The 56,225-nt window shown below is 70.5% G+C and carries 54 protein-coding genes and 4 pseudogenes (1 of these 58 cut by a window edge); 29 read left to right on the top strand and 29 right to left on the bottom strand.

All coding sequences use genetic code 11. The features are described 5' to 3' along the window. Positions 1-1,169 carry the 5' portion of a YncE family protein gene (locus AC1VNH_RS10010; protein WP_483111181.1) on the bottom strand. Its footprint begins 28 nt before the window's first position, so 1,169 of the gene's 1,197 nt are visible here — the first part of the coding sequence; it begins with the start codon at positions 1,167-1,169; its stop codon lies off the left edge, out of view. Positions 1,170-1,179: 10 nt separating this feature from the next. Further along, on the bottom strand, positions 1,180-2,025 hold the full coding sequence (gene aztB / locus AC1VNH_RS10005; RefSeq protein ID WP_483111180.1) for a zinc ABC transporter permease AztB: 846 nt from the start codon (positions 2,023-2,025) through the stop codon (positions 1,180-1,182). A 55-nt stretch (positions 2,026-2,080) separates the two neighbouring features. Here aztB and AC1VNH_RS10000 point away from each other — a divergent pair, with 55 nt between their 5' ends. Then, entirely contained in the window at positions 2,081-2,728 is a 648-nt protein-coding gene (locus AC1VNH_RS10000; protein ID WP_483111179.1) for a metal ABC transporter ATP-binding protein, read from the top strand. A 225-nt stretch (positions 2,729-2,953) separates the two neighbouring features. Here the strand turns inward: AC1VNH_RS10000 and AC1VNH_RS09995 are convergent, their stop codons facing one another. The 6 genes from AC1VNH_RS09995 to purS form a co-directional block, all read right to left on the bottom strand. Continuing rightward, positions 2,954-3,571: a response regulator gene (locus AC1VNH_RS09995; RefSeq protein ID WP_483111178.1), complete on the bottom strand. Its 618-nt coding sequence runs from the start codon at positions 3,569-3,571 to the stop codon at positions 2,954-2,956. Then, on the bottom strand, positions 3,565-4,656 hold the full coding sequence (locus AC1VNH_RS09990; protein ID WP_483111176.1) for a sensor histidine kinase: 1,092 nt from the start codon (positions 4,654-4,656) through the stop codon (positions 3,565-3,567). Before AC1VNH_RS09990 ends, AC1VNH_RS09995 begins: the two co-directional genes overlap by 7 nt. A 9-nt stretch (positions 4,657-4,665) precedes the next feature. Then, the gene (locus AC1VNH_RS09985) at positions 4,666-5,427 is read right to left on the bottom strand and encodes an ABC transporter permease (RefSeq protein ID WP_483111175.1); all 762 of its coding nucleotides are present in this window, start codon (positions 5,425-5,427) and stop codon (positions 4,666-4,668) included. After that, complete coding sequence (locus AC1VNH_RS09980; protein ID WP_483111173.1) at positions 5,424-6,377, bottom strand: ABC transporter ATP-binding protein; 954 nt, start codon at positions 6,375-6,377, stop codon at positions 5,424-5,426. The genes AC1VNH_RS09985 and AC1VNH_RS09980 overlap by 4 nt, the downstream gene beginning before the upstream one ends. Before the next feature lie 198 nt (positions 6,378-6,575). Continuing rightward, complete coding sequence (purQ, locus tag AC1VNH_RS09975; protein WP_483111172.1) at positions 6,576-7,283, bottom strand: phosphoribosylformylglycinamidine synthase subunit PurQ; 708 nt, start codon at positions 7,281-7,283, stop codon at positions 6,576-6,578. Further along, positions 7,280-7,528, bottom strand: a complete 249-nt coding sequence (gene purS, locus AC1VNH_RS09970) for a phosphoribosylformylglycinamidine synthase subunit PurS (protein WP_274286606.1) — start codon at positions 7,526-7,528, stop codon at positions 7,280-7,282. The genes purQ and purS overlap by 4 nt, the downstream gene beginning before the upstream one ends. Before the next feature lie 224 nt (positions 7,529-7,752). On the opposite strand from purS, the gene AC1VNH_RS09965 reads away from it, so the two are divergent. The 5 genes from AC1VNH_RS09965 (at position 7,753) to AC1VNH_RS09945 (ending at position 13,581) form a co-directional block, all read left to right on the top strand. Continuing rightward, positions 7,753-9,024 (top strand): ABC transporter substrate-binding protein, encoded by a 1,272-nt coding sequence (locus AC1VNH_RS09965; RefSeq protein WP_483111169.1) that lies wholly within the window; start codon positions 7,753-7,755, stop codon positions 9,022-9,024. 72 nt (positions 9,025-9,096) lie between these two features. Then, positions 9,097-10,152, top strand: coding sequence for a carbohydrate ABC transporter permease (locus tag AC1VNH_RS09960; RefSeq protein WP_344226597.1), 1,056 nt, complete (start codon positions 9,097-9,099; stop codon positions 10,150-10,152). After that, entirely contained in the window at positions 10,149-11,060 is a 912-nt protein-coding gene (locus AC1VNH_RS09955; RefSeq protein WP_234074245.1) for a carbohydrate ABC transporter permease, read from the top strand. Before AC1VNH_RS09960 ends, AC1VNH_RS09955 begins: the two co-directional genes overlap by 4 nt. Before the next feature lie 28 nt (positions 11,061-11,088). Beyond that, a complete protein-coding gene (locus tag AC1VNH_RS09950) occupies positions 11,089-12,561 on the top strand; it encodes a glycoside hydrolase family 1 protein (RefSeq protein ID WP_483111167.1) in 1,473 nt (490 codons plus the stop codon). A 6-nt stretch (positions 12,562-12,567) separates the two neighbouring features. Further along, positions 12,568-13,581 (top strand): LacI family DNA-binding transcriptional regulator, encoded by a 1,014-nt coding sequence (locus tag AC1VNH_RS09945; RefSeq protein ID WP_483111165.1) that lies wholly within the window; start codon positions 12,568-12,570, stop codon positions 13,579-13,581. Positions 13,582-13,651: 70 nt separating this feature from the next. On the opposite strand, the gene AC1VNH_RS09940 is transcribed toward AC1VNH_RS09945, so the two are convergent. The 3 genes from AC1VNH_RS09940 to AC1VNH_RS09930 all read right to left on the bottom strand — a co-directional run bounded on the left by AC1VNH_RS09940 (position 13,652) and on the right by AC1VNH_RS09930 (position 16,242). Next, positions 13,652-14,971, bottom strand: a complete 1,320-nt coding sequence (locus AC1VNH_RS09940) for a uracil-xanthine permease family protein (protein ID WP_483111163.1) — start codon at positions 14,969-14,971, stop codon at positions 13,652-13,654. A 172-nt stretch (positions 14,972-15,143) separates the two neighbouring features. Then, positions 15,144-16,076 carry a phosphoribosylaminoimidazolesuccinocarboxamide synthase gene (locus AC1VNH_RS09935; RefSeq protein WP_483111161.1) on the bottom strand — a complete coding sequence of 311 codons (933 nt, stop codon included), beginning with the start codon at positions 16,074-16,076 and terminating at the stop codon, positions 15,144-15,146. A 43-nt stretch (positions 16,077-16,119) separates the two neighbouring features. Continuing rightward, complete coding sequence (locus tag AC1VNH_RS09930) at positions 16,120-16,242, bottom strand: hypothetical protein (RefSeq protein WP_483111159.1); 123 nt, start codon at positions 16,240-16,242, stop codon at positions 16,120-16,122. Between the two features lie 59 nt (positions 16,243-16,301). Between AC1VNH_RS09930 and AC1VNH_RS09925 the strand changes: the two genes are divergently transcribed. The 3 genes from AC1VNH_RS09925 (at position 16,302) to AC1VNH_RS09915 (ending at position 19,048) form a co-directional block, all read left to right on the top strand. Then, positions 16,302-16,919, top strand: coding sequence for a PadR family transcriptional regulator (locus AC1VNH_RS09925; RefSeq protein WP_483111158.1), 618 nt, complete (start codon positions 16,302-16,304; stop codon positions 16,917-16,919). Further along, entirely contained in the window at positions 16,916-18,391 is a 1,476-nt protein-coding gene (locus AC1VNH_RS09920; protein ID WP_483111156.1) for an MDR family MFS transporter, read from the top strand. Before AC1VNH_RS09925 ends, AC1VNH_RS09920 begins: the two co-directional genes overlap by 4 nt. 165 nt (positions 18,392-18,556) lie before the next feature. Next, positions 18,557-19,048 (top strand): hypothetical protein, encoded by a 492-nt coding sequence (locus tag AC1VNH_RS09915; RefSeq protein ID WP_483111154.1) that lies wholly within the window; start codon positions 18,557-18,559, stop codon positions 19,046-19,048. A 118-nt stretch (positions 19,049-19,166) separates the two neighbouring features. Here the strand turns inward: AC1VNH_RS09915 and purD are convergent, their stop codons facing one another. Next, on the bottom strand, positions 19,167-20,453 hold the full coding sequence (gene purD, locus AC1VNH_RS09910; protein ID WP_483111153.1) for a phosphoribosylamine--glycine ligase: 1,287 nt from the start codon (positions 20,451-20,453) through the stop codon (positions 19,167-19,169). Positions 20,454-20,503: 50 nt separating this feature from the next. On the opposite strand from purD, the pseudogene AC1VNH_RS09905 reads away from it, so the two are divergent. The 8 genes and pseudogenes from AC1VNH_RS09905 (at position 20,504) to AC1VNH_RS09870 (ending at position 27,735) form a co-directional block, all read left to right on the top strand. Next, positions 20,504-20,856 (top strand): annotated as a pseudogene (locus tag AC1VNH_RS09905) (sterol carrier family protein). Between the two features lie 75 nt (positions 20,857-20,931). Next, on the top strand, positions 20,932-21,753 hold the full coding sequence (locus AC1VNH_RS09900; protein WP_483111151.1) for an HtaA domain-containing protein: 822 nt from the start codon (positions 20,932-20,934) through the stop codon (positions 21,751-21,753). Beyond that, the gene (locus AC1VNH_RS09895) at positions 21,750-22,847 is read left to right on the top strand and encodes a heme/hemin ABC transporter substrate-binding protein (protein ID WP_483111150.1); all 1,098 of its coding nucleotides are present in this window, start codon (positions 21,750-21,752) and stop codon (positions 22,845-22,847) included. Before AC1VNH_RS09900 ends, AC1VNH_RS09895 begins: the two co-directional genes overlap by 4 nt. 11 nt (positions 22,848-22,858) lie before the next feature. Then, the gene (locus tag AC1VNH_RS09890) at positions 22,859-23,893 is read left to right on the top strand and encodes a FecCD family ABC transporter permease (protein ID WP_483111148.1); all 1,035 of its coding nucleotides are present in this window, start codon (positions 22,859-22,861) and stop codon (positions 23,891-23,893) included. Continuing rightward, a pseudogene (locus AC1VNH_RS09885) lies at positions 23,884-24,252 on the top strand (ATP-binding cassette domain-containing protein); the annotation flags it as partial. The gene AC1VNH_RS09890 and the pseudogene AC1VNH_RS09885, both read left to right, overlap by 10 nt. Before the next feature lie 113 nt (positions 24,253-24,365). After that, positions 24,366-24,665 (top strand): ATP-binding cassette domain-containing protein, encoded by a 300-nt coding sequence (locus AC1VNH_RS09880; protein WP_483112747.1) that lies wholly within the window; start codon positions 24,366-24,368, stop codon positions 24,663-24,665. A gap of 111 nt (positions 24,666-24,776) precedes the next feature. Then, positions 24,777-27,218 (top strand): HtaA domain-containing protein, encoded by a 2,442-nt coding sequence (locus AC1VNH_RS09875; RefSeq protein WP_483111145.1) that lies wholly within the window; start codon positions 24,777-24,779, stop codon positions 27,216-27,218. A gap of 166 nt (positions 27,219-27,384) precedes the next feature. Continuing rightward, complete coding sequence (locus AC1VNH_RS09870; protein WP_483111144.1) at positions 27,385-27,735, top strand: potassium transporter Trk; 351 nt, start codon at positions 27,385-27,387, stop codon at positions 27,733-27,735. Positions 27,736-27,737: 2 nt separating this feature from the next. Here AC1VNH_RS09870 and AC1VNH_RS09865 read toward each other — a convergent pair whose 3' ends face one another. Then, positions 27,738-28,328 (bottom strand): zinc-binding alcohol dehydrogenase, encoded by a 591-nt coding sequence (locus AC1VNH_RS09865; protein WP_483111142.1) that lies wholly within the window; start codon positions 28,326-28,328, stop codon positions 27,738-27,740. A 277-nt stretch (positions 28,329-28,605) separates the two neighbouring features. Here AC1VNH_RS09865 and purM point away from each other — a divergent pair. Continuing rightward, a pseudogene (gene purM, locus AC1VNH_RS09860) lies at positions 28,606-29,659 on the top strand (phosphoribosylformylglycinamidine cyclo-ligase). Positions 29,660-29,665: 6 nt separating this feature from the next. Then, a complete protein-coding gene (gene purF / locus AC1VNH_RS09855) occupies positions 29,666-31,126 on the top strand; it encodes an amidophosphoribosyltransferase (RefSeq protein WP_483111140.1) in 1,461 nt (486 codons plus the stop codon). A gap of 96 nt (positions 31,127-31,222) precedes the next feature. Here the strand turns inward: purF and AC1VNH_RS09850 are convergent, their stop codons facing one another. Next, a complete protein-coding gene (locus tag AC1VNH_RS09850) occupies positions 31,223-31,417 on the bottom strand; it encodes a DUF3073 domain-containing protein (RefSeq protein WP_137418327.1) in 195 nt (64 codons plus the stop codon). Positions 31,418-31,562: 145 nt separating this feature from the next. On the opposite strand from AC1VNH_RS09850, the gene AC1VNH_RS09845 reads away from it, so the two are divergent. Further along, entirely contained in the window at positions 31,563-32,057 is a 495-nt protein-coding gene (locus tag AC1VNH_RS09845) for a universal stress protein (RefSeq protein ID WP_483112716.1), read from the top strand. Between the two features lie 3 nt (positions 32,058-32,060). Here AC1VNH_RS09845 and AC1VNH_RS09840 read toward each other — a convergent pair whose 3' ends face one another. From AC1VNH_RS09840 to AC1VNH_RS09825, 4 genes are all read right to left on the bottom strand, one after another. Next, positions 32,061-32,666: a PadR family transcriptional regulator gene (locus tag AC1VNH_RS09840; RefSeq protein WP_344226550.1), complete on the bottom strand. Its 606-nt coding sequence runs from the start codon at positions 32,664-32,666 to the stop codon at positions 32,061-32,063. After that, the gene (locus AC1VNH_RS09835) at positions 32,666-33,499 is read right to left on the bottom strand and encodes a DUF4097 family beta strand repeat-containing protein (RefSeq protein WP_344226548.1); all 834 of its coding nucleotides are present in this window, start codon (positions 33,497-33,499) and stop codon (positions 32,666-32,668) included. The genes AC1VNH_RS09840 and AC1VNH_RS09835 overlap by 1 nt, the downstream gene beginning before the upstream one ends. Before the next feature lie 263 nt (positions 33,500-33,762). Then, positions 33,763-34,626: a class I SAM-dependent methyltransferase gene (locus tag AC1VNH_RS09830; RefSeq protein WP_483111139.1), complete on the bottom strand. Its 864-nt coding sequence runs from the start codon at positions 34,624-34,626 to the stop codon at positions 33,763-33,765. Positions 34,627-34,702: 76 nt separating this feature from the next. Then, positions 34,703-34,867 carry a DUF2207 domain-containing protein gene (locus tag AC1VNH_RS09825; protein WP_137418322.1) on the bottom strand — a complete coding sequence of 55 codons (165 nt, stop codon included), beginning with the start codon at positions 34,865-34,867 and terminating at the stop codon, positions 34,703-34,705. A 229-nt stretch (positions 34,868-35,096) separates the two neighbouring features. Here AC1VNH_RS09825 and AC1VNH_RS09820 point away from each other — a divergent pair, with 229 nt between their 5' ends. The 5 genes from AC1VNH_RS09820 (at position 35,097) to AC1VNH_RS09800 (ending at position 40,388) form a co-directional block, all read left to right on the top strand. Then, on the top strand, positions 35,097-35,366 hold the full coding sequence (locus tag AC1VNH_RS09820) for a DUF7218 family protein (RefSeq protein ID WP_243232094.1): 270 nt from the start codon (positions 35,097-35,099) through the stop codon (positions 35,364-35,366). Between the two features lies 1 nt (position 35,367). Then, entirely contained in the window at positions 35,368-36,330 is a 963-nt protein-coding gene (locus AC1VNH_RS09815) for a DNA topoisomerase IB (RefSeq protein WP_483111137.1), read from the top strand. Positions 36,331-36,365: 35 nt separating this feature from the next. Then, positions 36,366-36,740 (top strand): fluoride efflux transporter FluC, encoded by a 375-nt coding sequence (locus AC1VNH_RS09810; protein ID WP_483111135.1) that lies wholly within the window; start codon positions 36,366-36,368, stop codon positions 36,738-36,740. Beyond that, positions 36,737-37,108 (top strand): fluoride efflux transporter FluC, encoded by a 372-nt coding sequence (locus AC1VNH_RS09805; RefSeq protein WP_483111133.1) that lies wholly within the window; start codon positions 36,737-36,739, stop codon positions 37,106-37,108. The genes AC1VNH_RS09810 and AC1VNH_RS09805 overlap by 4 nt, the downstream gene beginning before the upstream one ends. 115 nt (positions 37,109-37,223) lie before the next feature. Continuing rightward, positions 37,224-40,388, top strand: a complete 3,165-nt coding sequence (locus AC1VNH_RS09800) for an efflux RND transporter permease subunit (protein ID WP_483111132.1) — start codon at positions 37,224-37,226, stop codon at positions 40,386-40,388. Positions 40,389-40,596: 208 nt separating this feature from the next. Here AC1VNH_RS09800 and AC1VNH_RS09795 read toward each other — a convergent pair. Together AC1VNH_RS09795 and AC1VNH_RS09790 are read right to left on the bottom strand one after the other, a co-directional pair. Beyond that, positions 40,597-41,196 (bottom strand): annotated as a pseudogene (locus tag AC1VNH_RS09795) (hypothetical protein); the annotation flags it as partial. A 200-nt stretch (positions 41,197-41,396) separates the two neighbouring features. After that, positions 41,397-42,305 carry an aldose 1-epimerase family protein gene (locus tag AC1VNH_RS09790; protein ID WP_483111130.1) on the bottom strand — a complete coding sequence of 303 codons (909 nt, stop codon included), beginning with the start codon at positions 42,303-42,305 and terminating at the stop codon, positions 41,397-41,399. 234 nt (positions 42,306-42,539) lie between these two features. Here AC1VNH_RS09790 and AC1VNH_RS09785 point away from each other — a divergent pair, with 234 nt between their 5' ends. Then, on the top strand, positions 42,540-44,687 hold the full coding sequence (locus tag AC1VNH_RS09785; RefSeq protein ID WP_483111129.1) for a DEAD/DEAH box helicase: 2,148 nt from the start codon (positions 42,540-42,542) through the stop codon (positions 44,685-44,687). A gap of 57 nt (positions 44,688-44,744) precedes the next feature. On the opposite strand, the gene AC1VNH_RS09780 is transcribed toward AC1VNH_RS09785, so the two are convergent. Then, positions 44,745-45,812 (bottom strand): Rv2578c family radical SAM protein, encoded by a 1,068-nt coding sequence (locus AC1VNH_RS09780; protein ID WP_483111128.1) that lies wholly within the window; start codon positions 45,810-45,812, stop codon positions 44,745-44,747. Between the two features lie 108 nt (positions 45,813-45,920). Between AC1VNH_RS09780 and AC1VNH_RS09775 the strand changes: the two genes are divergently transcribed. The 3 genes from AC1VNH_RS09775 to AC1VNH_RS09765 all read left to right on the top strand — a co-directional run bounded on the left by AC1VNH_RS09775 (position 45,921) and on the right by AC1VNH_RS09765 (position 49,434). Further along, complete coding sequence (locus AC1VNH_RS09775) at positions 45,921-46,886, top strand: M15 family metallopeptidase (protein WP_483111127.1); 966 nt, start codon at positions 45,921-45,923, stop codon at positions 46,884-46,886. 50 nt (positions 46,887-46,936) lie between these two features. Then, the gene (locus tag AC1VNH_RS09770) at positions 46,937-48,109 is read left to right on the top strand and encodes a hypothetical protein (protein ID WP_483111126.1); all 1,173 of its coding nucleotides are present in this window, start codon (positions 46,937-46,939) and stop codon (positions 48,107-48,109) included. Between the two features lie 161 nt (positions 48,110-48,270). Further along, positions 48,271-49,434, top strand: a complete 1,164-nt coding sequence (locus AC1VNH_RS09765; protein WP_483111125.1) for an acyl-CoA dehydrogenase family protein — start codon at positions 48,271-48,273, stop codon at positions 49,432-49,434. 220 nt (positions 49,435-49,654) lie between these two features. On the opposite strand, the gene AC1VNH_RS09760 is transcribed toward AC1VNH_RS09765, so the two are convergent. The 8 genes from AC1VNH_RS09760 to AC1VNH_RS09725 form a co-directional block, all read right to left on the bottom strand. Next, the gene (locus tag AC1VNH_RS09760) at positions 49,655-50,218 is read right to left on the bottom strand and encodes an ECF transporter S component (protein ID WP_483111123.1); all 564 of its coding nucleotides are present in this window, start codon (positions 50,216-50,218) and stop codon (positions 49,655-49,657) included. Then, positions 50,215-51,069, bottom strand: a complete 855-nt coding sequence (locus tag AC1VNH_RS09755) for a siderophore-interacting protein (RefSeq protein WP_483111122.1) — start codon at positions 51,067-51,069, stop codon at positions 50,215-50,217. The genes AC1VNH_RS09760 and AC1VNH_RS09755 overlap by 4 nt, the downstream gene beginning before the upstream one ends. Before the next feature lie 23 nt (positions 51,070-51,092). Beyond that, positions 51,093-51,908 (bottom strand): energy-coupling factor transporter transmembrane component T, encoded by an 816-nt coding sequence (locus AC1VNH_RS09750; protein ID WP_483111120.1) that lies wholly within the window; start codon positions 51,906-51,908, stop codon positions 51,093-51,095. Continuing rightward, a complete protein-coding gene (locus AC1VNH_RS09745) occupies positions 51,905-53,653 on the bottom strand; it encodes an ABC transporter ATP-binding protein (RefSeq protein ID WP_483111119.1) in 1,749 nt (582 codons plus the stop codon). The genes AC1VNH_RS09750 and AC1VNH_RS09745 overlap by 4 nt, the downstream gene beginning before the upstream one ends. Positions 53,654-53,700: 47 nt before the next feature. Next, on the bottom strand, positions 53,701-54,282 hold the full coding sequence (locus AC1VNH_RS09740) for a TetR/AcrR family transcriptional regulator (protein WP_483111118.1): 582 nt from the start codon (positions 54,280-54,282) through the stop codon (positions 53,701-53,703). A gap of 4 nt (positions 54,283-54,286) precedes the next feature. Further along, positions 54,287-54,835 (bottom strand): ECF transporter S component, encoded by a 549-nt coding sequence (locus AC1VNH_RS09735; protein WP_483111117.1) that lies wholly within the window; start codon positions 54,833-54,835, stop codon positions 54,287-54,289. A 62-nt stretch (positions 54,836-54,897) separates the two neighbouring features. Beyond that, positions 54,898-55,872 carry a pirin family protein gene (locus AC1VNH_RS09730; RefSeq protein ID WP_483111116.1) on the bottom strand — a complete coding sequence of 325 codons (975 nt, stop codon included), beginning with the start codon at positions 55,870-55,872 and terminating at the stop codon, positions 54,898-54,900. Beyond that, positions 55,869-56,162: a GNAT family N-acetyltransferase gene (locus AC1VNH_RS09725; RefSeq protein WP_483111114.1), complete on the bottom strand. Its 294-nt coding sequence runs from the start codon at positions 56,160-56,162 to the stop codon at positions 55,869-55,871. The genes AC1VNH_RS09730 and AC1VNH_RS09725 overlap by 4 nt, the downstream gene beginning before the upstream one ends. Positions 56,163-56,225 lie beyond the last annotated feature (63 nt).

Raw genomic sequence — 56,225 nt, 5'->3', positions numbered from 1 at the left:
GGCTCGTCGGCCGTGGCGAACGTGCGGGCGATGCGCCCGGCATCCGCGAAGTCGATCTCGAACAGCACGCGCTCGGTGATCCCGTTGAGGTATGCGCGCCGGTCGTCAGCGATGAGGGTGGGTGTCCGTCCCGCCGCGAGCGACGCGGCGACGAGCGGCTCCGTCAGGGCGAGTTCGGCACCCGTCGCGCCGTCGATCACGCTCACCCGTCCGTCGACCGTGAGCCCGAGCACGTGCTCGGATGCGTCGTCGACGGCCGTGACGGCGATCAGCGGTCGCGGCGCTGCGACCACGGTCGCGGTGCGTTCGCGCGTGTCGAGGAGCACGATCGGCCCGTCAGCACTGAGACCCGCGGCGGTCGGGCGACCCTCCCTGTTGGCCCAGGAGCGGGGCGCGGAAATCCCCTCGGGAAGCGCGATGCGTTCGACCGCGGCCCCCGCGTCGACGGCGACGGCCAGCAGCACACCGTCCCGGCAGCCGAGGACCGCGCCCACACGGGTGGTGAGAGTGCCGGCAGGATCGGCACAGGGGGCGCGGTCGCCGTGGACGGCGCCGTCGCCGTCGCGCACCTCGACGGCGCCGTCGCCGGTCGTGACGAGGGCGTGCTCACCCACGGGCACGATGTAACCCTCGTGCTCGGGCATCCGCACCCGGAACCGCTCGACGACCTCGCCCTTGGAGAGGGCCTCGGTGTCCAGCAGCACGGCGTCCCCGTCGGCGAAGAAGATCCCGGTGCCGCCGGTCGTCGATGAATTGGTCGTCGCGATACGAGCCGAGCCGTGGCCGGGGACCTTCTCCAGCACGCGTGGTTCGGCGCGGTAGTAGTGGAAGTGATCCACGTGATCCCAGGTCCACATCCCGCTGTCGACGATCTCGACCCCGTCGCCCGTGTCGGCGAAGAGGTAGCGACCGTCGGTGGCGGTCGCAAGGGGCGCCTCGATGCGGCCGAGGCTCGACGTCTCCTCGGAGAGCAGGTCGAGCATCGTCAACCGGCCGTCGGGCGTCGCGGTCAGCAGGTGCACGGGCGGCTCGCTCACCTCGGCGGCGCCGGCAATCCGGCCGTGACCGGTTGCTGCAGTGGGTGCAGGTTCTGACTGCGGAGCGCTCGCGCACGCGGCGAGCAGGAGAGCGGATGCGGTGACGACGGTGAGAGCGAGGGGATGGCGCACGCGGAGCTTTCTAGAGCGGAGCCGGCACCGCGGCGGCGGAGTGGCGGGAGATGAACAGGGAGCGAAGCAGCGCGGACAGTGCGGCCGCGGCGATGGCGGATGTGGCGATCGATGCTCCGGCGGCGGTGCCCAGGTGCCATGAGAGCGAGAGCCCGGCGGCGACGGCGGCGATCCCGACGACGGCGGCGAGGGTCATCGTGGCGGCGATCCCGCGCACCCACGGTCGGGCGGCCACGGCGGGGGCGAGCAGCATCCCGACCACCAGGAGCGAGCCGACGGCCTGGTAGGAGGCGACGACGGCGAGCGTCACGAGACCGGTGAGCGTCGCCTCGGCCCAGGCAGGACGCACGCCCAGCACCCGAGCGACGCGCGCGTCCACGGCCACCGCGACCAACGCCCGGTGCGCGACGACCGCGAGGGCCAGCCCGACCGCCGTGGCCGCGGCCAGCATCGCGAGATCCTCGGTCGAGATCGCCAGCACGTCACCGAAGAGGATCGCGGTCGCATCCGTCGCGAAGCTGCCGGAGTGCGAGATGACGATGACGCCGACGGCGAGCATCGCGACGAACAGGAGCCCGATGCTCGTGTCGTACGCGAGACGCCCGCGCCGCCGCAGCGCCCCGATCCCGACCGTCATGGCCACGGCGCTCGCGGCGCCGCCGAGGAGGACGGGTGCGCCGAGCACGGTGGCGAGGGCGACGCCGGGCAGCATCCCGTGCGCCAGCGCCTCGCCGAGGAAGGCCATGCCCCGGATGACGACCCAGGTGCCGACGACCGCGCACAGCACGGCCACGAGCGAACCGCCGACGAGAGCGCGCAGCAAGAACGCGTGCTCGAGGGGGAGGAGGAAGGTCACGACACTCGACCGTAGCGATAATGAGAACCGTTCTCAACTCGGATAGGCTGGTCGGATGTTCCTCTCCCCTTCGCCGACCGCTCCCGCATCGACCCCGTTGTGCGTGACCGGCTTGCGCGTCGAGGCGGGGGGTCGGACGTTGCTGCATTCGCTCGATCTGCGCCTCGATCCGGGCGTGGTGACCGTGGTCACGGGACCGAACGGCGCGGGCAAGACCACGCTTCTCGAGGCGCTCGCCGGGGTGAGGTCCGGCCGGTCTGGCGTCGTCGATGGGGCCGGGCGGATCGCCTTCGTCCCGCAGCAATCGGCGATCGCCGAACAGCTGCCGCTCACGGTGGCCCAGCTCGTGCGGATTGGGGCCTGGCGGCGCCTGCTCCCGCTGCCCTCACGCGCGGAGCGGATGGATGCTGCCGACGCGATGGCGGCGCTGGAGATCACCGACCTCGCCTCGCGACCTGTGGCGATGCTCTCCGGCGGCCAGCGCCAGCGTGCGCTGCTCGCCCAGGCGCTCGCCCGCCGCGCCGACGTGCTGCTGCTCGACGAACCGACGACGGGCCTGGATGCGGCCAGCAGCACCCGCATCCTCGCCGCCGTCGAACGGGAGCGATGCCGCGGCGCCGTGGTCGTGTGCGTGAGCCACGACCCGATGCTCATCGCCGCGGCCGGGCGCGTGCTCCGCCTCGAGGGCGGTCGCCTCGTGTGACTGACCCGGCCACGGTGCCCGCGCCCCTGTTGAAGGGACTCCTCTTGCGGCGCGGAGCGCCCGGACGCGACATCACGCGTCCCTTGAAGGAGGGGCGGCCCTGTTGGAGGGACTCGTCTTACGGCGCGGAGCGCCCGGGGCGACGTTTCGGGTCCCTTGAACAGAGCCCCTGTCGCGGAGGGTGACGATCGCCCCCCCCGAACACCGCGCGCCAGCCTGCTTGCGCTAGATCCAGCCCTTCTCGCGGGCGACCTGCGCCGCCTGCGAGCGATTCTCGGTGCCCGTCTTGCCGATCGCCGACGAGAGGTGATTTCGCACGGTGCCTGCCGACAGGAACATCTCCGCGGCGATCTGCGCCACCGCCCGCCCGTCGGCCGACAGGCGCAGCGCCTGCTGCTCGCGCTCGGTCAGCGGGCTCTGACCCTCGAAGAGCGAGGCCTCGGCGAGCTCGGGATCGACCACGCGGAGCCCCGCGTGCACGCGCCGGACCGCATCCGCCAGGCGATCCGCCGGCGCATCCTTCACGATGAAGCCGCTGGCTCCCGCATCCAGAGCCTGGCGGAGGTAGCCCGGCCGGGCGAACGTCGTGACGACGAGCACGCGGGTCGCGGGACTCGCGTCGCGCACCTGACGCGTCGCGGTGATCCCGTCCACTCCGGGCATCTGGATGTCCATGAGGCAGACGTCGGGTGTCGTGTCACGGGCGAGGGATGCGGCCTGCGCACCATCGGCGGCCTCGGCGACCACGACGAGGTCGCCCTCCAGCTCGAGCAGGGCCCCCATCGCGCCGCGGACGAGCGCCTGATCGTCGACGAGCATCAGCCGGATCGGTGCGTTCACCATGTCATGCTCACTCTCGTTCCGCCGCTGGGAGCCGGAGCGACCTCGAGCACGGCGCCGGCTGCCGCCGCCCGCTCCTGCATGCCTCGGATGCCGTTGCCCGGGCGCTGGTGCACTCCCTGCCCGTCGTCGTCGACCGTCACGACGCCCGGCGCCACCGAGATGCGCACCGTGCGGGCGTGCGCATGGCGCAGGATGTTGGTCGTCGCCTCCCGCACGATCCACCCCGCAGGCAGCGACTGGGCGGGAGAGAGGGATGCGGCGTCGCCGCTGACCTCGACGGCCATCCCCGCCGACTCGAGCGCCGCACGGCTCGCCACCAGTTGCTCCGCGAACGCCTGGCCGCGGATGCCGGTCACGGTGCTGCGCACACCGGTGATGGCCTCTCCGGTGAGTCGCACGATGTCGGCGAGCTCCGCCTTCGCCCGATCGGGGTCGCGCTCGACGAGCCGCTCGGCCAGTTCGGCCTTGAGCTTCACCGCCGTCAGCGTGTGCCCGAGCAGGTCGTGCACGTCGCGGGCGATCGCGGTTCGTTCGTCGCTGGCGGCGAGCTCCAGCCGGATCCGATCCGTGTCGACGGAGCGTCCGATGAGCCAGCTCGTCACGGTGTTGATGACGGAGATCATGACGACCACCGACAGGATCTGGATGTTGTCCTCGATCGAGCCCGTGACGACGATCACGATGACGACGAGCCCGATGCCCGCGGTCATCGTCACCCAGTGCCACATGCGCCGCAGGCCATAGCTCGCGTACGACATCACGAACGGCACGAAGCTCAGGGCGCCGTCGGCGATCGCGGGCACGGTGGCTGCGGCGCACGCGATCTGCACCCAGAAGAGCGTCTTCACGAGCCGGCTCGGCGTGCCCCAAGCCGACCGCATTCCCGCGACGAACCCGACGACGTAGGCCACGGCGAACCCCGCCAGCGCGGCCCACCCCAGCACGAGCAGGCCCAGCGGCGCCGGTGACGACAGCAGCGAGACGACCGGGAAGACCAGGAAGACCATCCACACGATGGCCATGACCCAGCCCCAGCGCTGCCACGGATCCTGTGGCATGCGCTGGGGCGCGGAGGGGGTCGTCACCGCTCGAGCCTAACGACGGCGCCGCGAGCGCACGACGCCGAAGCGCACCAGCAGGGCGAACAGGGCGCCCCAGACGACCACGTTGGCAATCACGGCCCAGAGCTCGTCCGACCCTCCGGCCACGAGCGCACCGCCCGTCGCCGGCCAGCGCACGAGGGCGGCGTAGCCGTACATCGGCGTCCACTTGGCGATGTCGAGCATCACGCCGCTCAGGGGCACGAAGACGTTGCCGAAGAAGCCGAAGAAGGTGATCGAGATCGAGGCGAGAGCGGCGGCCGAGTCCGAGTTGAACGCGAGCCCGACGCCCAGACCGAACAGGCCGTAGACCAGGCCGAGCACGAGAGTGATGGCCGCCGAGGGGAACCAACGCCACACGTCGTCGGCCGCGGCGCCCGTGACGTATCCGGCGATGTAGACGATGAGCACCGACAGTGCGGCGAACGACATCGCGGAGAGCACCTTCGTCAGGGCGTATCCGGCGGTCGAGAGAGGCGTGAGCGCGAGCTGGCGTCCCCACCCCTGTCCGACCTCGGATGCGGCGAGCGAGCACAGCGAGCTCATCGCCGTCGCGGTGCCGTAGGCGCCCATCGAGACCATGACGTAGAACGAGGCGTTCGCGTGACCGACGCTCTGCGAGGCGTAGTCCATACTGGCCCCGAAGAGCAGGTACATCGCGAACGGCATGGCCAGCGTGAAGGCCAGCGTGTACGGGTTCCGCAACTGACGCAGGCCCTCGATGCGGTACATCGCGGGCGAGACGAGCGTGCTCATGAGGGCTCCTCGGTGAGTCGGGTGAAGGCGGATTCCAGGGTCGGCGCGGTGATCTCCAGGTCGCTGGCGCCCGCGGCGAGCAGGCGCGCGGCGAGAGCGTCGGATGCGGCGGTGCGCACCGTGAGTCGCGATGCGTCCACCGACACCTCGGCGGCGGACTCGTCGCCCACCAGTTCGGCGGCGAAGGCGGTGGCGAGCGTCTCGTCGGCGAGCGTCGCCGAGACGAGGCGGCCTCCGAGGGAGGCGCGCAGGTGCGCGGTGGCGGCATCGGCGACGATGCGGCCGCGGCTCATCACGACGGTGCGCCGGGCGAACTGCTCGGCCTCTTCGAGGTAGTGCGTGGCGAAGATGATCGTGCGTCCCGCATCCGCGTCGGCGCGCATCGCCTGCCAGAACCGGCGACGGGCCGTGACGTCCATGCCCGCGGTGGGCTCGTCGAGCACCAGCACATCGGGGTCGGGCAGGAGCGCGAGCGCGAACTTCACGCGCTGCTTCTCGCCGCCGGAGCACTTGCCCACCCGGCGGCGGGCGATCTCGGTGAGATCGGCGCGCTCCATCACCTCGGCGACGCGGGAGCCCGCGCCGTACAGGTCCGCGATGACCGTGACCGTCTCTCGCACGGTGAGATCCGACAGCAGGCCGCCGGTCTGCAGCACGGCGGCGAGCCGGCCGGCCGCCACCGCGCGGTGTGGGTGCGCGCCGAAGACGAGCGCGCTGCCCTCATCGGGCTCCGCGAGTCCCAACAGCACGTCGATGGTCGTGGTCTTGCCTGCTCCGTTCGGGCCGAGCAGCGCCACGATCTCGCCACGCTCGATGCACAGGTCGATGCCGTCGACGGCGGTGAAGCGCTGGCCGGCGCGGCCGAAGCGGCGCACGATGGCTTTCAGCTCGACGGCCGCCGCATCCGGGGCGAGGGGGGTGTCGGGTATCTGCACGCGCGGTTCGCTCATGCCTTCAGCCAACCGCGCGGCGACCTTCCGCGCCGGAGGCTTCTGTCACGACTCGGGCATGACACGTGTCATGCCCGATGAGGCGCGACCGGTGCTCGCCCCGTCCGGCGGCGCCCCCACGTTCGCCTGTCACAGATCGACGCGCGGGGCTCGATCTGTGACAGGCGAACGGGGAAAGGGAGGCTGTGCGCTCCCGGGTCAGGCGGCGGCGGAGACCACGGCCTGGATGGCCGAGCTGAAGAAGCCGAGGCCGTCGACGCCGGAGCGCATCGCGGCGGAGGTGTCGGGTCCGAAGCCCGGCTCGACCGCGTGCTCGGGATGCGGCATGAGCCCCACGACGTTGCCGCGTTCGTTGGTGAGCCCGGCGATGTCGTCGAGCGAGCCGTTGGGGTTGACCCCGACGTAGCGGAACGCCACGAGGCCCTCGCCCTCGACGCGCGCGAGCGTCTCGGCGTCGGCGATGTAGCCGCCGTCGGCGTTCTTCAACGGGATGACGATCTCCTGGCCCGCCGTGAAGTCGCTGGTCCAGGCGGTGTCGGCGTTCTCGACGCGCAGCCGCTGGTCGCGGCGCACGAACTGCTGGTGCGCGTTGCGGATCAGTCCGCCCGGCAGCAGGTGCGCCTCGACGAGCATCTGGAAGCCGTTGCAGATGCCGAGGATCGGCATGCCGGCGGCGGCCGCATCCTTCACCTCGGACATGATCGGCGCCAGGGCCGCGATCGCACCCGCCCGGAGGTAGTCGCCGTAGCTGAAGCCGCCGGGCAGGACCAGGGCATCGACGCCCTGCAGGTCGTGGTCGCCGTGCCAGAGCGCGACGGGCTCCGCCCCGGCGACGCGGATGGCGCGCTGCGCGTCGCGGTCGTCGAGCGAACCGGGGAAGGTGATGACCCCGATGCGTACGCTCATTCGACGACCTCGATGCCGACGACGTCCTCGATGACGGCGTTGGAGAGCACGTCGTCGGCGATCTCGCGCACCTTCTCGAGCAGTGCCTCGTCGACGGTACCCTCGACGGTCAGCTCGAATCGCTTCCCGATCCGGACGGAGCCGAAGTCCTCGACGCCGAGGCGGTGCAGGGCGTTCTGGACCGCCTTGCCCTGCGGGTCGAGCAGTTCGGCCTTGGGCATGACATCGACGACGATCGTGGGCATAACGGCTCCGAGGGTGCGCGGGAGATGGTCTGCTCCCAGTCTAGAGGCGGGCAGGACGCCCGCGGTGCCGGTGCGTTATCTAACTGTTACTCGAACGGTGAGAGCGCTCTCTTGACCTCTCGGGAGCGCTCCCATACTGTGAATCGCGTCCGATGAGAGCGCTCCCAGTCCTGGGGACATCGAGAGCTTTCTGGCACCGAACCGCATCCACAAAGGAGTGTCCCGTGAAATCACGCGCCCTGCGACCGCTCGGCCTCGCCGCCGGCATCGCAACCGCAGCCATCGTCCTCGCCGGTTGTTCGACCGGCGGCGGCGAGCAGTCCGACCCGAACGCCCCGGTCACGCTGACCATCGCCACCTTCAACGACTTCGGCTACACCGATGCACTCCTGCAGGAGTACATGGACGAGAACCCGAACGTGAAGATCGTCCACAACAAGGCCGCGACCTCCAACGACGCTCGCGCCAACTACTTCCAGAAGCTCGGCAAGACGGGCCTCGCCGACATCGAGGCGATCGAGGTCGACTGGCTGCCCGAGGTCATGCAGTACTCCGACATGCTCGCCCCGGTCCCCACCGACCTGACCGACCGCTGGCTGGACTGGAAGGTCAAGGCCGCGACCGACGCCGACGGCAACCTCATCGGCTACGGCACCGACATCGGTCCCGAAGCCATCTGCTACCGCTCCGACCTGTTCCAGGCCGCAGGTCTCCCGACCGACCGCACCGAGGTCGGCAAGCTCTTCGACGGCGACTGGGCCAATTACTTCAAGGTCGGCGACCAGTACGTGGCAGCGACCGGCAAGGCGTTCTTCGACTCGGCCGGCGGCACCTACCAGGGCATGATCAACCAGGTCGAGGCGGCCTACGAGAACCCCTCGGACGGCAAGATCACCGCCACGACCAACCCCGAGGTCAAGGACATCTACGACCAGGTCACCGCGGCCAGCGCGACGCAGTCGGCGCACTTCAGCCAGTGGTCGGACGACTGGTTCGCCGGTCTCAGCAACGGCGACTTCGCCACGATGCTCTGCCCCGGCTGGATGCTCGGTGTCATCTCCGGCAACGCGAAGGACGTCACCGGATGGGACGTCGCGCCGATGTTCCCCAACGGCGGCGGCAACTGGGGCGGCTCGTACCTGACGATCCCTGCCAACGGCAAGAACGTCGCGGCCGCCCAGAAGCTGGCCGACTGGCTGACCGACGCCAAGACCCAGGTCAAGGCCTTCGAGAACGCCGGCACCTTCCCGAGCCAGAACGACGCGCTCACCGACGCCACGCTGCTGGACTCGACCAACGAGTACTTCAACAACGCGCCGGTCGGCCAGATCTTCTCCGAGCGGGCCACGGCCGTGACGGTCTCCCCCTTCAAGGGCGAGTTCTACTTCCAGGTCAACGACGCGATGCAGAAGGCGCTCACGCGCGTCGAGGACGGCACGCAGGACGCGAAGGCTTCGTGGGACCAGTGGGTCTCTGAGGTCGAGGCCATCAAGTAATCCCGCAGTGAGACGGGCCCGCAGGGCCGACCCTGCGGGCCCGTCTCACGCTCAACGAAACGAAGGAACGACGTGAGCGCCTCGTCCACGACGGCCAGATCCCCCAAGCGCATCGGCTTCGGTGGCAAGAGCCTCAGCTCCTGGGACCTCAAGCTGTCCCCCTATCTGTACATCTCCCCCTTCTTCATCCTGTTCCTGATCGTCGGGCTCTTCCCGATCGCCTACACGGCGTACATCTCTTTCCAGGACTGGGATCTCGTGCGCGGCACGGGCACCTTCGTCGGCTTCGACCAGTACGCGACGGTCATCAACGACCCGAAGTTCTGGACGGCGCTGCGCAACTCGTTCTCGATCTTCCTGCTCTCCACGGTCCCGCAGCTGATCCTCGCGGTGTTCATCGCGGTGCTGCTGGACCAGAACATCCGCGCCAAGACGTTCTGGCGCATGGGCGTGCTGCTGCCCTACGTCATGGCGCCCGTCGCCGTGGCGCTCATCTTCTCCAACATGTTCGGCGACCAGTACGGTCTCGTGAACTCGATCCTGACCGACCTCGGCATCCCCGCCATCAAGTGGCATTCGGATGCGTTCGCCAGCCACATCGCCATCGCGACGATGGTCAACTTCCGCTGGACCGGGTACAACACCCTCATCCTGCTCGCGGCCATGCAGGCCATCCCGCGCGACTTCTACGAAGCGGCGACGGTCGACGGCGCCGGCAAGATCCGGCAGTTCTTCTCCATCACGCTGCCGAGCCTGAAGCCCACCCTGATCTTCGTCATCATCACCTCGACGATCGGCGGCCTGCAGATCTTCGACGAGCCGCGCATGTACGACCAGACCGGAACCGGCGGCGCCGACAACCAGTGGCTCACCATCACCCTGTGGCTCTACGACCTCGGATGGGGCCAGTGGAACTTCGGCCGCGCCGCGGCCCTGGCGTGGATCCTCTTCCTCATCATTCTCGCCATCGGCGCGATCAACCTCTTCGTCACCCGCGGGCTCGTGCGTGACGAGGGCAAGAAGTCCGATATGAGCCGAGCCCAGATGCGCGCCGCCCGACGCGCCGCCAAGGAGGCGGTCGAAGCCTCCCGCACCACCGCGTCCCAGAAGACGGAGGTCCTCCGATGACCACTTTGCAGACCCCGCCCGTCGCGGCGGAGGAAGCGCTGTTGGAACCCGGCCGCAAGCCGGTGCGCCGGCGGCGCCCGGTGCGAGGCTCGCGTCCGGGCTGGTTCGTGTACGCCGCCCTCGGCGTCGTGCTGCTCAGCGCCGCGTTCCCCTTCTACTGGTCGCTGCTCATCGGCTCCGGCGACTCCTACACGATCCGCGACCCCAACATGTCGTGGATCCCCGGCGGCAACTTCATCGCGAACGCCGCCAAGGTCATCAACGACCCGGCCGTGAACTTCTGGCCCGCGCTGTGGAACTCGATCTTCAGCTCGGCTCTCATCGCCGCATCCGTCGTGTTCTTCTCGACGCTCGCCGGATGGGCCTTCGCCAAGCTGAAGTTCCGCGGCTCGAGCTGGCTGCTGGTGTTCGTGATCGCCACGATGGCCGTACCGACCCAGCTCGGCGTCGTGCCGCTGTACCTCCTGTTCAGCGAGATCGGATGGACGGGCCAGATCGGCGCCATCATCATCCCGGCCCTGGTGAGCGCCTTCGGCGTGTTCTGGATGACGCAGTACATCCGCCAGGCCGTGCCGGACGAGCTGATCGAGGCGGCCCGCGTCGACGGGGCGAGTTCGTTCCGCACCTTCCTCACGGTGGGGGTGCCCGCCGCGCGTCCCGCGGCCGCGATGCTGGCGCTGTTCACGTTCGTGACAGCCTGGAACAACTTCTTCTGGCCGTTCATCGTGCTCGACCGGCAGAACCCGACGCTCCCCGTCGCGCTGTCGCTGCTGCAGTCCAACTACTTCGTCGACTACTCCATCGTCCTCGCGGGCGTGCTGCTGTCGACGATCCCGCTTCTGATCCTCTTCGTCTTCGCCGGCAAGCAGCTGGTGAGCGGAATCATGCAAGGCGCCGTCAAGGGCTGAGGCCCGGCGCGAGAAAGGTACATCGACAATGAGCGACGCTCTGCGCGCGTTCCCGCGGAACTTCCTGTTCGGAGCGGCCACCGCAGCCTTCCAGATCGAGGGCGCTGCCTTCGAGGACGGACGGACCGCATCCATCTGGGACGCGTTCTGCCGTGAGCCCGGTGCCGTCATCAACGGCGATAACGGTGATGTCGCGTGCGACCACTATCACCGCTACGGCGATGACGTCGCGCTCATGAAGGGGCTGGGGCTGGACACGTACCGGTTCTCGGTCTCGTGGTCGCGGGTTCGCCCGGACGCCGGTCCTCTCAACCAGAAGGGCCTCGACTTCTACAAGCGTCTGGTCGACGAGCTGCGCGACGCCGACATCCTGCCGTGGCTCACGCTCTACCACTGGGACATGCCGCAGGCGCTGCAGGAACGCGGCGGCTGGGCGGTGCGGGAGTCGAGCGACCTGTTCACGGAGTACGCGCTGGACGTGTACGACGCGCTGGGCGACCGGGTCGACATCTGGACCACGCTGAACGAGCCGTGGTGCTCGTCGTTCCTGAGCTACACCGCCGGCATCCACGCTCCTGGTCACTACTCCATCGCCGAGGGGATGCTGGCCTCGCACCACCTCCTGCTCGGTCATGGCCAGGTGGTGCAGGAGCTCCGCGGACGCGACGCGGGCAAGAACCTCGGGATCACGCTGAACCTCACCGTTCCCGACCCCGTGGACCCGCAGAACGAGGGCGACCGGGATGCGGCGCGTCGCATCGACGGTCAGTTCAACCGCTGGTTCCTCGACCCGATCTTCCGGGGCTCCTACCCGGAGGACGTGGTCGACGACATCCGCGTCGTCGATGCCGCGGCGGTCGAGACGTGGCAGGCAGCCATCCGTCCCGGCGACCTTGAGCTCATCTCGCAGCCCATCGACAGTCTCGGCGTGAATTACTACCACGGTGAGTTCGTGGGCGCCCAGCCCGACCCGAACCCGCCGCTGCCCGGCGAGGCTCCCACCGATCGTCCCGGCCGCTCGCCGTTCCCGGCGGCGGAGGGGATCTACTGGCACGACCGAGGCCTGCCGCGCACCTCGATGAACTGGGAGGTGCAGCCCGAGGGCCTGACCAGGCTCCTGCGTCGCGTCTCGGACGAGTACGCAGCCCCCGCGGGCACCGTGCTCTACGTCACCGAGAACGGTGCGGCCTACGACGACGAGCTCGTCGTCGAGGACGGGATCGCCCGGGTGAAGGACGCCGAGCGCACCCAGTTCCTGCGTGCGCACCTGTCGGCCGTGCTGGATGCGGCTGACGCGGGCGTCGACGTGCGCGGCTACTTCTACTGGTCGCTGCTCGACAACTTCGAGTGGGCATGGGGCTACGAGAAGCGCTTCGGCATCGTCCACGTCGACTACGACACCCAGGTGCGTACGTTGAAGAACAGCGCTCTGGAGTATCGTCGGGTCATCGCCGCCCGTGCGATCGATAACGCGCCCGAGGGCGCCGTCCTGCAGAGGTAGAGAACCGTGACCAGCGACCCTCGTCGTGCCACCGCCACCATCGAGGACGTCGCGGCGATGGCCGGGGTCTCCCGGTCCACGGTCTCCCGAGTCGTCAACGGCGCCACCGCAGTGAGTCCCGCTGCGGTGGCCGCCGTCGAACTCGCCATCAGCGAACTGAACTACGTGCCCAACCGGGCCGCGCGCTCGCTCGCGAGCCGGGCGACGATGGCGATCGCGCTGATCGTGCCCGAAGACACCAACCGGTTCTTCGGCGACCCGTTCTTCGCGTCGATCGTGTCGGGGATCAACGCCCGGCTCAGCAGGTCCGACTACGTGCTGAATCTCATCATCGCGAGCAACGACCCGCGGGACAAGACGGCGGCGTATCTGCGCAGCGGCGCCGTCGACGGCGCGATCGTCGTCTCGCACCACACGACCGACACGTTCGTCGACCGGATCGCGGCGGCCGTCCCCGTCGTCTACGGCGGCCGGCCCGCCCACGGCCGCGACGGTGCGTACTTCGTCGACATCGACAACGTCGACGGAGGGCGCACGGCGACACGGCATCTCGTCGAGGCGGGCCGCACCCGCATCGGCACGATCTCGGGGCCCATCGACATGCCCGCGGGCATCGACCGTCTCACCGGGTACCGCGAGGTGCTCCAGGATGCCGGGCTGCAGGTCGGTCCGATCGAGGACGGGGGCTTCAGCTCGGCGGGGGGCTACGCGGCGATGCAGCGCATCCTCGCCTCCGGTGCCGAGATCGACGCCCTGTTCATCGCGAGTGACCTCATGGCGCGCGGCGCGCTGGCGGCGCTCGAGCGCACCGGCCTGAGTGTGCCCGACGACATCGCGATCGTCGGGTTCGACGACTCGCCGGTCGCCACCGCGGTGACCCCCGCGCTCACGACCGTCCGCCAGCCCTCGCAGCTGCAGGGTGAGCAGATGGTCGACGTGCTGCTGGCGCTGCTCGCGGGCCAGAACCCCCCGCACGCCACGATCCTGTCGTCCGAGCTCATCCGGCGCGAGTCGGCCTGAGCCGCCGCATCCGGGTCGACCGGATGCGGGGCGCCGCGGGCGGGATGATCCCGCCCGCGGCGCCCACGCCTCACTCGGGGTCGCCGCCCAGCGGGCCGACCGCAGGGATGGGGCCGCCATCGTCGGCGCCCGTCTTGCGCCAGCGCGCGATGGCGTTGCCGAGGTGATAGATCACCAGGGCCGCGGCGGTGGCGACCACGATCGCGCCCAGCTGGAAGTCGCCCCACGACATCGAGAACCCGGCGATCGCCATGACGAGGGCCACGGCGGCGGTGTACTGGTTCACCGGGCGGGAGAAGTCCACGCGGTTGTCCACCCAGATCTTGATGCCGATGATGCCGATCAGACCGTAGAGCGCGGTCGTCACGCCGCCCAGCACGCCCGCCGGCACGGAGTTGATGACGGCGCCGATCTTGGGGGAGAGGCTCAGCAGGATCGCCACCACGCCGGCGACCCAGTACGCGGCCGTCGAGTACACGCGGGTCGCGGCCATCACGCCGATGTTCTCGCCGTAGGTCGTGGTGCCCGAGCCGCCGAAGAACCCGGCGACGGTGGTCGCGGCGCCGTCGGCGATGAGGGCGCGGCCGGTGGAGCGGTTGACGGACGCATCCGTCATCGTGGCGACGCCGCGCACGTGACCGACGTTCTCGGCCACCAGCACGAGCACGACCGGCAGGAACATCGCGATCGCGCTCCACGTACCGCCGCTCGCGAAGTCGGCGATGTGGAAGGTGGGCAGGCCGACCCAGGCCGCATCCGCCACGCTGCTGAAGTCGAGCTCGCCGGCGATGGCCGCGGCGATGTAGCCGACGACGACGCCGAGGAAGATCGAGATCCGGCCGAGGAAGCCGCGGAAGAGCACGCTGAACAGGATGACGGCGGCCAGGGTGATCGAGGCGATCACGGGTGCCTGTTGGAAGTTGTTCCAGGCGGCGGGGGCGAGGTTGAAGCCGATCAGCGCGACGATGGCGCCGGCGACGACCGGAGGCATGAGCTTGTCGACCCAGCCGAGGCCGGCGAGCTGGACGACGACACCGATGATCGCGAGCAGCACGCCCACGGCGACGATGCCCGCGAGAGCGGATCCCATGCCGGCGGATGCGGTCGCCGCCGTCACGGGCGCGATGAAGGCGAACGAGGACCCCAGGTAGCTCGGGAGCTTGTTCTTCGTGACCACGAGGAACAGCAGCGTGCCGATGCCGGAGAACAGCAGGGTCGTGGCGACGGGGAAGCCGGTCAGGACCGGCACGAGGAACGTGGCGCCGAACATGGCGATCACGTGCTGGGCGCCGATCGCAATGGTCGCGGGCCAGTTCAGGCGTTCGTCGGGGGCGACGACGTCGCCCGGGGCGACGGTGCGGCCGTTTCCGTGGATCTTCCACAGGGGCATGGGTGGTCCTTTCGGGGGCGGTTCATCCCGCGAGACTGCATCTCCCGCACGAGATCACGGGTACTACCCGTGATCTCGTGGCGAAAGTGCAGTCTCGTGGCAAGTCTGGCGTGCCGACGGGGGCGGCGGTAGTGTCCGCAGGCCCGCAGGGCGACGCGGATGCGGTGGTGGGTCAGACGGTGGTCAGTCGGCGCAGCAGCTCGGCATAGCGCGCGGAGGTCTGCGCAGCGATCTCGTCGGGCAACCGCGGCGGCTCACCCTCGCGGGGAACCCAGGCTGCGGCGAGCCAGTTGCGCACGATCTGCTTGTCGAAGCTCGCCATCCGCTCGGCGGGGGTCGTGCCGGTGCGCCACGCATCCGCATCCCAGTAGCGCGACGAGTCGGGGGTGAGGACCTCGTCCGCGAGGGTGAGCACGCCGTGCTCATCGACTCCGAACTCGAACTTGGTGTCCGCGAGGATCAGCCCGCGCTCCTCCGCGGTGGCGGCGGCGCGCGCGTAGATCTCCAGCGAGAGCTCGCGCAGGCGCTCGGCCATCTCGCTCCCCACGATCTCGGCGGTGCGCTCGAACGAGATGTTCTCGTCGTGCTCGCCCATCGGCGCCTTGTACGCCGGCGTGAAGATCGGCTCCGGCAGGCGGTCGCCGTCGGTGAGGCCCGGGGTGATCGGGATGCCGCAGACCGTCCCGGTGCTCTGGTACTCGAGCCAGCCGGATCCGGTGAGATAGCCGCGCACGACGCACTCGATGGGCTGCATGTCGAGCGCGCGCACGAGCATGGCCCGACCGGCGACCGCATCTGGGATGAGCTCATGCGCGCTGTCATCGGAGCCGAGAACGTGGTCCGCGACGAGGTGGTTCGGGATGCGGCGGCCGCCGTCTCCGCCGGCGAGGCGGTCGAACCACCAGAGGCTCAGGGTCGTCAGCAGCACGCCCTTGTCGGGGATGCCGGGCTCGAGCACGTGGTCGAAGGAGCTTACGCGGTCGCTCGCGACGACGAGCATGCGCTCGCCGGAAGCGCCTTCGGGGGTGTCATCGGGAACGTAGAGGTCCCGGACCTTCCCGGAGTACACGTGCCGCCAGCCGTCGAGGAGCGCAGGGTCGTTCACCCGCCCATTATCCCGTGCGGGCGGCGCACGCCCGTCGCGTTCGTCAGGGCGTGATCTCGTCGAGGAAGGCGTACGCGTCGCGCACGATCTCGGGCACCGGCTCGACGATCGGATCGAAGATCTCGTGGCCGCGTCGGCGGGCGGCCTCGCGCTGCGGATCCGGCATGCCGCAAGGGTACGCCGCGGGTGTATACTCCATGTGGACTAATCGACATGGAGTATCGAATGACGGCTCGGATCACCCCGTTGGGGATCATGGTGCTCGCGCTGCTGCGCGAAGACCCCATGCACCCCTACGAGATGCTGCGGCTCATGAGACTGCGCCACGACGACCGCATCCTGAACGTCACCGGCGGCACGGTCTACCACACGGTCGCCCGGCTCGAGAGGGCGGGTCTCATCGCCGAGGCGGGCACCGAGCGTGAGGGAAATCGTCCCGAGCGCACGTCGTACGCGCTGACGGATGCCGGGCTCTCGTCGTTGGATGAGTGGATCCGCGCCGAACTCGTGCGCATCGACCGTCCGGTCGAGTTCCGCGTCGCGCTCGCCGAGGCCCACAACCTCGACCGCGACGACGTCGCGGCGCTGCTCGCGGTGCGCCGCGCCGCGCTGACGGAGCAGATCGCCGACCTCGTCGCGGGGCTGAACAAGGCCCGCCCGGGAGGAGTCTCCGAGCAGTACCTCATCGAGGTCGATCGCTCCCGTGCGCTCGCCGAGGCCGACCTGGCCTGGCTCGACGCTTTCCTCGGGCGCCTCGGCGACCCGAGCTTCGCCTGGGGGCCGGATGCGCACGACCGCACCAGCGACCGGTACCTCACCCAGAGAAAGGCTGCTCGCGAATGAGCGCTCCCACCACTGCCAACACCAACACACCCACCCGCAGCCCGTGGCCGGCCCTCTGGGCCCTCGTCATCGGGTTCTTCATGATCCTGGTCGACACCACGATCGTCTCGGTCGCCAACCCCGCGATCAAGGCCGCGCTGGATCCGAACACCAACAACCTCGACAACGTCGTGTGGGTGACCAGCGCCTACCTGCTCGCCTACGCCGTGCCGCTACTGATCACGGGCCGTCTCGGCGACCGGTTCGGGCCCAAGAACATCTACCTCATCGGCCTCGCGCTGTTCACGCTCGCATCGCTCGGATGCGGGCTCTCGTCCAGTCTCGGCATGCTCGTCGCCATGCGCGCCGTGCAGGGAATCGGCGCCGCGCTCGTCACGCCGCAGACGATGGCCGTGATCACGCGTACCTTCCCGCCCTCGCAGCGCGGCGCCGCCATGGGCCTGTGGGGCGCGACCGCCGGTGTGGCGATGCTCGTCGGCCCCCTCGCCGGCGGACTGCTCGTGGACGGCCTCGGCTGGGAGTGGATCTTCTTCATCAACGTGCCCGTCGGCATCATCGGACTGGTCCTCGCGTGGATCCTGGTGCCGCAGCTCGAGACGCACCGTCACCGCTTCGACATGGTCGGCGTCTTCCTCTCCGCCCTCGCGCTGTTCCTCATCGTCTTCGGCTTGCAGGAGGGCGAGCACTTCGACTGGGCGCCGTGGGTGTGGCTCATGATCGCCGTCGGTGTCGTCGTGCTCGCGATCTTCATCTGGACGCAGGGGCGCACCCGCAGCGAACCGCTCGTGCCGTTGGACCTGTTCCGCGACCGCAACTTCTCGGCGGCGAACGCGGGCATCGCGGCGGTGGGTTTCGCGGTGACGGCCATGTCGGTCCCGTTCATGTTCGCGCTGCAGCTGGCTCGGGGGCTGACGCCGACCGAGGCCGCGTTGCTGATGATCCCCATGGCCGTGCTCTCGGGCGTGCTCGCACCCCTGGCCGGCCGTCTCCTCGACCGGGTCGACCCCCGGGTCATCCTCGTGCCGGGGCTCGTCCTGGTCGGCGGCTCGCTCGTCTTCAACTCGGTCCTCATCGGCGACCCCACGACGCCGATCTGGCTCTTCCTGCTTCCCTCCGCTCTGCAGGGAATCGGCAACGCCGGGATGTGGGGGCCGCTGGCGACGACCGCCACGCGCGGACTCCCGCCGCGCCAGGCGGGTGCGGGCGCCGGCATCTACAACACGACGCGCGTCGTCGGCTCGGTCATCGGCTCGGCGGCGATCGCGGCGGTCATGCAGGCCCGCCTCGAGGCCAACCTCCCGGGTGCGGGGGATGCCGCCTCCGGCTTCGGCACCGGTACCCTCCCGGAGCCGGTGATCGCCGGGTTCTCCACCGCCATGGCGCAGGCCACGCTGCTGCCCGCCGGGATCATCGTCGTGGGCCTCGTCGCGGTGCTGTTCATGCGGCGTCCGAAGGAGCTCGTGCGCCGCTGAGCGCAGGTCCGGACTCCTGCAGAAAGAGGCCATCGCGGACTTCCGGACCGCGGCGCGCCGGTTCTGCAGGAGTTCGGGCCGGATGAGGGCGCCCACCGTAGACGGCGCGGGCTCATGGATCAACGGGGTGGGCTGCTGCGGCGGGCGCTTCCTACCGTGGAAGGCATGAGCAGCCGCATCCGTCCCCTCCTTCTCGGTGGTGTGGTCCTCGCCGCTCTCGGTCTCGCCGGGTGCTCGGCGGGGCCCGACGACAGCGCACCGACCGTCTCCGTCACGCCGTCCGCGCCCTCCGGTGAGCAGACCACCCCGCCCCCGGCGCCGCTCGAGCCCGACGCCGACGACCCCGCCCAGGTGGCGCTCACGAGATTCGACCCGGACGGCGACGCCGCCTCAAACGCCTCGATCACGGGCCCGGCGGTCGTCTCGCCCGGCCAGATCCTCCGCATCGACGCGTGGTGCACGGGCGGCGACATCAGCTACGAGGTGATGACCTCCGCCGTCGATCAGGAGCGCCGTGCGATCGCCTCCGGCTCGTTCGCCTGCGACGACACCCTCCAGATGCAGGATCATCAGCGGGTCGACGTGGAAGGCCCCGTGCAGGTTCTCGTCACCACCGGCGGCACCAGTGCCGGCTGGGTGCAGGCGCGCGTGCAGTGACCCGCGCCGCGGGCGCGCGAACTCCGGCAGATCTCGCCTGGATGGTGCTCACGCGCGTGCGTGGCGCGATCGTGCAGGAGTTCGTGCGGCGCCGGGGCGGATACGCGGGCGCGGTGCGTCAGTCGGCGACGCGTGCCGCGATGTCGGTGCGGAACTGTCCGCCCGCCAGCTCGACCTGTGCGAGCGCGCGGTAGGCGCGCTCGCGGGCGGTGGCGAAGTCGTCGGCCACGGCCACCACGTTCAGGACGCGCCCACCCGTCGCGACGAGTTCGCCGTCCTGGTCCCGGGTGGCGGCGTGGGCGATGTGCACTCCGTCAACGGATGCGGCCGCATCCAGCCCCTCGATGGGGCGGCCCGTGACGGGCGTCACCGGGTACCCCTCGCTCGCGAGCACCACCGTCACCGCTGCCGCATCCGAGAACTCCGGACGCGGTTCGTCTTCGAGCGTGCCGGACGCCGCCGACAGGAGCAGTCGCGAGAGCGGCGTGATCAGGCGCGGCAGCACGACCTGCGTCTCGGGGTCGCCGAACCGGGCGTTGAACTCGATGACCTTGACGCCGGAGTCGGTGAGGATGAGTCCGGCGTACAGGAGGCCGATGAAGGGCGTGCCCTCGCGGTCGAGCTCCCGGATGACGGGAAGCGCGACCGTCTCGGTGACGAGATCGACGAACGAGCGCTCGTCGCCGAAGCTCGCGGCGAGCCAGGGCAGCGGCGAGTAGGCGCCCATGCCGCCCGTGTTCGGACCGCTGTCGCCGTCGCCCAGGCGCTTGAAGTCCTGCGCCGGGCTGAGCGGGCGCACGGTGTCGCCGTCGCTGAGGAAGAAGAGGGAGACCTCGGGGCCGGACAGGAACTCCTCGATGAGCACGGCACCGGTCGGGAGGAACTCCGCGGCGTGCGCGAGCGCCGCGTCGCGGTCCTCGGTGACGATCACGCCCTTGCCGGCGGCGAGCCCGTCCGCTTTGACGACGTGCGGGGCGCCGAGCTCGTCGAGCGCCGACCGCACCTCATCGATCGTCCGAGCGCGGACCGCGCGGCCGGTGGGAACACCCGCGGCATCCATGATCCGCTTCGCGAAGGTCTTCGAGCCCTCGAGCTGTGCCGCGGCCCGTCCGGGTCCGAACACGGGGATGCCGTGCTCGCGGAGGGCATCGGCGACGCCGGCGACGAGTGGGGCCTCCGGGCCGATGACCACGAGATCGATCGCGTGGGCGTTGGCGTACTCGGTGACGGCGGCGGGGTCCTCGGGGTTCAGCACTCCTCCGTCGGGGACGCGCGCGATCGTGGCGTCGCGGGCGATTCCGGCATTGCCCGGCGCCGCGAGGATCTCGTGGTGCGCCTGTTCGGAGGCGAGCGCGAGGATGATGGCGTGCTCGCGCGCGCCGGAGCCGAGAACGAGGATCTTCACGCGCCCACCCTACCGAGAGCGGCTCGCGGGTGCCGGGGTAGCGTGGCGTCATGCCGCGCATCACCACCGACGCCGGCCGCGCCGCGCTCGCCGCGGTGGCGGCGGCCGAACAGCCCGCTCGCGCCGACCTCGCGGCGGCCGTGCGGTACCTCCTGCAACTGCTCGCGGAGAAGGCGCCCGGCCACACGGTCGAGGTGCGCGTTCCCCCTTCGGCGCGGTCCAGATCATCGAGGGGCCGCGTCATACGCGAGGCACGCCGCCGAACGTCGTGGAGACAGACGCGCGGACGTGGATCGCCCTCGCGACGGGGACTCAATCGTGGGCGGATGCGGCGACCGCCGGCCGCATCCGTGCGTCGGGCACCCGGTCGGACGTCTCTGACCTGCTGCCGTTGCGGCCGTAACGTCTTCCGGGCGGTCCGCGACCATCCGATAGGGTAGGCAAGCCTTACCTCATTCGCCAACGGAATGGTCCCGCCATGCTCTTTCGTTCCGCTGTGTCCGCGATCGCGCTGTCCGCCGCACTGCTTGCACTGCCCACGCCCGCTCTCGGCACGGAGCGGTCTGCCGCAGCGGTCGACGAGGCGTGCGCGGTGACCGGCGGTTCGCTGACCTGGGGCTTCAAGGAGTCGTTCCGCTCCTACATCTCGGGCACGATCGCGAAGGGGGCGTGGGAGCCCGTCGACGGTGCGTCCTACGCCACGCCGGTCTTCAGCTGGCCGGCCACCGGCGGCAGCGTGGATCCCGTGACGGGCGAGGGGTCGGTGTCCTTCGGCGGCGGTGTGCGCTTCACGGGGCACAATGGGCTGCTCGACACGACGATCGCCCAGCCCACCCTGGTCATCGACTCCTCGGGCGCGCACCTCCTGCTCGACGTGAGCGGGCTCTCGATGGAGGACGCACTGGCCGGGGCGACCGACCGGGTGCACTCCGCCGCTCAGGTCGATTTCGTTGCACTCGACCTCGCAGCCGCGGCGCCCACGACGACCGACACCGGGATCTCCGCGACGGAGGTCCCCACGGCCGTCACCGCGGACGGCTACGCGCAGTTCGGCAACTATGAGACGGGGACGGCATTCGATCCGATCTCCTTCGACGTGACGTTCGCCTGCGCCGATCCCGCCCCCGATCCCGAGGCGGCGTCCGCGCCCGAGCCGACCCCGGCCGCCGAGACGGCCGCCGCCGAGACGCCGGCCCCGGTGTGGCTGTGGGGCGTTGGTGCCGCGTTCGCCGCAGTGGCTGCTGCAGCGACGGTGATCATCGCCCGGCTGAGACGCCGCCGGGGCGAGGACGCGTCGTGAGGCGCCGCGCCCTCCTCGCCGCTCTGGCGGCCACCGCGGCGTTGCTCGCCGGGTGCGCTGCGCCCTCGCCGTCGTCGTCCGCGGAGGCGCCGGCCGTCGAGGCCGTGCCGATGTCGGAGTGGAATGTGCTCGAGGATCCGCGCTCGTACGAGGGTCCGTCCACCGCCGTCCTGCCCGACGCGGCGATCGTCCCGGTCGCCGCCGAGCCCGTGCAGTCGCTGCCGACGACCGCACTCTCCCACGATCTCGGCGGAGTGACTGAGGTGACGGTCGCAGATACCTCCCGCGTCGTCGCGATGGACCTGGCCGGTTCGTTGGCGGCGACCGTCTGGGGACTCGGCTTCGGCGACTCCCTCGTCGGACGCGACGTGTCGACCGTCTTTCCGGGGGTCGAGGATCTGCCCGTCATCACGACCGGTGGCCACACCGTCAGCTCCGAGGCGGTCATCGCGCTTCGCCCCACGCTGGTCATCACGGACGGCTCGATCGGTCCGAGGGACGTGGTCGAACAGCTGAGGGATGTGGGCATCCCCGTCGTCTTCCTCGAGAACGAGGCATCTTTCGCCGGCGCGCAGCAGCTGGCCCGCGACGTCGCAGCGGTGTTCGGCGCGCCCGCGGCGGGGGAGGCCCTGGCCACGCGCATCGGCGACGAGGTGGATCGCGCGCGAGCGGACATCGCCGCGATCGCCCCTGCGAGCGACGCAGATCGGCTGCGCATGGTCTTCCTCTACCTGCGGGGAACGGCCGGCGTGTACTACCTGTTCGGCGAGGAGTCCGGTGCCGACGAGCTCATCCGGGCGCTGGGCGGCGTCGATGTGGCCGATGAGCTCGGATGGGACGGGATGCGCCCGCTCACCGATGAGGCGATGGTCGCGGCGAATCCCGACCTCATCCTGGTCATGTCCGGCGGTATCGAGTCCGTCGGAGGCGTCGACGGACTGCTCGCCGCGAAGCCGGCGATCGCCATAACGACGGCCGGGGCTCACCGCCGCTTCGTCGACATGGCCGACGGTCAGATCCTCTCGTTCGGCCCCCGCTCGGCCGAGGTGCTCGAGGCGCTGGCGCGCGCCGTGTACGCGCCGGCCGCGTCGTGAGTGCTCGGGCGATGAGGGCCCGTCGGGTGCTGGTGGGCGGCGCGGCCGGCGTCCTCCTCGTGGTCGGGGTGTTCCTGTCCGCGGGTGTGGGGCAGCTGCCCATCCCCGCATCCGAGGTCGGCGGATCACTCCTGCATGCGGTCGGCGTCGCGAACCCCTGGGCTCCGACCGATCCGCTCGTCGAGCAGACCCTGTGGCAGATCCGCTTCCCCCGCGTCGTCATGTCGCTGCTCGTCGGTGCCCTGCTCGCGATGGCGGGTGCCGTCATGCAGTCGATCTTCGGAAACCCGCTCGCCGAGCCCGGCGTCGTCGGCGTCTCCTCTGGCGCCGCCGTCGGCGCGGCTGCATCCATCACGCTGGGCCTTGCCGCCTTCGGCGGGTGGACCACCGCCGTGTTCGCCTTTCTCGGCGGTCTCGCCGCGACGGGGATCGTCTACGCGACCGCGCGGGCTCAGGGGCGCACCGAGTCGGTCACGCTGATCCTCACGGGCATCGCGGTGAACGCCTTCGCGGGCGCGGCTCTCGCCGTGTTCATGTTCGTCGGGGATACCGCCTCTCGCGAGCAGATCGTCTTCTGGCAGCTCGGGTCCATGAACGGCTCGCGGTGGGACGAGGTCGGAGTCGTCGCCGTCGTGGGTGTGCTCTCCGCCGCGGGTGCTCTCGTGCTGGCGCGCAGGTACGACCTGCTGGCGCTCGGAGAGCGGACGGCGGCGCATCTCGGCGTGCGCGTGGAGCGGCTGCGGATCGTCTCCATCGTCCTGGTGGCTTCCATGACCGGTGTCGCCGTCGCGTTCGTGGGCATCATCGCGTTCGTCGGGCTCGTCGTGCCTCATCTCGTACGGATGCTGCTGGGCCCCGCCAACCGGCCGCTGCTGATCGCCTCCCTGCTCGGCGGGGCGGTGATCCTCGTCTACGCCGATCTGCTCGCACGCACGATCGTGCCGGCGGCCGATCTGCCCATCGGGATCCTCACCTCGCTCATCGGCGGACCCTTCTTCTACTGGCTCATCCGGCGCAGCCGTCGGCGTGGCGGAGGATGGGCATGAGCGCGCCGGCGATCCGTCTCGATACGATCGGCCTGCGTCTGGGCGGCGCCGACATCCTGCGCGATATCAGCCTGGACATCGGGTTCGGCCGGGTCGTCGCGCTCGTGGGCCCCAACGGAGCCGGCAAGTCCAGTCTCATGGGGATCATGGCGGGCGACGTGCGACCCGCCTCCGGCGAGGTGCTCCTGGACGGGCGACCCATCGGCGCCCTCCGGCCCTCGGAACTGGCGCGGATGCGGTCGGTGCTGCTGCAGGAGAACCGTGTGGCCTTCGCCTTCACCGCGTACGAAGTGGTGGAGATGGGCCGCGCTCCCTGGCGCGGGGAGGGTCACGGAAGCGACGACGCCGCCATCGCCGACGCCATGGCGGCGGCCGATGTCGCGCATCTCTCCGACCGGACGTACATGTCGCTCTCGGGGGAGAGAAGGCCCGCACCTCGCTCGCGCGGGTGCTCGCGCAGGACACTCCCGTGGTGCTCCTCGACGAGCCGACCGCGGCGCTGGATCTCCGACATCAGGAGGATGTGCTGCGCATCGCCCGCCGACTCGCCGCCGCCGGGCGAGCGGTCGTCGTGGTGCTGCACGATCTGTCCCTTGCGGCTGCATACGCGGACGACGTGGCGATGGTCGCCGACGGAGCGCTCGCCGCCTTCGGTGACCCCGCCGAGGTGCTCACCGCCGAGCGTGTCGAGTCCGTCTACGCGACACCGGTGCGGATCCTGACCGACCCCGACACCGGCCGGCCGATCGTCCTGCCGCGGCGCTTCGCGTAACGGGCGCATATCGAATTCTCAGATTCGACTTTGGTAAGGCTAAGCTAACGTCTGATCGCGAGATGGGTCACGCCCCGCGATCACCGACCCGCCTTCCGCAAGGAGTTACCCGTGCACAGATCACCTCGAGCGTCGCTGCGGCGCCTGCTCGCGAGCGCGGTGGCGACCGCCCTCGTCGCCTCCGCCGCCGTCTTCGGCGCCGCCGTTCCCGCCCAGGCCGCCAGCTACACGCTCTCGGCGACCGCCGCCGTCGACCCCGGAACATCCGTCACCGTCTCCGTCACGGGAGGCGGCTACGGCAACATCGCGGCCCTTCCGGGGCAGTCTCAGCCGTCCCTGTACATCGCACTCATCCCCGCCGACACGGATCTCGGCAGCATCCAGCTCGGCGGCAGCATCCCCGCCGCCGCGGTCTCCCCCGACCCCTCCGGCACCATTTCCGGCTCGCTCGAGCAGTCTGCCGCGACGCTCGACCGCACGAAGTCCTACGACGTGATCGCCTGGCCCTCCCGCTCGAACCCGAGTGCGAGCAACCTGTACGCGCGTACCGGCGTCGCGATCGACTGGACGGCGTTGTTCCCCGCGACGGCGACCACCACCACGCTCGCAGCCGCGCCCGCATCCGCCGTGGCAGGAGCCGAGGTGGCGTTGACCGCGACGGTCGCGCCCGCGGCGGCGGGCTCGGTCGAGTTCTTCGACGGTGCCGCGTCTCTGGGCAGCGTTGCAGCGGCTTCGGGCACCGCGGTGCTGCGGACCTCGTCGCTGAGCGTCGCCGACCACACACTGAAGGCGGCGTTCACGCCCGCCGACACGTCGGCATACGCGGCGTCGACCTCGACCGCGATCACGGTGTCGATCACCGCGCCCCCCGCGGAGCGCACCCCGACCCTCACGCTCTCGAAGTCGACCGGGCTGAACCCGGCCGGCGAGGAGATCACCGTCACGGGAACCGGCTACAACCCGAACCAGCCGATCTACCTCACCTCCTGTGTCGATGTGCCCCTGGGCGAGGTCTCGTTCACATTCATCTCCGCGAACCGGTGCACGACCGGCGCGAAGCAGATCACCTCCAACCCGACCACTCCCACGATGGTCGCCTTCCAGCCGGACGGCTCCTTCACGACCACGTTCACGGTGCAGCCGAAGGACGGATCGACCGCGCTGTACACGCTCGCCAACCACACCGCGATGAACGACCGCACGCAGGACGCCAAGGCCGTCGTGTCCTTCGCGGCGGTGCAGCCCGAGCCCGAGCCGGAGGTCGAGCCCGCCGTCACGGTGACGCCGAGCACGCCGCTGGACCCCTCGGTGCAGAACGTGCTGACCGTCGCCGGTACCGGCTTCGTCGGAGCCGGCGCCGCGAACGGCGCATACGTCCTGCTGGGTGAGACCTCCGCCTGGAGCGGCGGCTCGCCGCTGCCCACCGCGGGCTGGATCGCCCAGGCGTGGGTCCCGTCGGCCGGTATCGTCGACGGCGCGTTCTCGACGACGCTGACCGTGCCCGCAGGGGCGCTCGACGCATCGAAGAGCTACCAGGTCGTCACCTCCGCGGCACACGGCCTGTCCGTCACCGACCGTTCGCTCGACACGTTCACGCCGGTCGCCGTCGCGCAGCCCGTGGCTCCCTTCGTCGGCTTCCCGGTCGGCGCGAGCGCGCAGCAGGGTGGTGTGCTCACGATCACCGGAGGCGGCTTCCAGGCCGGCGACGCCGTGACGGCCGTCGCTCACTCCGAGCCGGTGCGCATCGGCACGGTGCCGGCGAGCGGCAGCGGCACCGTCACGTTCAGCTGGAACGTCCCCGCGGACTTCCCGGTGGGCGCGCACACGGTCGAACTCAGCGTGAACGGTGCGGTCGTCGCATCCGCTCCCTTCTCCGTCACCGCGGCGACCGTCGTCCCCGCAGTCGAGCAGGTCGCGGCTCCCGTCTGCGTCGCCCGCGCCGTGTCGGGCGCGAGCATCGACTGGGGCGTCAAGGAGTCGTTCCGCTCCTACGTCACCGGTTCGGTCGCGAACGGCGCGATCGACGGCGGCTGGGGAGCAGGTTCGGGGGCCTTCAACACCGAGGCCGACCGCGGACGGGTGAGCTTCGGCGGATCCGTGCACTACACGGGGCACAGCGGTGCGCTCGACATGACGCTGTCGAACCCCCGCATCCAGATCAACAACGCGAGTTCCGCCTCGCTCATCCTGAACGTGCAGTCGAAGGGGTTCAACGGCTCGCCCGACACGAACGCATCGGGCATCGTCTTCGCGACGCTGTCCCTTCCTCAGGCGCAGGAGTCAGCGAACCGTGTGACGTTCTCCGGGGCGTCGGCGACGCTCACCTCGGCGGGTGCGCAGGCCTTCGCCGGCTTCTATGAGGCGGGCACGGCGCTGGATGCCGTCACCTTCTCGCTGCCGCTCGGTGCCGAGGTGCCGTGCGACAGCGCCACCGACAGCGCGCTGGCGTCCACGGGCTCCGCTGCGCCGACGGATGCGCTCTGGTTCGGCATCGGTGTGATCGCGTTCGGCGGCGTGCTGCTGGTGGCCATGCGTCGCCGTCAGCGGGCCTGACAGGCTCGGCGCCCCGCGAACGGCTTCCGCGGGGCGCCGAAACCCGAAGCGCCGGTCCTGGGGGCCGGCGCTTCGGCGTGTCCGCGGGCGCGCCGAGCCCCCGCGCCGTGACATCGCGCTCCAGCGCTCTGACGAGCGTGCATGCCGCGGATGAGACAATGGACCCATGGCCACCGAGCCGCAGGACCCCCAGACCCCCCGCACGGTCACCGACGAACACGTCGAGACCCTGCGGGTGCGTCGCGCACCCAAGTACGGTGTCTTCCTCGTTCTGGGCGCGGCCGTGGGTGTGCTCGTCGCGATGATCCTGACCTTCGCGTTCCACGGCACCGACGAGCCGAGCGCTGCGGGCGTGCAGTACACCCAGATGCAGGTGTTCGGCTTCCTCGCCCTCGTCTGCGCCGTGGTCGGCCTCACCGTCGGCGGAGTCATCGCCCTGCTCTTCGACCGGGCTATGGCGCGGCGCGCCCGCGACGTCTCTGTCGAGGTCGCCCGCGTTCGACGCGACGGGGACTGAATTCAGGCCAGTTCCGCGATGATCGGATGGATCGCCGCGTCGAAGGCCGCCACATCCCCGCGCAGGCCGTCGGTCACGGCGATCGTGAGGGAGCCGATCCACCACAGTCCCCGCTGGGCGAGCGGCAGTACCTGCACGTTCAGCTCGAACGAGTGCGCGCGCCGGCCCACCTCGCGCTCGTGCACGGCGATCGCGCTCGCGTACGCACGGTAGGACGAGCCGCGCACGCGATCGGTGTGGACAGCGCTGGCGGAACGGGCGAAGGCGAGCGCCGCGCCGGCGTGGGGAACGATCGCGGCACGCAGTTCGTCGGCGCCGTCGGCGGGCAGCGCGAGCAGGGTGTCCATGCCCGCGACGAGCTCCAGCGGCACCTCGGAGGGGTGGGCCATCGGCTCCACGGTCATCGCCCACAGCGCGCGCCACTGCCGCTCCAGCACCGCATCCGCCTCGGGCGCGTCGGTCGGGACGCCGCGAAGCCCGGGCAGTTCCTCGGGACTGCGGATGCCGAGCATCTGCCGTAGGTAGAGCGCGGCGAGCACGCTCGGCCCCGCGTCTTCGCGGACCACCCACTGCGGCCTCTCGGCGCTCGGCATGCCGTCATTGTAGGGGCCGCCCGGCCCTCGCCGGGTGCGTGGCGCCCAGGCGCGCATCTCACCGGTATCCGTGCGACGACGTGTGCACGACCGATCGCACCTCGGCCGGCTCATGCGCCTCGTGCGTGCGCGTGTGCCCCACCGATCGTGCGGATGTCGCACCGCCTCACCCGGCGGAGCGACGGTGCGCTCGGCCGGGTAGGCTGAAGGGGTGGCTCCCGATCCCTATGCCGCCGCGGGTGTAGACACCGCCGCGGGTGATCTGGCCGTCGAACTCATGAAGTCGGCCGTGCGTCGCACCCAGGGCCCCGAGGTCCTGGGCGGCGTCGGCGGATTCGCAGGGCTGTTCGACGCCTCCGCTCTTCTCGGCTACCGCCGGCCGCTGCTGGCCTCCAGCACCGACGGCGTGGGCACCAAGGTCGCCATCGCGCAGGCGATCGACAAGCACGACACCATCGGTCAGGACCTGGTCGGCATGGTCGTCGACGACATCGTCGTGGTCGGCGCCAAGCCGCTGTTCATGACGGACTACATCGCGTGCGGCAAGGTCGTCCCCGAGCGCATCGCCGCCATCGTGCGCGGTATCGCCGAGGGCTGTGAGGCCACCGGAACCGCGCTCGTGGGCGGCGAGACGGCCGAGCATCCGGGGCTCCTCGGAGTCGCCGACTACGACGTCGCGGGAGCCGCGACGGGCGTGGTCGAGGCCGACCGCGTGCTGGGCGCCGACCGCGTCCGCCCGGGCGACGCGGTGATCGCACTGGCCTCGAGCGGACTCCACGCCAACGGCTACTCCCTCGTGCGTCACATCGTGGCCCGCGCCGGTGTGCAGTACGGCGATCACGCCGCGGACTTCGGCCGCACGTGGGGCGAGGCACTCCTCGAGCCCACCCGCCTCTACACGACACCGATCCTCGCGCTCATCGATGAGCTCGGCGGCGACGTGCACAGCCTCAGCCACGTGACCGGCGGCGGCATCGGCGCGAACCTCGCTCGGGTGCTCGCGCCCGGGAAGCTGGGTCGAGGTCGACCGTTCCACGTGGTCGCCCGCGCCCGTGTTCCGGGTGCTCGCCGATCTCGGCGATCTGCAGCTGGAGGCCACCGAGGGCACGTGGAACCTGGGCATCGGGTTCTTCGCGGTCATCTCCGCCGAGCGTGTGGATGCGGCCGCATCCGTTCTCGCTCGATACGGCATCGACGCCTGGCAGGTCGGCGTGGTGGGCGAGGGCTCACGGGCCGATGGCGAGTGGATCGAGGGTGCCAAGGGCGTCGACGGCGGCGCGGTGCGCCTGGTGGGCGCCTACGGCGACGGCACGCGAGACGGAGCGAACTAACACCTCATGTGCGGCATCGTCGGAATGGTCGGGCAGGGCCCGATCAATCAGGACATCTACGACTCCCTCCTGCTGCTGCAGCATCGCGGACAGGACTCCACCGGTATCGCGACCGCCGAGGGCTCGGGCGTCTTCCACATCGCCAAGGCGAAGGGTCAGGTGCGCGAGGCGTTCCGCACCCGCGACATGCGGGCCCTGCTCGGTGAGATCGGGCTCGGTCACGTGCGCTACGCCACGAAGGGCACGGCGTCCAACGAAGAAGAGGCGCAGCCCTTCTACGTCAACGCCCCCTACGGCATCGTCCTGGTGCACAACGGCAATCTGACCAACACGCGAGAGCTCACCGAGGAGCTGTTCCGCAAGGACCGCCGCCACCTCAACACGAGCTCCGACACCGAGCTGCTCGTGAACGTGCTCGCCGGCGAGCTGCAGTCCGAGATCCCGGGTCTCGAACTGGATGCCGAGCAGGTGTTCCGCGCCGTCGCACGTGTGCACGAGCGCGTCGAGGGCTCGTACGCCGCGATCGCCCTCATCGCCGGCCACGGCCTGCTGGCCTTCCGGGACCCGTTCGGCATCCGTCCGCTGATCCTCGGTCGCCGCTCCAACCCGGACGGTCACGACGAGTGGGTGGTGGCCTCCGAGTCGCTCGTCCTCGACAACGCCGGCTTCGAGGTCGTCCGCGACGTCGCTCCCGGCGAGGCCGTGTTCGTCGCGCTCGACGGGACGCTCCACGCGGGCCAGTGCGCGAGCGAGACGACGCTCGCGCCGTGCTCGTTCGAGTACGTGTATCTCGCGCGTCCCGACTCGGTCATGAACGGCATCTCGGTGTACGAGACGCGCCTGCGCATGGGCGACCGCCTCGCCGACACGATCGCGAAGTACACCCCGCAGGGCACGATCGACGTGGTCATGCCGATCCCGGACTCCTCGCGCCCCGCGGCGATGCAGGTGGCCCGCAAGCTCGGCATCGAGTACCGCGAGGGCTTCTACAAGAACCGCTACGTGGGTCGGACGTTCATCATGCCCGGCCAGGCCGTGCGCAAGAAGAGCGTCCGCCAGAAGCTCAACGCCATGCCGAGCGAGTTCAAGGGCAAGAACGTGCTGCTGGTCGACGACTCGATCGTGCGCGGCACGACGAGCAAGGAGATCATCCAGATGGCGCGGGATGCGGGCGCGCTGTCGGTGACGTTCGCCTCCGCCGCGCCGCCGGTGCGGTTCCCGCACGTCTACGGCATCAACATGCCGTCCCGGCACGAGCTGGTCGCGCACGGCCGGACGATCCCCGAGATCGCCGAGGAGCTCGGTGCGGACTACATGGTCTACCAGGAGATCGACGACCTCAAGGCGGCGATCCTCGAGGGCTCCGACATCACCGACCTCGACATGAGCTGCTTCGACGGGCGCTACGTGACCGGAACCGTCAGCGAGGAGTACCTCGCCTGGGTCGAGGGCACGCAGACGTCCTGACACCACAGAGCAGCCGCACGGGCACCGAAGCGGTGCGCCGTGCGGCCTGGCTGTGACGACGAGCGGGCGAGGTGTCGCCGCGCGGGCCCCGGTGAATTACCGGGCGCCCTCGAGCGAGTCTTCGTCCTCGTCTTCGTCCTCGTACTGGTCGGCCCACTTGTCGACGTACTCGTTCTCGTCACTCGGGTGACCGAGTTCGCGCTCGAGCGCCGCGTAGTTCACCGACGGGCTGAATGACTTCAGCTCACGGGCGATCTTCGTGTGCTTCGCCTTCTGACGGCCACGCCCCATGCGAGACCCCCTCATATTCTGACGGCGAGGGCTGCAGCTGGCGCCCATCGCATCCGCGTAGTCCGGTTTCTGAACCGGGAAGAGTAGCATCAACAATAACACGGTGGCTCGCGGGGTCTCTCCCGCGGCCGCCCGCGGAGGAGTCATGGGCGAAGAGGCTGTGGGACCGGTCGTGCTGGGAGCGACGGCGGATCTTCCCGATCGGGTCTGGATCGAAGCCGCCCGCTATGCGCGACTCTTCGGGCGCGATCTCGTCGTCGCCTATGTCGACGTGACGCGCTTCGTCACGTACGCCGACCCCGACGGGGTGGAACACAGCGCGCCGATCGATCTGAACCTCGCGGCGGGGCAGGCGCAAGCGGATGCGGTGCGCGCTCGAGCCGAGAAGCTGCTCGCGCCGGATGCATGGACGATGCGTTCGCTGGTGGGTGACCCGGCCATGGCGCTGAAGGATCTCGCCGATCAGGTGGACGCGGTGATGATCGTGGTGGGCACGCGCCGGCGGGGATTCGGCGAGACCCTGCGGGAGTTCTTCACCGGTTCGGTCGCCGCGCGCCTGGCCCATCGTCAGCACCGGCCGGTGCTCGTCGTTCCTCTCGAGGAGCCCCTGGCCGATGCCGACGATCCGTGGGTCGAGTAGTTCCTAGCCGCGCAGTCCCCGGGTGAGTTCGCGCGCGGCCGCATCCATCGCCTCGATGAAGGCGTCGACGGCGGATGCGGAGAGCTGTCCGCCCCGAGCCACGTGCGTGCGCATGTCGGCGCGCACCTGCGTGCGGAACTCGGTGACGGCCGCCTCCGCACGTCGCAGCTGCTCGCGCGTGGCGCTTCGCTCGTCGTCCTCGCGCGGCGGTGTCGGGGCGTCCCGGTCGGCTTTGGATGCCGCGGCGAGATCGGCGCGCAGGCTCCGCATCGCCTCGCGCACGCTGCCGCGCACCTCCTGGGCGATCAGGCGCACGGAATCCGCGAGGTCGGACTGGATGCCCTCGAGCTCGCCCGCGCGGGCCGCGACCTCGGCGCGCCCGGCATCCGTGAGCGCGTAGATCGTCTTGCGCCCGTCGACCGTCTTGGTGACCAGCCCCTCCTCCTCCAGCTTCGCGAGGCGCGGGTAGATCGTTCCGGCGCTCGGTGTGTAGGTGCCACCCGTGCGGTCGGCCAGCGCCTGCATGAGGTCGTAGCCGTGGCGAGGGGACTCGTCGAGGAGGCTGAGCAGGTACAGGCGCAGGTCGCCGTGGGAGAAGACCGGCGCCATCACTGCTCGTCCTCCCCGACGGGGCGGCGGAGCACCGTGATGTCGCCCGAGACCGAGTTCGCCCGCACGTCCACGAAGCTGCCGCTGAGCTCGCCGATCGAGCCGGAGTAGTTCGTGGTCGGTCCGCTGCCGCGGCCCGAGTGCGGCACCCCGTCGATCTGCACGCGGCCGCTGACACTGCGCACCACGTAGTTGGCGGGCAGGCCGGCATCCAGACGGATGGTGGTGCTGCCGGCGACGGTGTTCAGGCCGATCTGGTGCACCGGGCCGATCGCGTCGATCATCATGCTGCCGGAGACGGTGTCGACCGTCGCCTTCGTGATGCGTCCCGTCGCGGTCACGTCGCCCGAGACGCTGTTGGCGTTCAGTGCGCCGTCGAGTCCGCGGCTCTGCACGTCGCCCGAGACGGCGTTGACGGTGAGGTCGCCGCTCAGGCCGTCGACGATCACGTCGCCGGAGACGGTGTTGACCCGCGCATCCGCGGCGAGGCCGGAGACGAGAGCGCTGGCGTTGACGACGCCGAGGGTCAGGGCGATGTCCGCCGGGACCGCGACGCTGATCTCGGCCTTGGGGCCGCCGGAGCCGAAGTTGCGGAACACCTCGAGGAAGTTGTCCCACCGCAGTTGCGGGTGGTCGATCTCGATCCGGCCGTCTTCGGCGGAGATGCGCAGATCCTTCGTCGTCACCGCGTGCACCTCGATGCGCACGCCGGGTTCGTCGTGGGCGACGATGTCGATCTCACCGCCGACCAGGCCCACCTTCAGGTGCGTGATGTCGTCCAGGTCGATCACGCGCGTCTCGCCGGGGTGGATGAGCCACTTTTCCGGTGCCATGTCGGTTCTCCTCGTCTATCGAGATATATCGCGTTGCGACGATAACACGATATATCTCGATTCGGAAGGCCCGAACTCCTGCACATCTGCGGATCGCGGGCGCCGAGCCCGCCGAGGTGGCGGAATTGCAGGAGTTCGGGCGCTGGCTGGCGAGCACAACTCAGCCAGAACCGCGGGTCGTCGCCCGGTGGGATGCGCAGGAGGCGGGGTGTGGCTGAGTTGTGCACCGAGGTGCGTGGTGCCGGTGCGGATGCCGGCGAAGATCAGGCCGGCTTGGTGGCCCGGATCGTGTAGGTCAGCGGCATGACGCCGGCGAAACGGCCGGTCAGCACCCACTCGCCGTCGGTGGCGCGGTGCGTCATGCGGCCGGGCAGCGCCTCCCACGGCACGCTGTCGTGCTCGACGAGCGCGTCGATGCGCAGGCCCGCATCCAGCAGCGCGGTCACGATCTCGCCCAGGGCATGGTTCCACTCGTAGGTCTTGGTCGCCGTCAGCGCACGTGTCGTCGGCACGTAGGTCGAGTCGTCGTCCCATTCGAGGGGCTCGGTCGGCTCGAAATAGGAGAAGCGGAGGTGGATGTCGTCTTCGAGAGTCTCGTTGACCGACCACAGGATCGGGTGTCCCTCACGGATGAACAGCGACCCGCCGGGGGCGAGCAGGGTCGCGACGACCCGGGCCCACTCGTCGACCCGGGGCAGCCAGCACAGTGCGCCGATGCCGGTGTAGACGAGGTCGAAGGATGCGGGCTCGAGGACCGATGCCGCATCCCGCACGTCGGAGCGGACGAAGTCGACGTCGTCGCCCGACTCTGCGACGAGCCTGCGGGCCTCGGCGATCGCCGTCTCGGAGAAGTCCAGCCCCGTGACGCGGGCGCCGAGCCGCGCGAGCGAGAGCGTGTCGGTGCCGATGTGGCACTGCAGGTGCGCGGCGCGCTTGCCGCGGATGTCGCCGAGCAGGGGCAGATCGAACCGGACGACGTCGGAGAGCGCTTCGCGGTCGGCGACGAAGCGTTCGATCCCGTACCCGGATCCGTCGCGGGCGGCGTGGAGTTCGGCGCGCTCATCCCAGTTGGCGCGGTTCGCCTCGACGAAGGGGGTGGGATCGATGTGCTCGCGCGCGGAGACCATGCGCTCACGCTACCCGCGGACAGCCGCGCACGAGAAAGAGGCACCCGTCGGCGACGGATGCCCCTTTCTCGAGGTGTCAGACCTTGCTGCCGCCTCGGATGACTCGGAGCAGGAATGCGATCAGCGCGATGACGCCGACGATGAGCGCCACCCACAGCAACCAGTTCAGCGCTGTGTTGAGGCCTCCGACGATCGCCAGCACGATGGCGACGACGATGATGATGAGCAGTGCGATGTTCATCTGGATTCTCCTCGTTCTCGCCGGGACGCCGCGCGACCCGGATGCCTCGTGGGCACACCCCCACGTTCCCACTGCGCACTCACAGCATCAGAGGGGTTGACGCTCGAAAGCGGCCGGTGCTAGTCGCATAGGCGCGCGTCCTCTCACATGTCAAGCCCGCTGAGGTACGGATGCGGGGCGCTCTAGCGTCGGGGGAACGCTTCGCGGACGCGGGGCGGGAGAGGCCGACATGCCGGGTGGACGCGGGGCGAACAGCCTGAAGGATCCGAAGCTGTACGAGGAACTGCGCGACGAGGGCGCGTCGAAGGAGAAGGCCGCGCGCATCTCCAACGCGGCCGCGCGTGACGGGCGGTCGGCCGTCGGTAGACGCGGCGGGCGCTCCGGCGACTACGAGGACTGGACGGTGCCCGAACTGCGCAAGCGAGCGAAGGAGCTCGGTCTCACGGGGTACTCGGGCAAGCGCAAGGCGGAGCTGATCTCGGCTCTGCGCGACCACTGACGTGGCGCGACTGGCCCGGGTCGATCCCGGATCGGATGCGGGAATCTCCCGCACGCGCAGCGGTACGGGGTTCAGCTACACGCGGCCCGACGGCACGAAGGTCACGGCCGCGGAGCGCGCCCGCATCGAGGCCCTCGTCATCCCGCCGGCCTGGCGGGAGGTGTGGATCTGCACGAAGGACAACGGCCACATCCAGGCGGTCGGCACCGACGACGCCGGGCGTCGACAGTACCTGTACCACCCCGATTGGTCGGCCAAGCGGGACAAGGGCAAGTACGCGCGGGCGCTGGCCCTGGCGGAGTCGCTGCCGCGCGCCCGCGGACGGGTGACGGCGGCGCTGCGGCGAGCGGACGACTCGCGTGAGGCCGTGCTCGCCGCCGCGTTCCGCATGCTGGATGCGGGCGCCATCCGCATCGGCTCGACGAAGTACCTGCGCCGCGGCGGCGGACGAGGCCTCACGACCCTGCAGCGCCGCGACGTCCGCGTCGAGGCGGGGGTGATCGAGCTCGACTTCCCCGCCAAGAGCGGGGTGCGCGCCCGCATCCGGATCGAGGACGAGGACCTCGCCGTCGTCCTCGAGCAGTTGACGGCGGGGCGTCCGCGCTCCCCGCTGCTGGCCTACCGGCGCGGACGGCGACGTGTGCCCCTCACTCCGGGGGAGGTGAACGCCTACATCCGCGTGCTGACCGGCGGAGACTTCACGGCGAAGGACTTCCGGACGCTGCGGGGAACGGTGACCGCGGCGGAGAGTCTCGCGCGTCTCGGTCACGTGGAGACGAAGAAGGCGCGAAAGCTCGCGGAGCGAGACGCCGTGAAGGCGACGGCGGCCGTGCTGTGCAACACCCCCTCGGTGGCGCGCAGCAGCTACATCGACCCGCGCGTGTGGCGGGCATATGCGAAGGGACGGCTGCTGGAGTCGGGCGTCTCACCCGAGACCGCGATCCGCCGCCTCGTCGAGGGCTGAGCGCAGACCCGGAACGGCGGCGGTACCGTTGCCGGGTGGCAGCAGGGTTCTCGTGGCGGCATCTCGGACTGATCGTCCTCGGCGGTGCCCTCGGAACCGCCGCGCGCGCAGGGCTGTTGCTCATCGATGTGCCGGGCTGGCACCCGATCGCGGTGCCCGTCATCAACGTCACGGGAGCCTTTGCGCTCGGCCTGCTGACGGCGGTGCTGACCCGTCGTGCCGAGACCGCGCGCTCGCGCGATCTGCGCCAGCTGCTCGGAACCGGTGTGCTCGGGGGCTACACGACGTACAGCACGTTCGCGGTGCAGGCGGTCGACGGCGCGGCGATCGCACTCACCCTCGCCACCGCTGCCGTGGGACTCGCTGCCGCGTGGGCGGGCCTCGCCCTCGGCCGGCGGAGGTCCGCATGACGCCTCTCACGTTCCTCGTCGTGGCCGTCGCGGGAGGGATCGGCGCGGGTGCGCGCTACGTCGTGGACCTCGCGGTCACCGCGCTCGTCGGCGCTCGATTCCCCTGGGGGACGCTCGTCATCAACGTGACGGGCTCCTTCGCGCTCGGTCTGCTGACCGGCGCGGTGTCGGATGCGGCGCTGCTCGCCGTCATCGGGACGGGGCTCCTGGGCGGCTTCACGACCTTCAGCTCGGTGGCCGCGGTCAGCGCCGTGATGGCGACCGACCGTCGCGGATGGGCTGCCACGACCAACACGATCGGCACACTCGTGCTGGCTGCCGCCGCCGCGGCGGCGGGTCTGGCGATCGGCGGGCTCATCGCCGGATAGGCCGGCGACCCCGGCGTTCCCGCGAGAACGCGTGAGATACTGACCTCGATACAGCCCTGTATCGTGCCTCCTCGCCGCAGCACCCTCTCGAGTCGGCCGTCATGAAAGCGCTCCCGTGTCACACTTGGCAGTCCTCAGCCTGAAGAACCGCGCGCTCATCGCGCTCATCACGATCGTCGCGGCGATCTTCGGCTCGCTCGCGCTCACCAGCCTCAAGCAGGAGCTCATCCCCTCGGTCGAGTTCCCGCAGCTGTCGATCCTGTCCACGTATCCCGGGGCCTCGCCCGAGGTCGTCTCCAACGACGTGTCGACGCCGATCGAGACGGCGATCCAGGGCGTGCCCGGTCTCGAGTCCACGACGGCGACGAGCACCACCAACGCCTCGATCGTGCGCGCGTCGTTCACCTACGGCACCAATCTCGCCACCGCCGAGCAGAAGATCAGCCTGGCGATCGGGCGCATCAAGGACCAGCTGCCGACCGGCGTCGAGCCCAACGTCATCTCCGTGTCGATCGACGATCTGCCCGTCATCCAGCTGGCCGTCACGGGCTACAGCGACGCGCAGGCGATCCAGGACAAGCTCGAGTCCGCCGTCGTCCCCGAGATCCAGGATCTCGCCGGCGTCAACGCCGCGCAGATCGTCGGCTCCATCGGCAAGCGTGTGGTCATCACCCCGGATGCGGCGAAGCTGGCCGCATCCGGGTTCACGCAGCAGGCGATCACCGACGCCCTCGACAAGAACGGCGTGCTCTTCCCCGGCGGCGCCATCACCGAGGGCGACCAGACGCTGACCGTGCAGACCGGAGCCAAGATCACGTCGGTCGACGAGCTCGCGGCCCTGCCGCTCGTGCCGACGGATGCGGCGCAGTTCGGTGGGGGGACCGTGACGATCGGTCAGGTCGCCACCGTCGCCGAAGCGGCCGATCCGGTCACATCGCTCTCGCGGGTCAATGGCGAGCCGGCTCTGACGATCGCCGTCACGAAGCTCCCGGCGGCGAACACCGTCGATGTCTCCCGTGCCGTGACCGACGCGCTGCCGCAGCTCAGCGACGCGCTCGGCGGAGACGCCCAGTTCTCCGTGGTCTTCGATCAGGCCCCTTACATCGAGCAGTCCATCGAGGCGCTCGCGCAGGAGGGGCTGCTCGGGCTGGTCTTCGCCGTTCTCGTCATCCTGATCTTCCTGCTGTCGGTGCGGGCGACGATCGTCACCGCGATCTCGATCCCGACGAGCGTGCTGATCACCTTCATCGGCATCCAGGCGTTCGGCTACTCGCTGAACATCCTCACCCTCGGCGCGCTGACCATCGCGATCGGGCGCGTCGTCGACGACTCGATCGTCGTCATCGAGAACATCCGCAGGCACTACGTCGGCGATGCTGACAAGCGCGCCTCGATCCTGCTCGCCGTGCGCGAGGTGGCGGCGGCGGTGACCGCATCCACCATCACGACCGTCGCGGTCTTCCTGCCGATCGCCTTCGTGGGCGACCTCACGGGCGAGCTGTTCCGTCCCTTCGCATTGACGGTCACCCTCGCGATGACGGCGTCGCTGTTCGTGTCTCTCACGATCGTGCCCGTGCTCGCGTACTGGTTCCTGAAGCCCGGCAAGCCGGTGCAGGGTTCCGACGGAGAGCACATCGACCCGGAGGACCCGTCCGCGCCGCCTTCGCGTCTGCAGAAGGCGTACCTGCCGGTGCTGTCGTGGACGCTCAAGCACTCGTGGGTGACGCTCGGCATCGCGCTGCTGGTGCTCGTCGGCACGGGCGCGCTGGCCCCGCTGATGAAGACGAACTTCCTCGGCGACTCCGGTCAGAACACGCTGACCATCACGCAGACCCTCGGCCCGGCCGCCAGCCTCGACGCGGAGGATGCGGCGGCATCCCGCGTGGAGGAGACCCTCAAGGGCGTCGACGGCATCGAGACCGTGCAGGTCTCGATCGGCTCGAGCGGCTCCGCCGTGCGCGACGCGTTCTCGGGCGGCAGCGGCGGCATCACCTACTCGGTCACGACGGATGCGGGAGCCGATCAGCTCGCTCTGCGCGACCGGGTGCAGTCGGCCCTCGCCGATCTCGACGACGTCGGCACCATCGCGCTCGCCTCCTCCGGCGGCGGCTTCGGCTCGAGCGACATCGAGATCGATGTGACCGCGCCGGACCAGCAGACGCTGCAGGAGGCCACGGACGCGGTGCAGTCGGGCCTCGAGGGCAAGGACGGCATCTCGCAGGTCACGAGCAACCTGTCTGCATCGCTGCCGTACATCGCCGTGACCGTGGATCGGGATGCGGCTGCGGCACGCGGTCTGTCCGAGGTCGCCGTCGGTGGGCTCGTGTCGGGAACGATGCAGCCGCGTCAGGTCGGATCGGTGGAGATCGACGGCACCTCGCTGACGGTCTACCTGGCCGCATCCCAGGTTCCGGCGACCCTCGACGACCTGCGCGCGCTCACCATCCCGAGCGCTGGGGGCGTGGTGCGACTCGACCAGATCGCGACGGTCGAGCAGAGCCAGGGGCCCACCTCCATCACGACCGAGCGCGGCCAGCGCACCGCCACGGTCACCGTCACCCCGGCGGGCGACGATCTGACATCGGCCAACGCGACCGTCAACAAGGCGCTCGCCGACGTGTCGCTGCCGACGGGGGCCGATGCCTCGCTCGGCGGTGTCGTCACCCAGCAGACCGACGCGTTCACCCAGTTGGGTCTCGCGATGCTCGCGGCCATCCTGATCGTCTACATCGTCATGCTCGCGACCTTCAAGTCGCTGCGTCAGCCGCTGCTGCTGCTCGTCTCCGTGCCGTTCGCGGCGACCGGCGCCATCCTGTTGCAGATCGTGACGGGTGTGCCGCTGGGGGTGGCGTCGCTCATCGGCGTCCTGATGCTCATCGGCATCGTGGTGACGAATGCGATCGTGCTCGTCGATCTGGTCAACCAGTACCGCGAGAAGGGGCTGAACGCGCACGACGCCACGGTCGCGGGCGGCTCGCGCCGGCTTCGTCCCATCCTGATGACCGCGGCGGCGACGATCTTCGCGCTGACGCCGATGGCGTTGGGGATCACGGGCCACGGCGGCTTCATCTCGCAGCCGCTGGCGATCGTGGTCATCGGCGGGCTGGTCTCCTCGACGGTGCTGACCCTGCTCGTGCTGCCGACGCTCTACAACCTCGTCGAGGGTGCGAAAGAGCGACGGCGGGCGCGACGCGACGGCGACGGGCCGGCATCCGGCTCGCCCGAGACCGCCGGGGAACCCGATGCGCCGACGACGCGGCGGGCTCTGCGAGGGTCCTGACCCTGACGGCGTCCGTGCGGGCCGCGCCTCGCGGCTCGCTGTCGGATGCCTCGGCGCGGGCGAGGATCTCCGGTGCTGCGGATGCGTGCGCGGATGCCGCCGGCTCGGCGGCGGTGGCGGGCGCACCGCACGCGGCCAGAGCGCTGAGGAACACGCCCGACCAGCCGAACATCGCGCTGAAGGCGATGACCTCGAACAGGGCGAGGTTGATGGTACCCGCGACGAAGACCCAGGCTCCGGCGAACAGGCCGACGAAGACGAATCCCGTCGTCAGCACCAGTCGCTTCGGGAAGCGATGCATCATGAAGGGGCTTGTCAGCAGGAGCCCGGCGAAGCCGAGGACCATCGCGGCGGCCACCCGGTCGTGCACGAACCCGTTTGTCGTCAGCGGCACGCATCCCACCAGGGCGAGGTTGGCGCCGACGACGGAGAAGAGGATGCGGGCTGTCATCGCCGTGCCGCGGCGCACCCGCGTCCCCTCCAGCGGACGAAGCTGGCGCGCGGCGGCGCGTGCGAACAGCAGCACCGTGGAGCCGCCGAGGATGAGCGTGCCGTTGAAGAACATCGCCGACGCGTCCCCGTAGGTGCCGAGCTGGCTGAAGTGCAGACGCCACCACTGCGGATTCGTCGTCGTCGCGATCGAGATCCCGAGCCCGGTGAGCAGGATCGTCAGCGCCAGGACGGCGAGACGGAGAGCATCAGCCTGCAGGAGCCCGCTCACCGCCCGGTGCAGTCGCACGCGCGGCGGCGTGGGATCTGCCCCGCTGAGGCTCGAAGCGGGAAACGACGCGAAAACGGTACGCAACATGCGGGTACCCTCCACCCAGACGGACACCGATCCAGCCGGCGGAACGTGGAGCCCCTTGCACGCACCGGCTGGCGAGCAGCGCAGCCGGTCGGCGTCGCCGCAGCGGTCGAAACCGCATGGGTCAAAGATAACCGTCGGAGGTTACCGACAACCCCGGTGCGTGTTACCGGCGGACGCGGAACACGCCGCCGGCCGGCGCCTCAGGAGCGTGCGAGGGAGATGCCCCACTCGAGTTCCCACGTCTCGCCGGGCTCGAGCCAGCGCAGGTCGCGGCCTGAGTTCAAGGCGTCAGCGGGGGCGGTCATCGGCTCGATCGCGACCGCGACCTCCTGCCCGGGGTAACGGTCGGTCGTGAAGACCTGGAGGTACTCGAACCCGGCGCCGGCCCAGAGCTCGAGGCGGCGACCGTCGGGGGCGTGCAGCACGCCGCGGACACGACCGTCCGTTCCACGTCGGAGCGTCGAGTACGCGGTGTCGAGCGTCAGGTCTCCGACCCGGCGCGGTGCGCGCAGGTCGTGCGCCGCATCCACCGGCTCCTCGGCGATCGGGAGGTTGCGCTCGTCGAGACGGAACCACGTCGCCGCATCCACTTCGAGGCGCAGCTCGGCGGTGGGCACATCCGAGATCCAGAGGTACGGATGCGTGCCGAGCGCGACAGGTGCCGCATCCGGGCCGACGTTCGTGATCTGGTGCAGGACGTCGAGGCCGTCGTCGGTCAGGGCGTAGGTCACCCGGGTCGCGAGATGGAAGGGGTAACCGGTCTGCGGGAAGACATCGGCCTCGAGCGTCACCGCATCCGCCTCCGAGCCCGCCAGGCGGTAGGGGGTGAAGCGCAGGAGCCCGTGCGAGGCGTTGCCGAGCTTGGGCTCGGTGAGCGCGAGCTGGTAGTCGGTGCCGCGCTGGGACCAGCGTCCGTCGCGCACCCGGTTGGGCCAGGGGACCAGAACGACCCCGGATGCGGCGGGCGTCGCCGCCGTGTCGGGATAGTGCGGAACGAGGTCGACGCCGTCGATCCGCAACGCGCGCAACGAGGCTCCCACTTCGGTGATCTCGGCCGATCCGTTCGGCGACGACAGGCGGTGACGGACTCCGGTCGGATCGGCGCTCATCCCCTCAGCGTACCCACGTGAGGCACTTTCCCAGTCGCGTGGGGTACTCTGGAATGTCGGCTCTGGACACCGCGTGGTGCGCGGATGGGTTTGTGAGTCCATGGGGCCGATGGTGAGCGCCGCTCGGCGCACATGACCATCATCGAAAATGGCCCCGGCCGACGGTAGTCCGGGTATGCCCGCGTTCTGAGCGGGTGCTGTTCTCGTGCGAAGAGAACCCAGGAAGAATCACCCATGCCCAAGAACAAGAAGCCCGCCGGCGGACGTCCGGCCAAGAACTTCGAGCCCCGCTACGGCGCGAAGACCTCGTTCCAGGACCGCAAGCGTCGCCCGGGCGAGTCCTCGGCCGGCTCGACCGGCTCCAAGAGCCCGAACCACCGCGGCTACCGCGAGGAGACCGCGGAGTCGGCTCCCAAGCGTCGTTGGACCTCGGCAGAGCGCGCCGGCCGCGATGAGGCCCGCGGCATCCGCGAGGGCCGTCCCGCCCGGTCGTTCGACGACCGCCCGGCCCGTCGCGAGGGCGACCGCCCGGCCCGTTCGTTCGACGACCGTCCCCGTCGTTCGTACGACGACCGCCCGGCTCGCTCCTTCGACGACCGTCCGCGTCGTTCGTTCGATGACCGCCCGACTCGTCGTGACGGTGACCGTCCGGCGCGTTCGTTCGATGACCGTCCCCGTCGTTCGTTCGACGACCGTCCGGCTCGCTCCTTCGACGACCGCCCGGCTCGTCGTGACGGTGACCGTCCGGCGCGTTCGTTCGATGACCGTCCGCGTCGTTCGTTCGATGACCGTCCGGCTCGTCGTGACGGTGACCGTCCGGCGCGTTCGTTCGATGACCGTCCCCGCCGTTCGTTCGATGACCGTCCGGCCCGTCGTGACGGTGACCGTCCGGCTCGCTCCTTCGGTGAGCGTCCGGCGCGTTCGTTCGACGACCGTCCCCGCCGTTCGTTCGACGAGCGTCCCCCGCGTTCGTTCGACGACCGTCCCCGTCGCTCCTTCGACGACCGCCCCGCCCGCCGCGAGGGTGGCAATCGGTCGGATTGGGCCCACACGGCCGGAGGCTCCGCGCAGCGCGGCAGCGATGCGTGGAGGGGTCGTGGGGAGAACGCGACCGCCGCCAAGGCGCACGAGCAGCACGTCGACGTCGTGCACGAGCGTCTCGAGGCCGAGGCCGTCCAGGCCGAGACCGTCGAGGGGCAGGGCTTCGGTGAGCTCGGCCTCGGTCAGAACATCGTGAAGGTGCTCGCCGAGCTCGGTGCACCCAGCCCGTTCCCGATCCAGTCGGCGACCATTCCCCCGATCCTCGAGGGACGCGACGTGCTCGCCCGCGGCCGCACCGGCTCCGGCAAGACCATCGCGTTCGGCGCGCCGCTGGTCGAGCGCATCCTGCGCGCGCAGGCGGGTACCCGCCGCGAGTTCGGCCGTCGCCCCAAGGCGCTCATCCTCGCGCCCACGCGCGAACTCGCTCTGCAGATCGACCGCACCGTGCAGCCGATCGCGCGCAGCGTCGGCCTTTTCACCACGCAGATCTACGGCGGCGTGCCCCAGGCGCGTCAGGTCGGTGCGCTCAAGAAGGGCATCGACATCATCATCGGAACCCCGGGCCGCATCGAAGACCTCATCAACCAGGGCAAGCTCGACCTGTCCGAGGTGCAGATCTCGGTACTGGATGAGGCCGACCACATGGCCGAGCTCGGATTCGCCGAGCCCGTGCAGCGCATCCTGCGTCTGACCGGCGAGGGCAGCCAGAAGCTGCTGTTCTCCGCCACGCTCGACCGCGAGGTCGCCGCCCTCGTCGACGAGTTCCTCGTCGACCCGGCCGTCTACGAGGTCGCGGGCGAGACGCAGGAGACCGGAACGATCGACCACCGCGTCTTCGTCGTCGACCACCGCGACAAGGCCGAGCTGCTCGCATCCCTCGTGGACCGTGACGGCAAGACGCTCGTCTTCTCGCGCACCCGCGCGTTCGCCGAGATGCTCGTCGAGAACTTCGAGGACGCCGGCATCTCCGCCGTCGCTCTGCACGGAGACCTCAACCAGGCCAAGCGCACGCGCAACCTGCAGCGCCTGACCGACGGAAAGGTCAACGTGCTGGTCGCGACCGACGTGGCGGCCCGCGGCATCCACGTCGACGACATCGATCTGGTCATCCAGGCCGACGCTCCCGACGAGTACAAGACGTACCTGCACCGCTCCGGCCGCACCGGCCGCGCGGGCCGCAGCGGCACCGTCGTCACGCTGGTCCCGCGTCAGCGCCGCCGTCGCATGACGGAGCTGCTCTCGCGTGCCGAGATCGATGCGCCGTTCGAAGAGGTCCGCCCCGGCGACGACGTCGTCGAGGAGGTCGCCGGACGCCAGCTCGCCGACGTCGCCTCCGCCTGACGTCGAGTCACGCAACGCCCTCTCGCCCCGTGCGAGGGGGCGTTGCCGCGTCTCTGGTCAGAACAGGCGCGCCGGCTCCGGCGCCGATCCGGTGAAGCGCACGGATGTGGCGGCGGCCGCCGCGCGTGCGCCGGGAGCGACCGGACGCGCGCGTACCGGCTCCTCTTCGTCGCGGCCGTCGAGGCCGTGCACCCGCAGCAGGGGTCGAACGCGTCGCGCGAGCCACTGCCGGTACGCCTTGGGCGCGCTCACCGACGCCCCCGGGTACAGCCCCAGGTAGCTCGAGACGAGCTCCGGATGCTCGCGCCGCAGCCATGCCATGAACCAGGGCTTCACGCCCGGACGCAGATGCAGTGCGCCGTAGACGACGCGGGTCGCCCCCGCCGCCTTGATGCGCCGCAGCGCATCGTCGAGCGCCGCGATGGAGTCGGTCAGGTGCGGCATCACGGGCATGAGGAAGACCGTGACGCGAAAGCCCGCATCCGTCGCTGCGCGGACCGTGTCGAGGCGAGCCTGCGCCGTCGGCGTACCGGGTTCGACAGAGCGCTGCAGGTCGTCGTCGAAGAGGGCGATCGACATCGCGATCGATACGGGGACGCGCTCGTGCGCTCGCTGCAGCACCGGTAGGTCGCGACGCAGCAGCGTGCCCTTCGTGAGGATGGAGAAGGGTGTTCCGGATGCGGCCAGGGCGTCGATGATGCCGGGCATGAGCCGGTAGCGCCCCTCCGCACGCTGGTACGGATCGGTGTTCGTGCCGAGGGCGACGTGCTCCCGGCCCCACGAGCTGCGGGCGAGCTCGCGCTCGAGCACCTCGGCGATGTTCACCTTCACCACGACCTGGGTGTCGAAGTCGCGACCTGCATCGAGGTCGAGGTAGGTGTGCGTTCCGCGTGCGAAGCAGTACGTGCAGGCGTGGCTGCACCCGCGGTACGGGTTGATGGTCCAATCGAAGGGCATCGCGGACGAACCGGGGACGTGATTCAGCGCGGAGCGCGCCGCGACTTCGTGGAACGTCATGCCGGCGAACTCCGGTGTCGTCACCGAGCGCACGAGAGAGTCGAGTCGCTCCATGCCGGGGAGCGCAGCCGCATCCTCTTCGCCGACCTTCTGCCCGTTCCACCGCATGACGACAGTGGAACAAAGATTCGAATCCCTGTCAACCCTGCGGGGCGATCATTCGTGCAGAAGTATGGATCAGCTCGCCCATCGCTCGCGCGGGAGGCACAATGGAGCGTGATCTCCACCGCGTCACCCGAGACGCTTCCCTCGCGCCGCGCTGCGCGCGTCGCGTCCGGGCGGCTTCGGCGCCGCCGCATCGCGGTCGCGTGCCTCGCGGTGGTCGGCGTCGTGGTGGCGGCACTGTGGCTGAGCGCTCTCCTGGCGGGAGCCCCGGTGGTCGCTCCCGCTGCGCCCGCCGGCCCGCCCGTCGCACAAGCCATCCCCGCACCGGTCTTCACCAGGGCGCCCGCCGCCGCATCCATCTGCGACGACCCGGCAGTCGCCGCAGCGGTGGCCGCGGGCGACGACGAGGCCGTGATCGTGGCCGCCGGTGGGGGAATGTCCTTTCGAGAGGCCGTCGTCTCCGGAACCGCCCCGTGCATCTCGCTGTCTGATCCCGCCCGCCGCTGGGTCGTCGTCAACAAGCAGCGGCCCCTGAATCCGCTCGACTACGAGCCGCAGGGCATCGTCCAGGTGCAGGGCCTGAAGACCTTCAACGCCGGTGTGCTCCGCCAGGATGCCGCTGCCGCGCTGCAGCAGATGGCGGAGGCCGTTGAGACGGCCGGTGTCGGCTCGCTCGGGCAGCTCAGCGGATATCGCTCCTACGACACGCAGGTGTCGACCTACCAGGAGAACGTGGCGCGCGGCGGGCAGGCGGAGGCGGAGATCTCGAGCGCGCGGCCGGGATTCAGCGAGCACCAGCTCGGCCTCGCGATGGACCTCATGCCCTGCGGCAGCGGATGCGGGACGCTCGACGACTTCGGAGCCTCCCGTGAGGGGCAGTGGGTGGCCGCCAATGCCTGGCAGTTCGGGTTCATCGTGCGCTACGAGCAGGGCTACACGCCGGTGACGGGGTACGAGGCGGAGCCCTGGCACCTCCGCTACATCGGTCCGGAGCTGGCGCAGGCCTATCACGAGGGCGGCTGGCACACGCTCGAGGAGTTCTTCGGCCTCCCCGCCGCCCCCTCCTACCCCGGATGACCCGGCGCATCCGGCACCGGTGGCCGAAGGCTGCTCATTAGCATGGAGACATGATCCGCCTTCTGTTCTTCGTGGGGGCGGGGATGGCCATCGGCGCTCTCGTGGTCTCGGAGATCGGCCCGCCCGGCGCGGGCGAGATCACCTTCCCGGCCGGGATGGTCCTGGCGATCTTCAGCGGCATCCTGATCCTGATCGCGAGGGCCACGCGAGGAATGCCCGCCGCATCGACCGCCGACCTCGACGCGGCGCGGTCCGAGGGCAGGATGGCCCTCGCCCGCATCGACGCCGTGACCCAGACCGGCACGCTGATCAACGATCAGCCGGTGTGCGACCTCGATCTCAGCATCCAGCCGCTGGAGGGCCCCGCATATCGCGCGCGCGTCCGCCAGCTCGTGCGGCTCGTCGACATCCCCGCCGTCCAGCCGGGGAGCCTGCGCGCGGTCGCGCTGCTGAGCGCGGACGGTGCCGACGTAGCGCTCGCCGACGATGACGTCACCCAGGCGCCGTACGCGGGAATCCGCATCCCTGCGCAGGCCGAACTCGGCGAGCCCCGCCTGCCCGAGCCGGGAGTGGTCTCGATCAAGGGGCGGCGACGCGGACCCCTGATCGGGGTCGGCCCGAAGGGGAGGGGGCTGCGATTCGTCCTGTTCGCCCTCGCGTTCCTCGTCGCCGGCGCATCCGTGGCCCTGCCCTACCCGACGGCGGTCGCTCAGAGCCTCACCGCTCTCGGACAGGGGCGGCTCACCGCGGATCTGCGCCAGCCGGAGACGACCGCGGACGCGGTCGCTGCTCTCACCGCGAAGATCGGACACGATCGGGTGGTCGGCATCTCCGTGAGTGAGGATGTCATCCTCGTCGATGCCCCCGTGACCCCCGGCTCCACCGACACCGACCGCTGGGAGTATCGCCGCGGTGAGGTGGTCCGCGACGGTCCGGCGCCGTCGCAGCCCGACTCGGCCGCCGAGCAGTTCTCGCTCGACGAGGTGTCCTGGCCAGGGCTGTGGACCGCCATGCAGACGGCCGCCGACACGGAGGGGATCGACAGCCTGAGCGGCGTCGCACTCCGGCTGGAGCGGGCGGCCGACAGTGACATCGATTCGCCCACGTTCGCGCAGAACGCGGGGCCGGTGCGCGCGCGTTTCTGGTTCGACGGCGACTACCGCTCGGTCTTCTACGACGTCGCCCCGGACGGTACGGATCCGGTGCGCACCGAGGGGAACTGACCCGCTGGAGGGCCTCCACAATCGCGACACTCGGTTTCGGTGTGCGTGGGATGCGATTCCACAGCGTGGTGTGCTCCGCGCGCACCCGCCGGTCTAGGATCGCGTCAGGCGATGGCGCCGCAGCGTGTCGACGCAGGCGCCCCGAGATGGAGGAGACGTCCGTGGAACGCGACATCTACGACGAGGATCACGAGGCCTTCCGGGAGGTCGTGGTCGAGTTCATCAAGCGCTACGGCACGAACGCACGGCGCGAAGCATGGGATGCGGCCGGTCAGATCGACCGCGAGACCATGAGGGCCGCCGGTGACGCCGGGATCATCGGACTGTCGGTTCCCGAGGAGTTCGGCGGCGCGGGGATGCTGCAGGACTACCGCTTCCGCGCTGTGGTCAACGAGGAGGTCATCAAGGCCGGGCTCGGGTCGCTGGCAGGTGCCTTCGGCATCCAGGACGACCTCGCCGTGCCGTACCTGGCCCACTTCGGCACGCCGCAGCAGAAGCAGAAGTGGCTGCCCGGCATGGCCACCGGCGAGGTGATCGGCGCGCTCGCCATGACCGAGCCCGGTGCGGGCAGCGATCTGCGCGGCATCTCGACCGTGGCGAAGAAGGTGGACGGCGGGTGGATCCTGAACGGCGCCAAGACGTTCATCTCCTCCGGTGCGACGGCAGACATCGTCGTCACCTTCGTCAAGACGGGAGAGGGCAACCGCCCCGACGCGTTCAGCCTCGTGCTCGTCGAGAACGGCATGGAGGGCTTCGATCACGGAAAGAAGCTGCACAAGATGGGCTTCGCCGGGCACGACACCGCAGAGCTGTCGTTCACCGACGTCTTCATCCCCGACGAGAACCTCATCGGGGGCGAGCCCGGCCATGGCTTCGTGCAGCTCATGCGCAACCTTCCGCTCGAGCGGCTGTCGATCGGCGTGGCCGCCGCGGCGGCCGCCGAGGCGGGCCTGCGCTGGACGCTCGAGTACACGAGCAGTCGCGAGGCGTTCGGCCACGCGATCGCCGACTTCCAGAACACCCGCTTCCGCCTGGCCGACATGGCCACGACGGTCGATGTGCTGTGGGCCTACGTCGACCGCGCCATCGCGCTGTACGGCGAGGGCAAGCTCACGCCGGAGGAGGCCGCCAAGGTCAAGTTCTGGACGACGGAGCGCGAGTGGGAGGTGCTCGATGCCGCCGTCCAGCTGCACGGCGGGTACGGCTACATCCTCGAGTACCCCGTCGCGCGCGCATTCGTCGACGCCCGCGTGCACCGCATCTACGGCGGGACGAACGAGATCATGCGCGAGATCGTCGCCCGTCAGGTGACCGGCCGGAAGTAGCCTCAGCCCCCATCCCGTTCGAGGGACCCGTGATGTCGCCGTGCGAGCGCGCCGGCCGCACCGCGGGTCCCTTGAACGTGTCTGGGCCGCATCCGCCGTGTTCAAGAGACCCGAAACGTCGTGATTCGGTGCCGTGGGCCGCGTTTCGGGTCCCTCGAACCGTGTGGGCCCGTGTTCGAGGGACGAGAGACGTCGCGGGGCGGGGCGACGCCGCGGAGGGTCAGCGGGGCTGGCGACGGGCGAGACGAGCGACGCCCGCGCGCCGGAGGGCGTCGGCGATCACGACGCCGATCGCTGTGCCCGCGAGGCAGCTCGCGATCGTGAGGGCGAAGAACCCGATCATCGCGGGCAGCGGCATGGTCCACAGGTTGAAGTACTCGGCCGCGAACAACGGATAGACCACGCCGATGATGAGCGCGCCGGCGAAGTGCAGCCAGGTTCCCCAGTAGCGGTACAGCACGAGCAGGAACGGCAGCTCGGCGAAGAACGCCCACCAGAGGTTGGTGCCGATGTAGGGCAGCACGACGATGCCGGAGATGAGGCCCACGAGAAGGCCCACCCCCGGACGCTGCAACAGTCGCAGCGCGATCGTGGCGGGCAGCAGCCACATCCCCGCCACCGCCACCGACGCGAACGGTACGACCGCGAAGAGCAGCGTCGACAGGCCGGTCACGGCCCACAGCACCACGCCGCCCGCGACGCCGATCGCGGCGCAGGTCAGCAGTACGAGGGTGGGGATGCGGCCGCGCGCCGTGCGCGGGGTCTCGGCGGACGGGGCGCTCACGCGTCGACCCCCGCGGTGGTCGGCGCGGGACGCGCCGCGCCCACGCGCCAGTAGCCGATGAAGCTGATCGAGGCCTTGTCGAGGCCGCGGGCGACGAGAGCACGGCGAGCGGATGTGGGCAGCGACTGCTCGCCGACGATGAACGCGTGCACCCCTTGCGCGGGCAGCGGGACCTCCTCGAGAGCCGCGAGCGCGAGGGTGCCGGGGCGGGTCTGGGCGTCGCGCACGAGCCACCGCACCTCGACGCCGGTCGGGGTGTCGAAGGCCAGCGCGTCGGCCTCGGACGGCACCTCGATGAGGGCGACGCCCGTCGCGCTCGCCGGCAGCGAGGCGCACACCCCGGACACCGCGGGCAGGCCCGTCTCGTCCGCGACGAGGATCACCCGGTCGACGCCGCGTTCCGGGTCGAACCCGAGCCCCTCGTCGATGATCACGACGCTGTCGCCGGGGCGAGCGGATGCGGCCCATCGCGACGCAGGACCCGCGTCGGGTCCTGTGCCGTGCAACACGAAGTCGACGTCGATCTCCGCGCCGGCGTCCGCGGTCGCGGCCCGATACGCGCGCACGGTGTAGTTGCGCATGACGGGACGCACCCCGTCCGGGATGCGCAGGTACTTCAGGTACCCGAGCAGCTTGTTCGCCTTCGCGGGGATCCGATCCAGACCCTCGTCGCCGCCGACGGGGAGGAAGAGGCGGAACCACTGGTCGTAGCCGAGCGGGACGAACCGGTCGATCTCCCCCTCGCCGAGCGTCACCCGCATCCAGTGTTCGCTGAGGCGTGCGGTGCGGAGCACCCGCAGATGCAGGAGGTCGGGGGAGGCGGGTTTCACGAGGCGGGAGAACCGAGCCATGCGGAGCCTTTCTGTCGGGTGTGTCAGGCGCCGGCCGACGGGCGCACGATGATCAGGACGGCCGCAGAGACGGCCCAGAACGCGAGGACGAAGACGACGTCGCGGATGCGGAAGGGCGCCAGATGACGCTCGGTGCGGTCGGGGAAGGCGCCGAATGCGCGCGCGTCCATCGCGAGGGCGACGCGCTCGGCGTGCCGGATCGCACCCGCGAGAAGGGGGACGATGTAACCGCCCCAGCGGGCGATCGCGGCGAAGGGCCCCCGCCCGCCGTGCGACCCGCGCACCCGGTGCGCCTGCCGGATCACATCGAGTTCGTGCGCGAACCGCGGGACGAATCGGAATGCGGCGAGAGCCGTGTAGCCGATGCGGTACGGCACACGCAGCTGCTGCACGAGCGACCGGGCGAGATCGGCTCCCGAGGTCGTGAATCCCGCCGCCAGGGCGAGCGCCAGGATCGCGATCAGGCGCAGCGCCGTGGCGAAGCCGATGGCAAGTGCGCCGGAGAACAGCCGCCACTCGCCGATCTGCAGCACGAGCGGTGTGGTGTCGACCTGGGCGGCATCCGTCCACACGGCGAAGCCGCATCCGAGCACGAGAACGGCGGTCGGCAGCGCCAGGAACAGTGTGAGCAGCACCTGGCGCGACGCCCGCGCGCCCACGAGCAGCAGCGCGTAGGCGAGGGCGAGGAACACGAGCGGAGTGGTCGTGTCGCGCACGAAGACCAGCGCGAGGCTCGGCGGGATGATCGCCGCGAACTTGGCGAGGGGGTTGAGCGCGTAGAGGAAGCGGACCCCGGACGCCGCTGCGGGAGCCGCGAACGGGTCGATCGTCGCCGTCATGGCAGATCCGCCAAGCGCACGACTCCGTCGAGGGCGGGATGGCCCTCCAGGTGCGCGAGCGCGCGCCGCAGCGGCGGCGGACGCAACCCGGCTCGCTCGATGAGCGCCGCGTCGGCGAACACGTCGGACGTGCGGCCGGATGCGGCGACGCGCCCCTCGTGCACGACGACGACGTGATCGGCGTACTCCGTCACGAGCTGCATGTCGTGCGTGACCACGAGCACCGTGGTGCCCGCCGCGTTGAGCTCGGCGAGCAGGGCGAGCAGCTCGTCCGCACGCGCCCGGTCCTGCCCGAAGGTCGGTTCGTCGAGTGCGAGCACCGGCGCGCCGGCCACGAGCGCCGTACCGACCGAGAGACGGCGCTTCTGACCGCCCGAGAGCAGGAAGGGATGCGCCTGGGCGCGCTCGGCCAGGCCGAACCGGGTGAGCAGCTCGTCGGTGCGACGGCGGACCTCCTCGTCGGCGAGCCGCTGCCGCCGCAGGCCGTGCGCGATCTCGTCGGCGACCGTATGGGCGATGAACTGGTGCTCCGGATTCTGGAACACGAAGCCGATGCGGGCGGGAAGCGTCCGGGCGTCGGCGCGGCCGACGTCGGTCCCTGCGACCGTCACGGTGCCGCGCGGGGGGACGACGACTCCCGCGATCGCCTGCAGCAGGCTCGTCTTCCCGGCGCCGTTGGCTCCGACGATCGCGACGAAGGAGCCCGCGGCGACGCTGAGCGACACATCGTGGAGCACCTCGGTGCGCCCGCGCCGCAGGGTGAGCGAGCGCACCTGCACGATCGGCTCGCTGACCGCGCGCGGCGCGGTGCCCGCCGGCGCGGTGTGTGCGACGGATGCGGGTGCAGGCTGCGCCTCGAGCACCGCGCGCAGCTCATCCGGGCTCAGGGGCAGCGGCTCCATCCGGTACCCCGCGGCCCGCAGCCGGAGCGCCGCGAGGGTCGAGGTCGGCAGCCACACGCCGAGCTCGTGCAGCTCGTCCGCGCGCGTACGCAGCACATCGTCGGCAGCCCCGTCCGCGATGACCGCGCCCGCCGCATCCAGCACGACGACGCGATCGATCAGCGGCACGGCCGCATCCAGGTTGTGCTCGATCAGCAGGATTGCGCGATCTCCGGCCGCGACCAGGTCGGCGAGCGTCGCGTACACCTCCTCGATGCCCCGCGGATCGAGGTTGGCCGTGGGCTCGTCGAGCACCAGGAGAGGGGAGCCCATGGCGAGGGCAGCGGCGATCGCGAGGCGCTGGCGTCCGCCGCCGGACAGGCGGTCCGGGTTCTCGTGCCGACGGTCCCAGAGTCCGACGCGGCGCAGGGCGTCTTCGGCGCGGCGGAGCACCTCATCGACGGGCAGGCGCAGGTTCTCGGGTCCGAAGGCGACTTCGTCCAGGAGCGTGCCGGTGACGAGCTGGGCATCGGGATCCTGGAACACCATCGCCACCTGCGTGCTCAGCTGAGCGACCGAGGCGTCACGGGTGTCCAGGTTCCCGGCTCTCACGCGACCGGCGACCTCGGCCGGGATGTCGTGGGGGATGAGCCCGTTCAGCGCCAGAGCCAGCGTCGACTTGCCGGAACCGCTCGGCCCCAGCAGCAGCACGACCTCGCCGGGATCGATCCGGAACGAGACGGATGCGGGAGAGGGACGCGTCGCGCCCTCGTGGGTGATCGAGAGGCCGTCGACCTGCAGAAGGGGTGCGCGGACGCCGGATGCGGCGGACGGAGCGTCGCGATCGGCGGAGGCAGCGGGCACGGAGGATCCAGAGTTCGGACGGGCGGGTCCTCCCAACTTAGCCTAACCTAACTCGGCTTCTCCAGGAGCTCGTCGATACTGCGTTCGTAGGCCGCCGTCAGCTGCGCCGGTCCCATTCCGCACAGGAGCGCGAACTGCAGTCCGCGCCACTCGGCGACGACGCGCGTCGCGGCGAGCTCGGCCGCATCCGGAGTCCACCCCTCGGTGACGAACACCGCGCGCACGCGGCCCACCCATCCCGTGCCGAGGTGCGAGAGGAACTCGTTCCAGCGTTCGGGATCGCCGAGCGCGACCGCGAAGCGGTGGAAGAACATCACCAGGTACGGCCGGTTCTCGGGGGCGCCGATGTCCTGCCACGCCCGCAGCAGCCGTTCCCGCAGCGGGACGTCGTCGGCGGCGAGGCGCTCGAAGACGGCGGCGAGGTACGGGAAGCGCTCGATCGCGATCTCGGATGCGGCCTCCAACAGCCGCTCCTTCGAACCGAAGTAGTACAGCAGCATCCGGTTGTTGGAGCCCACCGCGCGTGCGATGCCCGACAGGCTGAGATCGATGAGCCCGTTCTCGAGGATGAGGTCGGCCACGAGCTGCGCGAGCCGGCGGCGTTCCGGGCTGTCAGCGCCGTCGGTCATCGACTCAGCGCCCGCCGCGCACGACGCCCGCGCGACGCAGTCCGATGCCGACCCAAAGACCCACGGCGGTCCAGGCGACGGGGGCGAGGACCGAGATGGCGAGGTAGGCGACCTGCGCCCAGATCGGAAGCGTCTTCAGGTTCGCGGCGAAGAACACCGCGGCGGCGATGATCACGCCGATGACGAGCGCCGACACGAAGAAGCGCCATGCGCGCCACGACCGGTACCGGGTCGCGGCGGCGACCACCTCCTGGATACCGCCGAAGAGCACTGCGGTTCCGAGGAACTGCAGTGCGTACTGCGGCGCGGTGGCGCTGGAGACGAGGGCGGCCAGCAGATGCGCCAGGAGCGCGACGCCGGGCCGGCGCAGCACCTCCTGCGCGATGATGCCGGGCAGCACGTGCACGCCCAGGAGCAGGCCGTACAGGGGCGGGACGAATCCGAGGAGCGGCACCGTGGCCCAGCCCGCGATGCCGCCGAGGATGCCCGTGGCCACACCGATCGCGGCGCACACGAGCAGCACGCGCGTCGACAGAACGGAGGTGCGGGCCACCTCCCCAGACTATCGGCGCCAGGGCGACCTGCGGCTCGGAGCGACCGGGAGAACTCCGCCGCTCAGAGCCGGCGCCGACGACGCGTCAGACGCACAGCCGGCAGCGGGGGTGCGGGGACGCGTTCGTCACCGTGGCCGACGACGTGCGCGAAGCGCGCCGAGCCCGCCTCCCACTCCTCGCGGGCCGCCACGATCTCGTCGTGATCGCGCCCGACGAAGTTCCACCACATCACGATCTCGTCCTCGAAGGGTTCGCCGCCCAGGAGGAAGAGGGTGGCGTCCTCGTCGCTCGAGATCTCCACCTCGCCGCGTGCGCGACCGAGATACAGCAGCTGCAGCCCGACCAGCTCGGTGTGCTCGGAATCCGCCGTGTGCACGCGCGGGGTCCCCGCGACGCCGACGAGCGCGTACTCCCAACCCGCGCGCAGCGGCAATCTGACGCGGGATCCCGCGGGCACGCGGATCTCGGCACCCACGATCGGCGTATAGGCGGATGCGGGCGAGCGCACCTCCGCCAGTTCTCCCATGACGACGGTGGCGCTGCCGCCGCCGTCCAGTGCCAGCTCGGGGAGGTGGGCGTGCTGCTCGAAGGCGGGGGCGCCGTGCCGACGCGAGTCGGGCAGGGCGATCCACAGCTGCAGGGCGTCGAGGGGGATCGGGTCGTCGGTGACCGAGTACTCGGAGTGTGCGATGCCGCGTCCGCTCGTCATGAGGTTGAGCTGGCCGCGGGAGATCAGCACGTCGCTGCCGATGCCGTCACGGTGGCGGACCTCGCCCACCAGCGGCCAGGTGACCGTCTGCAGTCCGATGTGCGGGTGCGGCTCCACCCGCATCCGCACCTCCTGGGGGCCGAAGCGATCGAGGAAGCACCACGCGCCGACCATCGGCAGCTCGCGCTGCGGAAGGGCCCGGTGCACCTGCATCGCGCGTACTCCGCCCAGGGGCACCTCCCGCGCGTCGAGCACGACGGCGCGGGGGCCGTCGCACTCGACCGACTGCTCGAGGCTCTCCTCGGCGTCAGCGTCGAGTCGGGTCATGGCCAGGCGACCTTGAGACCTGGGACCTCGTGCTCGCGCAGGTACTTCGCCACGAACGGGCAGAGTGGCACGATCGTCTCGCCGCGCTTCGCCTCATCCTCGAGCGCGCGTTCGACCAGGATGCTGGCGACGCCATGGCCCTTGAACGCGGGGTCCACCTGGGTGTGGGGGAACACCGTGTGACCCTCCTCGTCGGTGTAGAAGGCGGTGAAGCCCGCCGGCACGTCATCGAGGAAGACCTCGTACCTGTCCTCGCCGCGTTCGACGCGCACGTTCAGCTCATCCGACATGGCTCTCCTCTGCTCGCGTGCTCCCACGCTAGCCGCGGGCGGGCGGTCTGGGGTTGCGTCATC

This window comes from Microbacterium sp. KU4F (genome assembly GCF_056868075.1).
This window is presented reverse-complemented; position numbering and strand designations above follow the sequence as displayed.

Bases quoted from the DNA above. Each gene is read 5' to 3' on its own strand.
- AC1VNH_RS09785 (WP_483111129.1), top strand. From the start codon at position 42,540: ATGCCCAAGAACAAGAAGCCCGCCGGCGGACGTCCGGCCAAGAACTTC.
- AC1VNH_RS09730 (WP_483111116.1), bottom strand. From the start codon at position 55,872: ATGACCCGACTCGACGCTGACGCCGAGGAGAGCCTCGAGCAGTCGGTC.
- AC1VNH_RS09820 (WP_243232094.1), top strand. From the start codon at position 35,097: ATGCCGGGTGGACGCGGGGCGAACAGCCTGAAGGATCCGAAGCTGTAC.
- AC1VNH_RS09840 (WP_344226550.1), bottom strand. From the start codon at position 32,666: ATGGCGCCGGTCTTCTCCCACGGCGACCTGCGCCTGTACCTGCTCAGC.
- AC1VNH_RS09950 (WP_483111167.1), top strand. From the start codon at position 11,089: ATGAGCGACGCTCTGCGCGCGTTCCCGCGGAACTTCCTGTTCGGAGCG.
- AC1VNH_RS09725 (WP_483111114.1), bottom strand. From the start codon at position 56,162: ATGTCGGATGAGCTGAACGTGCGCGTCGAACGCGGCGAGGACAGGTAC.
- AC1VNH_RS09755 (WP_483111122.1), bottom strand. From the start codon at position 51,069: ATGGCTCGGTTCTCCCGCCTCGTGAAACCCGCCTCCCCCGACCTCCTG.
- AC1VNH_RS09890 (WP_483111148.1), top strand. From the start codon at position 22,859: ATGAGGGCCCGTCGGGTGCTGGTGGGCGGCGCGGCCGGCGTCCTCCTC.
- AC1VNH_RS09955 (WP_234074245.1), top strand. From the start codon at position 10,149: ATGACCACTTTGCAGACCCCGCCCGTCGCGGCGGAGGAAGCGCTGTTG.
- purS (WP_274286606.1), bottom strand. From the start codon at position 7,528: ATGCCCACGATCGTCGTCGATGTCATGCCCAAGGCCGAACTGCTCGAC.
- AC1VNH_RS10000 (WP_483111179.1), top strand. From the start codon at position 2,081: ATGTTCCTCTCCCCTTCGCCGACCGCTCCCGCATCGACCCCGTTGTGC.
- AC1VNH_RS09865 (WP_483111142.1), bottom strand. From the start codon at position 28,328: ATGCCGAGCGCCGAGAGGCCGCAGTGGGTGGTCCGCGAAGACGCGGGG.
- AC1VNH_RS09995 (WP_483111178.1), bottom strand. From the start codon at position 3,571: ATGGTGAACGCACCGATCCGGCTGATGCTCGTCGACGATCAGGCGCTC.
- AC1VNH_RS09870 (WP_483111144.1), top strand. From the start codon at position 27,385: ATGGCCACCGAGCCGCAGGACCCCCAGACCCCCCGCACGGTCACCGAC.
- AC1VNH_RS09830 (WP_483111139.1), bottom strand. From the start codon at position 34,626: ATGGTCTCCGCGCGCGAGCACATCGATCCCACCCCCTTCGTCGAGGCG.
- AC1VNH_RS09920 (WP_483111156.1), top strand. From the start codon at position 16,916: ATGAGCGCTCCCACCACTGCCAACACCAACACACCCACCCGCAGCCCG.
- AC1VNH_RS09980 (WP_483111173.1), bottom strand. From the start codon at position 6,377: ATGAGCGAACCGCGCGTGCAGATACCCGACACCCCCCTCGCCCCGGAT.
- AC1VNH_RS09915 (WP_483111154.1), top strand. From the start codon at position 18,557: ATGAGCAGCCGCATCCGTCCCCTCCTTCTCGGTGGTGTGGTCCTCGCC.
- AC1VNH_RS09925 (WP_483111158.1), top strand. From the start codon at position 16,302: ATGACGGCTCGGATCACCCCGTTGGGGATCATGGTGCTCGCGCTGCTG.
- AC1VNH_RS09850 (WP_137418327.1), bottom strand. From the start codon at position 31,417: ATGGGGCGTGGCCGTCAGAAGGCGAAGCACACGAAGATCGCCCGTGAG.
- AC1VNH_RS09825 (WP_137418322.1), bottom strand. From the start codon at position 34,867: ATGAACATCGCACTGCTCATCATCATCGTCGTCGCCATCGTGCTGGCG.
- AC1VNH_RS09740 (WP_483111118.1), bottom strand. From the start codon at position 54,282: ATGACCGACGGCGCTGACAGCCCGGAACGCCGCCGGCTCGCGCAGCTC.
- AC1VNH_RS09900 (WP_483111151.1), top strand. From the start codon at position 20,932: ATGCTCTTTCGTTCCGCTGTGTCCGCGATCGCGCTGTCCGCCGCACTG.
- AC1VNH_RS09770 (WP_483111126.1), top strand. From the start codon at position 46,937: ATGATCCGCCTTCTGTTCTTCGTGGGGGCGGGGATGGCCATCGGCGCT.
- purF (WP_483111140.1), top strand. From the start codon at position 29,666: ATGTGCGGCATCGTCGGAATGGTCGGGCAGGGCCCGATCAATCAGGAC.
- AC1VNH_RS09790 (WP_483111130.1), bottom strand. From the start codon at position 42,305: ATGAGCGCCGATCCGACCGGAGTCCGTCACCGCCTGTCGTCGCCGAAC.
- AC1VNH_RS09985 (WP_483111175.1), bottom strand. From the start codon at position 5,427: ATGAGCACGCTCGTCTCGCCCGCGATGTACCGCATCGAGGGCCTGCGT.
- AC1VNH_RS09750 (WP_483111120.1), bottom strand. From the start codon at position 51,908: ATGACGGCGACGATCGACCCGTTCGCGGCTCCCGCAGCGGCGTCCGGG.
- AC1VNH_RS09930 (WP_483111159.1), bottom strand. From the start codon at position 16,242: ATGCCGGATCCGCAGCGCGAGGCCGCCCGCCGACGCGGCCACGAGATC.
- AC1VNH_RS09835 (WP_344226548.1), bottom strand. From the start codon at position 33,499: ATGGCACCGGAAAAGTGGCTCATCCACCCCGGCGAGACGCGCGTGATC.
- AC1VNH_RS09780 (WP_483111128.1), bottom strand. From the start codon at position 45,812: ATGCGGTGGAACGGGCAGAAGGTCGGCGAAGAGGATGCGGCTGCGCTC.
- purQ (WP_483111172.1), bottom strand. From the start codon at position 7,283: ATGAGCGTACGCATCGGGGTCATCACCTTCCCCGGTTCGCTCGACGAC.
- AC1VNH_RS09845 (WP_483112716.1), top strand. From the start codon at position 31,563: ATGGGCGAAGAGGCTGTGGGACCGGTCGTGCTGGGAGCGACGGCGGAT.
- AC1VNH_RS09805 (WP_483111133.1), top strand. From the start codon at position 36,737: ATGACGCCTCTCACGTTCCTCGTCGTGGCCGTCGCGGGAGGGATCGGC.
- AC1VNH_RS09940 (WP_483111163.1), bottom strand. From the start codon at position 14,971: ATGCCCCTGTGGAAGATCCACGGAAACGGCCGCACCGTCGCCCCGGGC.